General features: G+C 67.6%; 29 protein-coding genes and 2 pseudogenes (2 of these 31 only partly in view). 22 read left to right on the forward strand and 9 right to left on the reverse strand.

Annotated elements, in window-relative coordinates; translation table 11 throughout:
- Positions 1–5,558: the 3' portion of a non-ribosomal peptide synthetase/type I polyketide synthase gene (locus ULB03_RS01665; RefSeq protein ID WP_322481586.1), read on the forward strand. It extends 6,913 nt beyond the left edge of the window; 5,558 of the gene's 12,471 nt are visible here — the last part of the coding sequence; the start codon falls outside the window, past its left edge; the stop codon is at positions 5,556–5,558.
- Between the two features lie 349 nt (positions 5,559–5,907).
- On the opposite strand, the gene ULB03_RS01670 is transcribed toward ULB03_RS01665, so the two are convergent.
- Both ULB03_RS01670 and ULB03_RS01675 read right to left on the reverse strand, forming a co-directional pair.
- Positions 5,908–7,395 (reverse strand): MFS transporter, encoded by a 1,488-nt coding sequence (locus ULB03_RS01670; RefSeq protein WP_322481587.1) that lies wholly within the window; start codon positions 7,393–7,395, stop codon positions 5,908–5,910.
- Between the two features lie 11 nt (positions 7,396–7,406).
- Positions 7,407–8,402: an alpha/beta fold hydrolase gene (locus ULB03_RS01675; protein ID WP_322481588.1), complete on the reverse strand. Its 996-nt coding sequence runs from the start codon at positions 8,400–8,402 to the stop codon at positions 7,407–7,409.
- Positions 8,403–8,732: 330 nt separating this feature from the next.
- Between ULB03_RS01675 and ULB03_RS01680 the strand changes: the two genes are divergently transcribed.
- Positions 8,733–9,626 carry a LysR family transcriptional regulator gene (locus tag ULB03_RS01680; RefSeq protein WP_322481589.1) on the forward strand — a complete coding sequence of 298 codons (894 nt, stop codon included), beginning with the start codon at positions 8,733–8,735 and terminating at the stop codon, positions 9,624–9,626.
- On the opposite strand, the gene ULB03_RS01685 is transcribed toward ULB03_RS01680, so the two are convergent.
- The 3 genes from ULB03_RS01685 to ULB03_RS01695 all read right to left on the reverse strand — a co-directional run bounded on the left by ULB03_RS01685 (position 9,621) and on the right by ULB03_RS01695 (position 12,910).
- Positions 9,621–10,616 (reverse strand): nitrilase-related carbon-nitrogen hydrolase, encoded by a 996-nt coding sequence (locus tag ULB03_RS01685; RefSeq protein WP_322481590.1) that lies wholly within the window; start codon positions 10,614–10,616, stop codon positions 9,621–9,623. The genes ULB03_RS01680 and ULB03_RS01685 overlap by 6 nt on opposite strands.
- Positions 10,617–10,639: 23 nt before the next feature.
- Positions 10,640–11,707 carry an LLM class flavin-dependent oxidoreductase gene (locus tag ULB03_RS01690; protein WP_322481591.1) on the reverse strand — a complete coding sequence of 356 codons (1,068 nt, stop codon included), beginning with the start codon at positions 11,705–11,707 and terminating at the stop codon, positions 10,640–10,642.
- A gap of 201 nt (positions 11,708–11,908) precedes the next feature.
- Entirely contained in the window at positions 11,909–12,910 is a 1,002-nt protein-coding gene (locus tag ULB03_RS01695) for an LLM class flavin-dependent oxidoreductase (RefSeq protein ID WP_322481592.1), read from the reverse strand.
- 272 nt (positions 12,911–13,182) lie between these two features.
- Here ULB03_RS01695 and ULB03_RS01700 point away from each other — a divergent pair, with 272 nt between their 5' ends.
- The 7 genes from ULB03_RS01700 to ULB03_RS01730 all read left to right on the forward strand — a co-directional run bounded on the left by ULB03_RS01700 (position 13,183) and on the right by ULB03_RS01730 (position 24,051).
- Positions 13,183–14,067, forward strand: a complete 885-nt coding sequence (locus ULB03_RS01700; RefSeq protein ID WP_322481593.1) for a LysR family transcriptional regulator — start codon at positions 13,183–13,185, stop codon at positions 14,065–14,067.
- Positions 14,068–14,378: 311 nt separating this feature from the next.
- Positions 14,379–15,002, forward strand: coding sequence for a hypothetical protein (locus ULB03_RS01705; RefSeq protein ID WP_322481594.1), 624 nt, complete (start codon positions 14,379–14,381; stop codon positions 15,000–15,002).
- 260 nt (positions 15,003–15,262) lie between these two features.
- Positions 15,263–17,752 carry a TonB-dependent receptor gene (locus ULB03_RS01710; protein WP_322481595.1) on the forward strand — a complete coding sequence of 830 codons (2,490 nt, stop codon included), beginning with the start codon at positions 15,263–15,265 and terminating at the stop codon, positions 17,750–17,752.
- 879 nt (positions 17,753–18,631) lie between these two features.
- Positions 18,632–21,745, forward strand: coding sequence for a TonB-dependent receptor (locus ULB03_RS01715; protein ID WP_322481596.1), 3,114 nt, complete (start codon positions 18,632–18,634; stop codon positions 21,743–21,745).
- A gap of 282 nt (positions 21,746–22,027) precedes the next feature.
- Positions 22,028–23,101 carry a LacI family DNA-binding transcriptional regulator gene (locus ULB03_RS01720; protein WP_322481597.1) on the forward strand — a complete coding sequence of 358 codons (1,074 nt, stop codon included), beginning with the start codon at positions 22,028–22,030 and terminating at the stop codon, positions 23,099–23,101.
- A gap of 100 nt (positions 23,102–23,201) precedes the next feature.
- Positions 23,202–23,549: an ArsR/SmtB family transcription factor gene (locus ULB03_RS01725; protein WP_322481723.1), complete on the forward strand. Its 348-nt coding sequence runs from the start codon at positions 23,202–23,204 to the stop codon at positions 23,547–23,549.
- On the forward strand, positions 23,542–24,051 hold the full coding sequence (locus ULB03_RS01730) for an SRPBCC family protein (RefSeq protein WP_322481598.1): 510 nt from the start codon (positions 23,542–23,544) through the stop codon (positions 24,049–24,051). The genes ULB03_RS01725 and ULB03_RS01730 overlap by 8 nt, the downstream gene beginning before the upstream one ends.
- On the opposite strand, the gene ULB03_RS01735 is transcribed toward ULB03_RS01730, so the two are convergent.
- The 3 genes and pseudogenes from ULB03_RS01735 to ULB03_RS27360 all read right to left on the reverse strand — a co-directional run.
- Positions 24,048–24,731, reverse strand: coding sequence for an ATP-binding cassette domain-containing protein (locus ULB03_RS01735; protein WP_322481599.1), 684 nt, complete (start codon positions 24,729–24,731; stop codon positions 24,048–24,050). The genes ULB03_RS01730 and ULB03_RS01735 overlap by 4 nt on opposite strands.
- Complete coding sequence (locus tag ULB03_RS01740) at positions 24,728–25,483, reverse strand: ABC transporter permease (RefSeq protein WP_322481600.1); 756 nt, start codon at positions 25,481–25,483, stop codon at positions 24,728–24,730. The genes ULB03_RS01735 and ULB03_RS01740 overlap by 4 nt, the downstream gene beginning before the upstream one ends.
- 298 nt (positions 25,484–25,781) lie before the next feature.
- Positions 25,782–26,129, reverse strand: a pseudogene (locus tag ULB03_RS27360) (substrate-binding domain-containing protein); the annotation flags it as partial.
- Between ULB03_RS27360 and ULB03_RS01745 the strand changes: the two are divergent.
- The 10 genes from ULB03_RS01745 (at position 26,047) to ULB03_RS01790 (ending at position 35,086) form a co-directional block, all read left to right on the forward strand.
- On the forward strand, positions 26,047–26,262 hold the full coding sequence (locus ULB03_RS01745) for a hypothetical protein (RefSeq protein WP_322481601.1): 216 nt from the start codon (positions 26,047–26,049) through the stop codon (positions 26,260–26,262). The pseudogene ULB03_RS27360 and the gene ULB03_RS01745 sit on opposite strands and share 83 nt — an antisense overlap.
- 481 nt (positions 26,263–26,743) lie before the next feature.
- Complete coding sequence (locus tag ULB03_RS01750; protein WP_322481602.1) at positions 26,744–27,982, forward strand: ABC transporter substrate-binding protein; 1,239 nt, start codon at positions 26,744–26,746, stop codon at positions 27,980–27,982.
- Positions 27,983–28,173: 191 nt separating this feature from the next.
- Positions 28,174–29,064, forward strand: coding sequence for a PQQ-dependent catabolism-associated beta-propeller protein (locus ULB03_RS01755; protein WP_322481603.1), 891 nt, complete (start codon positions 28,174–28,176; stop codon positions 29,062–29,064).
- On the forward strand, positions 29,061–29,819 hold the full coding sequence (locus ULB03_RS01760) for an ABC transporter ATP-binding protein (protein WP_322481604.1): 759 nt from the start codon (positions 29,061–29,063) through the stop codon (positions 29,817–29,819). The genes ULB03_RS01755 and ULB03_RS01760 overlap by 4 nt, the downstream gene beginning before the upstream one ends.
- Positions 29,816–30,622, forward strand: coding sequence for an ABC transporter permease (locus ULB03_RS01765; RefSeq protein ID WP_145735183.1), 807 nt, complete (start codon positions 29,816–29,818; stop codon positions 30,620–30,622). Before ULB03_RS01760 ends, ULB03_RS01765 begins: the two co-directional genes overlap by 4 nt.
- Positions 30,623–30,641: 19 nt before the next feature.
- Positions 30,642–31,274 (forward strand): hypothetical protein, encoded by a 633-nt coding sequence (locus ULB03_RS01770; protein ID WP_322481605.1) that lies wholly within the window; start codon positions 30,642–30,644, stop codon positions 31,272–31,274.
- A gap of 539 nt (positions 31,275–31,813) precedes the next feature.
- Complete coding sequence (locus ULB03_RS01775; protein ID WP_322481606.1) at positions 31,814–32,359, forward strand: GNAT family N-acetyltransferase; 546 nt, start codon at positions 31,814–31,816, stop codon at positions 32,357–32,359.
- Positions 32,360–32,461: 102 nt separating this feature from the next.
- Positions 32,462–33,220 (forward strand): phage tail protein, encoded by a 759-nt coding sequence (locus ULB03_RS01780; RefSeq protein WP_322481607.1) that lies wholly within the window; start codon positions 32,462–32,464, stop codon positions 33,218–33,220.
- Between the two features lie 175 nt (positions 33,221–33,395).
- Positions 33,396–34,145, forward strand: coding sequence for a phage tail protein (locus tag ULB03_RS01785; RefSeq protein WP_322481608.1), 750 nt, complete (start codon positions 33,396–33,398; stop codon positions 34,143–34,145).
- Between the two features lie 182 nt (positions 34,146–34,327).
- Positions 34,328–35,086, forward strand: a complete 759-nt coding sequence (locus ULB03_RS01790) for a phage tail protein (protein WP_322481609.1) — start codon at positions 34,328–34,330, stop codon at positions 35,084–35,086.
- A gap of 237 nt (positions 35,087–35,323) precedes the next feature.
- On the opposite strand, the pseudogene ULB03_RS01795 reads toward ULB03_RS01790, so the two are convergent.
- Positions 35,324–36,412: pseudogene (locus ULB03_RS01795) on the reverse strand (TIGR03032 family protein); the annotation flags it as partial.
- Between the two features lie 502 nt (positions 36,413–36,914).
- On the opposite strand from ULB03_RS01795, the gene ULB03_RS01800 reads away from it, so the two are divergent.
- The 3 genes from ULB03_RS01800 to ULB03_RS01810 form a co-directional block, all read left to right on the forward strand.
- A complete protein-coding gene (locus ULB03_RS01800; RefSeq protein WP_322481610.1) occupies positions 36,915–55,379 on the forward strand; it encodes an autotransporter-associated beta strand repeat-containing protein in 18,465 nt (6,154 codons plus the stop codon).
- A gap of 87 nt (positions 55,380–55,466) precedes the next feature.
- A complete protein-coding gene (locus tag ULB03_RS01805; RefSeq protein ID WP_322481611.1) occupies positions 55,467–56,981 on the forward strand; it encodes a TolC family protein in 1,515 nt (504 codons plus the stop codon).
- A gap of 113 nt (positions 56,982–57,094) precedes the next feature.
- A protein-coding gene (locus ULB03_RS01810; protein ID WP_322481612.1) for an efflux RND transporter periplasmic adaptor subunit crosses the window boundary here: on the forward strand, positions 57,095–57,671 show its 5' portion. The gene runs 167 nt beyond the window's last position; the window shows 577 of its 744 coding nt (coding positions 1–577); the start codon lies at positions 57,095–57,097; its stop codon lies off the right edge, out of view.

The raw sequence follows: 57,671 nt of genomic DNA on the forward strand, positions 1-57,671 counted from the left end.
CCCTGACGGTGGAAACCGCCTGCTCCTCCTCCCTCGTCGCCGTGCACATGGCCTGCGAAAGCCTGCGGCGGGGGGAATGCGCCATGGCCTTGGCCGGCGGCGTTTCCATCGACGCTGAACGGGTTGGCTATGTCAGCGCCGACGGCGGGATCCTGTCGGCCGGCGGACGATGCCGTCCGTTCGACGCCGCCGCCGACGGCACCACCAGCGGCAGCGGCCTGGCCGTCGTGCTGTTGAAGCCCTTGGCGGCGGCGCTGGCGGACGGGGACACGATCCATGCCGTCATCCGGGGATCCGCCGTGAACAACGACGGCACGGACAAGGTGAGCTACACCGCCCCCAGCGTGACCGGGCAAGCACGGGTGATCCGCCAGGCGCTGGCGGCGGCGGGCGTGGACGCCAGCGCCATCGGTTATGTCGAGGCGCACGGTACCGGCACGCGGCTGGGCGATCCGGTGGAGGTGCGGGCCTTGGCCCAGGCCCTTGGCGACGCGACGGGAACGCGCGTCCATCCCTGCGTTCTCGGCGCGGTCAAGGGCAACATCGGCCACCTGGACACGGCGGCAGGTGTCGCGGGTCTGGTGAAGACGGTGCTGGCGCTGGAACAGGGGATCATCCCCCCGACGCTGGGCTATGACCGGCCCAATCCGGAGATCGATTTCGCCGCCGGTCCCTTCACCGTCGCCGCCTCGGCCCTATCCTGGCCGGCGGGCGTCCAGCGCCGGGCGGGCGTCAGCTCCTTCGGCGTGGGTGGCACGAACGCCCATGTGGTGCTGGAGGCCGCGCCCGACACGTCCGCCCCAACCCCTGACGCGCAAGCGGCGGGGCCGGCCATCATCCTGCCCCTGTCGGCCCGCACCCCCCAGGCCCTGGCCACCCTGGCCCGGCGGCTGGCGGAGCACCTGCGCCGGCACCCGGAACAGTTGGCCGACGCCGCCTACACCTTGCAGGTGGGCCGAGCCCGCCTGAGCCACCGCGCCACGGTCGTGGCCCACAGCGCCGCCGAGGCCGCCGCCGGGTTGGCGGACGCCGTGACCTCGGCGACGGTGGAAAAGCGGGTGGGCCGTCCGGTGGTGTTCCTTTTCCCGGGCCAGGGCAGCCAGCATGTGGACATGGCGCGGGAACTCCACGCCGCCGACCCTGTCTTCCGCGCCACCTTCGACCGCTGCGCCGACATTCTGGCCGGCCCGCTGGCCATGGACCTGCGCGAGCTGGTCCATCCGCCGGCGGAGGGCGACCGGGCCGCGACGGTTGAGCGCCTGACGCAAACCCGTTACGCCCAGCCGGCGCTGTTCGCCATAGAATACGCCTTGGCCCAGTCGCTGATGGCCGCCGGCGTCCGCCCCAGTGCCCTGATGGGCCATAGTCTCGGGGAATATGTCGCCGCCTGCCTGTCCGGCCTGTTCTCGCTGGAGGACGCGCTGGCGCTGGTGGCGCGGCGCGGCGCGCTGATGCAGGCGCAGCCCCCGGGCGCCATGCTGGCGGTGGAGGGCCCGGCCCAGGCCATCATTCCCTACCTGGCCCTGGGGGTGGAGATCGCGGCGGAAAACAGCCCCAACCATCGGGTGCTGGCCGGATCGCACGACGCCATCTCGGCCGTGGAAGCGGCGTGCGTGGCGGATGGGCGGCCCCATCGGCGGCTGCAGACCTCCCACGCCTTCCATAGCGTCCTGATGGCGAGCGCGGCCGACGGGTTGCTGCTCGCGGGCCATCCGCCGGCCGGCCGCCTGACCATTCCTTTCGTTTCCAACCTGACGGGAACCTGGTTCAACGCCACCGACGCGGCCGATTCCACCTATTGGGCCCGGCATCTGCGCCAGCCGGTGCGGTTCGCCGACGGCCTGGCCACCCTGACGGCCGAAGGTGACCCGATCCTGGTGGAGGTGGGACCGGGCCGGGCGCTGACCACCTTGCTGGCGGATCGGGACGTGATCCCCTGCCTGCCCCATGCCCGGGAAACGGCGAGCGACGCCGACACCTACGCCCAGGCCCTGGCCCAGCTTTGGCGCCGGGGGGCCGACCTGGACTGGCGCGCCCGGCACCGGGACGCCACGGGGCGGACCACCCGCCGCCGCGTCCCGCTACCAACCTATCCCTTCCAGCGCGAGCGCCACTGGATCGACCGGCCAGGGGCGCCACAGCCGCCGCTGGTGCGGTATTGGCGCCGGGATGGGGCCGACCGCATCATCGTCACCCTGGGCCTGTCGGCGGATCATTGGATGGTGGACGGCCACCGGCTGTTCGATGGCCGCCCCACCCTGCCCGGCACCGGTTGCCTGGAATTGGCGCGGGCCGCCGTCGCGGCGGTGACCGGTGAGCCCTTGCCAACGCTGAGCGAGGTCTATTTCCCGGCGCCGCTGGTGCTGGACCCGGAGGAGGCGCCGCAGCTCCGCCTGGTGTTGACCGGGACGGGGCCGGTCCGGGACTTCGTCCTGGAAAGCCGGACGGCCGGGGACGAGGACTGGCGGCCCCACGCCCTGGGTCTGGCCGAACCAGCCGCCGGCCCGCCGCCATCCTCCCCCATTCCCGAGCCGCAGGGCCAAGATGTGCCCGTGGCGCCCCTGGTCCAGGCGCTGGCCGCCTATGGCCCGGCGTGGCGATGCTTCGAGCGGGTCTGGCGCGACGGGACGGACGCGGGCTGGGCCTGGCTGGGCCAACAGGACCAGGACACCGGCCTGGCGCTGCACCCGGCGCTCGCCGACATGGCGACGGCCTTCCTGTCCCTGGCCACCCGCCTGGACCGGGGCGATACCCGGGCGCTGGTTCCCTTCCACTATGGCCGGGTTCAGCTATACCAGCCCCTGCCCCGCCGGCTGCTCAGCCACGCCCGCCGCGTGGGCCCGGACGCCTATGACGTGGACCTGTACGCGCCCCGGACGGATGGTACGGAGGGGTTGCGCCACGTGGCGACCATCGAGCGGTTCACCCTGCGCGCCGCCATGCCGACCCCGGCCGGCGCCCGGACACCGGGGGATTGGTGCCAGGTCCCGGTCACGCGCCCGGCCCCCGCGATCGGTCCCGCGCTTGCGGCCCCGCGCTGGCTGGTGTTCGGCGACCTACCCATCGTGGCGCCCCCCGGCAGCGTCATGGTCGAGGCCGGCCCCCACTTCGAGCGCGTGGCGGACGACCGCTACCGCCTGCGCCCCGATGACGCCGCCGACCATGCCGCGCTGTTGGACGCCCTGCGGGCGGAGGGCGGCGTGCCGGGCCAGATGATCCACGCCTGGACGCTCACAGGCGGAACGGTGGCGGACGGGATGGTGGCGGACGGCTTCGCCTCCCTGCTGGCGTTGGGGCGGGCCTTCGGCCCCGCCATCCACACCCCCACCGTCCTGACCCTGCTGACCCGCCAGGCGGCGGGCCTTCCCGGCGAGGCCGCCGCCCCTGCCGCTGCGGGAGCCGTGGGCCTGTCCCGCGCCCTGGGATGGGAATTCCCGGCGCTCCGTTGTCGCCAGATCGATCTGGACGCCGAGACGGACCCGGCGGCGTTGGCCCGCGAGTTGGCGGCGCCCCCACCGGATCCGGCCCCGCCCGGCGGCACCACGGTGGCCCTGCGCCAAGGGCGACGCCTGACCCTGGATCTGGAGCCGCTGGGCCCCGGCGAGGACGCTGGCGGCCCGACTTGGCGCGCCGGCGGCGTCTACCTCATCACCGGCGGCCTGGGCGGCATGGGGCTCGCCCTTGCCCACCACATCGCCCGGTCCGCCCCGGGCGCCAAGCTGGCGCTGATCGCGCGAAGCCCACACGACGAACCGGCACTGGCCAGCATCCGCGCCTTGGGTGCGGAGGTGGCGGTGTTCGCCGCCGACATGGGGGACGCGGCGGCGGTACGCGCCGCGGTGGCGGCGGTTCGGCATCGGTTCGGCACCGTGGCGGGCGTGATCCACGCCGCCGGCCGCGAGGCCAGCGGCCTGGTCGAGACCACCACCGAGGCCGCATGGCGCACGGTGTTGGCGCCCAAGGTGGCGGGCACGGACGCCTTGATCGACGCCGTGTCGGGCGATGGCCCCGATTTCATCCTGCTGTGCGGCTCGCTGGCGGCCTGGGTCGGCGGCCTGGGCCAAGGCGACTACGCCGCGGCCAACACCTACCTGGAGGCCGCGGCCCGGCGGGCCCGCGCGGCGGGGCGCCCTGTCACCGCCGTCGCCTGGGACACCTGGGCCGAGGTCGGCATGGCGGTGAACCATGCCCGCCGCCAAGGACGGGGGACCCCCACCCTGGCCGGCCTGAGCACGGCGGAAGGGTGCCAGGTCTTCGACCGGGCCATCGTGTGCGGCCAGCCGGTGCTGGTCGTGGCCAAGGACCGGTCGCTGGCGACGCTGGCCGACCCGGCGGGGTCGAAGGCCGGCGCCCCAGCCACGGGCCGCACCGGGGCGGGCGGGCCGCCGCGCACAGCGACGGAACAGGCGCTGGCAGACTTGTGGGAAGACCTTCTGGGGATCAAGCGCCCGGGGGTGGAGGACAACTTCTTCGATCTGGGCGGCCATTCCCTGCTGGGCACACAACTGATCGCCCGCCTGCGGGAGCGATGGGGGCGGTGCCTGACCCTGGCGGAGTTCCTGGACGAGCCCACCATCGCCCGCATCGCCCGTTCCCTGCCGGTCGATGCCGCCAGCGGTGGTGCCGGGGCCACCCTCACGACCGGTGACGCGCTCGACCCTGACGTCCGGTACTGCCTGGTGCCGGTGCAGGCCCGGGGAACGGGGCTGCCCTTCTTCTGCCTGCCGGGCATGGGGGGCAACGTTTCGCAGCTGTTGCCCCTGGCGTCGGCCCTGGGGGACGACCGCCCGTTCTATGGCCTGCAATGTCTGGGTCTGGACGGCCAGCGGGAGCCGCACCACTCGGTCGAAGCGATGGCCGACCACTACATCCGCTGCGTCAAGGCCGTGCAGCCGGAGGGCCCCTACCTGCTGGGCGGCCACTCGCTGGGGGGCAAGGTGGCGTTCGAGATGGCGTGGCGCCTGACCCAGGCGGGCGAGCGGGTGGCCCACCTGGCCCTGTTCGACAGCGCCGCCCCGCCCTATGCCCGCCTGCCCCAACCGGATGACAGCCAGGTGCTCTACACCGTGCTCAGCATCTTCGGCCATTATGTTGGCCGGCGCGTGGCCCCCGATGCGGCGGAGCGGCGTCATGTAGCGGCGCTGGACCTCAAGGGCAAGCTCGCTTTCCTGCAACGGCGGATGGAGGAATTCGGCCTGGTGAAACCCGGATCCGACCCCGGCCCCATCCGCGGCCTGTTCGGTGTCTATCAGGCGGCCGGCCGCTTCGGTGGCCACTATGACCCCAACCATGCCCCCATCGCCGTGCCGATGACCCTGTACCAGGCCCGCGCCCCCCTGCCACCCGGTGTCAGCCTGCCGGAAATCCGCCTCACCCCGGCCTGGGGCTGGGAACGGTTCTCCACCTTGCCCGTCGCCCTGCATGCGGTGCCCGGCGACCACTTCACCTGCCTGACCGCCCTTCATGTCCAGGCGTTGGCCGACATCCTGCGCCGGGAGTTGGCGATGGCGGAAGGGATGGCGGAGGGCATGGCGACGGGGAAGACGGACGCGGGCTGAAAACACCGGCCGACCCGGTCTACCCCTAGAGTGCGATCGCTTCAGATGGACCCATCTGAAGCGTGCATCGCACGACGGCACAGAAGCTTATACGCGCGGCATTTGATCGTGACCTCTCAAATACCGCCTCAAGCGCCGGCGGGCGCGTCCGCGCCCTTGGCTTCCTCGCTGCGCCCCCTTTACACCAACTGGGCGGTGCTCGCTCCGGCGCCCGCAGTCGCGGGCTATAGAGGCACAAGTCACTATCTCGTACTTCTGGTATTAGAGTTCTCCTGACGCTTCAACGAAAGTCAGAAAAACTCTAGCGTGTCAGTGGACAATTATTCTTACATGTTGGAATGGCATCAGGTCACGACGTCCCCTCACGGGCCAGTGGTCGTGGGCCGATCTCCGCCGCAGGGCGTGAGGCGATGCGCCGCTGCAGGATGTCATGGCGGCGCTTGGTCAACGGGAAGTGCCAGATGACCATGCCGCCAGCGATCTGGAGTATCCCCGGCAGCAGCAGCACGGTGAACAGCAGGCCGAATGTGGCGAAGGCGCCGTTCCCGCCCCCTTCCGTCACGTCGTAGTGAAACCGGCCCAGCAGGGTGAAGCCCAGGCCGCTGCCGATGGCCATGGCGATCTTGGTGATCAGCGAATAGAAGGCGAAATAGGATCCGGCGCGGGCGGTGCCGGTGCGCCAAGTGCCATAATCCACCACGTCCGCCAGCATGGAGGCCGGCGCCACGAAGCTGCAGGCGCTGGAAAAGGCCACCAGGAACAGGATGACGGCGCCAATCAGTGCCACGGTGCCCTGGGTATGGGCACGGGGGTCGATGAACCAGAACGCCTGGATGGAGACGGAACCCATGATCATGGCCACGGTGTAGGCCCGATGCTTGCCGATGCGGTTGGCCATGCGCACCCAGGCCGGAATGGACAGGACGGTGACACCGCCGAAGCCCATCATCAGGTAGGGATACCAGGGCCCGATCTTCAGGTGGCTGTCATAGAAGGTGAACAGCAGGGCCAACATGCCCTGGCCGAAGGCGGCCACGAAGAATCCGATGACAAAGGTCCAGAACGGCTTGTTGGTCCGCATCGACCGCGCGAGCCCTGGGATGTCCAGCCCCTGCCGCGCCACGGCGGTGCCCGACGGCGTGAAGATCACCGAGACCGCCGTCAGGACGACGATGATGGGCAGAAAGATCCAGAACAGCGCCTTGAACATCTCCAGCGAGAAGGAGGAACTGCGCGTCAGCCCCAACCAGAACAGCACAATGGGGGCCAGGTTCTTGATGACCACGCCCATATTGGTGCTGATCCCGCTGTAACCGGTGATGCGCGACCGGTCGCGATAATCGACGCTGAGTTCCGCCCCCCAGGCATAGAAGGTGACCGTGGTCATGGTCCAGCCGATATCGTAGGCCAGCCGCCAGGCCGCGAAATAGGTGATGCCGCACCCGGCCGGCGGCATGAACAAATAATAGCAGGACACCAGCGTCAGGATCGTGCCCGCAATCATCCACGGCTTGCGCGCGCCGATGCGGGTGCGCGTCCGATCAGAAAGGTAGCCCACCACCTGGTCGGAGAAGGCATCGAAGACACGTATGGTCAGGAGGGTGACGCCGATGGCCTCCAGCGACAGGCCCAGTTCCTTGGCGTACAATTGGGGCAGCATGACGTTGATGGCCAGCGAGAAGATCGCCGGCCCCAGCGCCATGGCGGCATAGGCCAGCAGCGTGAAGGTGGATAGCTGGCGCGCGCTACCCGCCCCGCCGGTCGCCGGCGCCGCCACCGGTGCTGGATCGTCCAGGGCCGGGACTGCCGCCTGCCGGATGGTCGCGGATTTCATCATGGCCCATGTCCTCATCTTGCCGTTTCGGGACCGGCGGGTGGAGCATCGGCCGGCAGAGTGTCCAGGAAGGCTTTCAGATCCAGGCCCGTCGGCCCCGGTAGTTCCAGCATCGGGTAATGGCCGATGTCGGGGTAATGGATGATCTGCATCGGGGCGTTGGCGAACATGCGCCGGGCCTCATCCGCCCGGTCTATAGGCAGGACGATGTCGCGGTCGCCCCATTGCAGCAGGATGGGCACCCTGATCGCCGCCGCCTCATCCCCCGCGCCCGTCTTCCAGAAGGTGCGCTGGTTGGCCTCCAGGTACCGCATGACGCGGGCGAAACCGCCGGGGACGTTGTTGGTCTCGTAATACCAGCGCACCGTCTCGGGCTTCAGCCGTTCCGGCCGGCCGTACAGCTGGGCCAGGGATTCGCGGTAAAAGATTTCAGGATTATAGTTGGGCACCACGTTCAGGTGCAGCCATTGCACCGCCGACACGAACCAGGAAACTGGCGTGGGCGGCGGCGCCTTCAACGGCAGTGTCGACAGGGCCAGGGCCCGCACCTTTTCAGGATGGCGGGCGGTGTAGAGGGTGGCCACCGTCGCCCCGCTGGAACTGGCGACAATCACGAAGCGATCCAGCTTGAACTGGTCCACGAACCGTTCGACCAGCGCCACCGCTGAGGGCATGCCCTGCGAGGGGGTGGGGTCGATGGTCAGGCCATAGGGTGGCCAGTCGAAGCGGATTACCCGATAGCTGCCCTTCAACTGGTCCGCCCAGTCGTCCCACAGCCGCAGATTGGTCATGGAACTGTGCAACATCAGGATAACAGGCCCCTGCCCTTCATCCCGCAGGTGCACCCGCACGTCGCCCACCTGTTCGAAACGGGATGGTGGCGTGGCTTGGTGAGCACGCACGGTGTCATAGCTGGGGTTCCACCAGCCCAGCCGCATGCTGCCCGGCAGGGCCGCCACCAGAATGATCAGCGTGGCCAATACCCAGGCGGCACCGCGTGAAAAGCCCAAACGTCCCCTACGGTGCCCCGTATTGCCGCCCATCTGCCCGCCGCCCTGTTTTGCATTCCGGTTTTTCATGCCGTCTGGCGGTCGGCCTTGCGCCGCGGGACGGTTCATGAGGCGAATGATGATGGTGGCCCCTGCCCAGCACTAATTGATTAAGTGCTTCCACCCATACAATCTGTCTATGGCAACACCGTTCAGTTAGGGATTCATTGCCAACGACCGTCACGCGGACATCTGTTTGCCGACGAATTGATTTGCCGCCGCCGAAGACCTCCGATTGGGGGGCGGGCCAGGCTAATCACCATCGGCCAAGACAGGGGCGGGGTGTCGATCATGCAGTTGCGGCAAATCCGGCATTTCCTGGCGGCGGTGGAGCATGGCTCCATCACCCAGGCCTCGGTGGAACAGAACGTCACCCAACCGACGCTGACACGCAGCATCCAGAAACTTGAGGAATCGCTGAAGGTCACGCTGCTGGACCGGGGACGCGCCGGGGTGGCGCTGACCCGCTATGGCGAGGCCTTCGCGGAACACGCCCGCATCATCCTGAACGGCACGGCGCATGCCACCGCCGACCTGTCGGCTATGCGCGAGGGCCGGCTGGGCCATGTGCGGCTGGGCCTGGGACCCAGTGCGGCGCAGGAACCCATCGCCGCCGTGCTGGGCGGAGCCTGCACGGAACGCAACGATCTGTTCATGTCGCTGGACTACGGCGAACTGGCCGTCCTGTTGGGCAAGCTGCGACGCGGCGAGATCGATGCCGTACTCGACATCTGGCGTGAGGGACTGGACGAGGCTGGCCTGGTGGTCACCGACATTGCCACGGTGCCCATGGTGCTTGCGGCCCGCCCCGCCCATCCGCTCGCCGCGCGGCCGAAACTGGCGCGCCGGGAGCTGGCCGCCACCGCCTGGGCGGTCTACGACACACCGGGCGCCGACGTCTTCTACTGCAAGATGCTGGGGGTGGAGCGGTCCTCCAATCCCATCCGCATCCGCTGCGCCCTGCCCGGCATGCTGCGGCTGATCGCGCTGAAGGGCGATTACCTGACGCTGGTGGCGCGGTCCGACGTGGCGCAGGACCTGCAGCGCGGCGAGCTGGTGGAAATCGACAGCGAGCTTGAGCCACTCAGCTCCCGCCTATGCATCATCACCCGGTCGCGCGCCTATGTGACGACGGCCTTGCGCTTCACCATCAACCGGCTGGCCGAGGCCATGCGGGCGTCATGATCGCGCGCGGCCCAGGTTTTCTTCCATCCGCCGCCACACCGCCGCCTCGACGCCGATGATCTGGTCGGCTGATGCGGCGGGGGCGGAGGGCAGCGTGTTCCGGGGCCAGGGCGCCACGTCGTAGGGGCTGTCGTGAATGGGTTGGATCTGGGCAAGCAAGTTGGCCGCCGGCGTGGCGCGCCAGGTACGCAAGGCCGCCAAATCCACCGTCGCCAGGGTGAAGACGTCATCCGTCACCGCCGGCGCGCCGATGGCCGCGCCCTTGAAATCATAGACCTGCGGCAGGGGCGCGTCCCCATCGCCGGCGATGTTGGTCATGCCGAGATAGAGCACGTTCTCAAACGCCCGCGCCTGCCGCACGGCGGCGGCCCCCGGCCGGTCCAGGTAGTCGATCAGCGGGGCGGCGGCGATGGGGTTGAGGACCACCTCCGCCCCCTTCATAGCCAGGGATCGGATGGCCTCCGGCCAATGCACCTCCGCCCCGATGCTGACGGCAAGGCCGCCAATGGGCGTGTCCAGCACTGGCAGGAAGGCGTCGGGACCGAAGGCGTCGATAAAGGTGTCGTAAACGTCGATGGGACTGGTGCGCAAGGAGAACGCGTAATTCTTGCGATGGACCAGCCCGATCCCGCCGCCCGGCGTCAGGATGGCGGCCGACAGGAAATAGCGGCCAGGGAAGGCCGCGTGCCGTTCGGCCGCCTGGATGACAACATAGACACCCGCCCGCCGCGCCGCGTCGGCGATTCGGTCGACCTCCGGCCCTGGAAAGGTCAGGCTGCTCGCCACCCATTGGTCGTTGGACAGCATGGCGTGGCCGGTGAGGGCGAATTCCGGAAAGGCGACCAGCTTGGCCCCGTGGTCGCCCGCCGCGCGTTCGATCAAGGCGCAATGCCGGTCGACATTGTCGGCCAGGGCCTCGCGCACCAGGCAGCCGTCGGCGGCGAAGGCCCGCCGTGGCGCGAACCGGCACATGGCCATCACGTAAGGCATGGCAACCCCTCCCCTGCCGAATGTCAGGCGCGCGGTTCCGCCACCGCCAGCCGGCGCAGGGCGGGCGCGATCTCCGCGCCGATGCGCGCGGTGTCCCCCAAATTGTCGAAGCCGGTGATCAGGAAATTGTCGATGCCGGCGCGGTAATAGCGGCTGAGCGCCGCCACCAGGGTGTCCGGCGCGCCCACCAGGCACATGACCTGGGTCCGGCCCTGTGTCGCCCGAGTCAGGCCCGTCCAGAGACAGGGATCATCGGCGGCGGTGTCGGCCTCCGCCGCGCGGCGGGCCGTGTCCTCCGCCGCCTTGCCCAGGTCGCGGCCCAGCAGGCCACGGGCAGCCTGATTTTCCTCCACAGTGGCCAGCAGGCGTTCCGCCCGCTGCCACGCGGCGGTGTCCGTGTCGGCGATCACCAGCCGCATGGACATGGAATACCGTGGGCTGCGCCCGCCGACCCGCGCCACGGCCTTCACCTTGGTCACCTGTTCCGCCACCTGGGCGACGCTGCCGGGCCCCAGAGCATAGACGTCGGCCAGCTCCGCCCCGAAGCGAACGCCCAGATCAGACGCCCCGCCCCAGAAGATGGGAATGGACGGCTGGACGGGACGCACCTCGGAAAACGCGCCCTCAAAACGGAAATAGTCGCCGGTGTGGTCGATAGGGGCGGTGGCGGCCCACATGGCCCGCAGGATGCCGACATATTCGCGGGAGCGGTGGTAGCGCTGTTCCTTGGTCAGGTAGTCGCCGTCGTTGCGGGTCTCAGCGTCGCTGAAGGCGGTGATGATATGCACCCCCACCCGGCCGCCACTCAACTGGTCCAGCGTAGCAAAGGCGCGCGCCGCCATGGTGGGGGCCATGAAACCCGGACGGTGGGCGATCATCAGCTTCAGGCGGTCGGTGGCCGCCGCCGCCCAGCTGGCGACCGTCAGGCTATCGACCGAGCGCGCGTTCTGCCCGATCAGCACCCGGTCGAAACCCGCCTCCTGATAGGCGCGGGCGTAATCGGCGATGAAGGCGGCGTCGAACGGCGTCGGCGGCCCCTTGCTTTCCTCGGAGCGGCGCGTCCCCGCGAGCAGCCCCACGATCTCGATCATCTGGATTCCTTCTGCACGGGCACACCGGCGGCGGCCGCTTCCCAACCCCGAGGCCCCGGATCCCCGGGGATGCCCCAGTGGATGAACCGGCGGGACATCCAGCGGGCGCGGCGCCTTTTCTTGGATAAGTGTCATGATGACGCGGACCAAATTCGCGGAAAAATGAGATTTGGCGCGCCAAGCATACACAAAGTCTATGGATCAGCCGGCCGTCGCGCCGCGCGCATCATGGGCGGCGGCGGCGGCGCGCAGGGCCGGGATGATCTCCCGCCCCACACGCTCCACATCGCGCAGGCCATGATATCCGCGAACGATGAAGCCGCTGACGCCAGCCGCGTAATAATCCATGAGGGCGTCCACCAACTGGTCGGGCGTGCCCACCAACGTACCGCTGTTGCTCTGGCCGCCGCGCAGCTTGTTGATGCCGTTCCAGAAGCATTTCTCCAGCCGATCGCCAGCCTGCGCCAGGGTGGCCGTGCGCTGGAAACCCACCGCGACCGGCTTGGCGGCACCGGCCACGGGCGGTGGGGTGAGGTCGCGGATGCGCCGCTCTATCCCTTCCGCGCTGGCCCAAGCGTCGTCCTCCGTCTCCCCCAGCACCACGCGAATGGACATGAGGAAGCGCGGATTGCGGCCCGCGGGGGCCGCCGCCCGCACCTTGCCCACCACCTCCGCCATGCCGGCCACCGTGTCGCTGAGGGTGGCGAAGGTGTCGGCGCATTCCGCCCCCACGGCGATGGCCTCCGGCGACAGGCCCCCGAAATAAACGGGGATTCCGGGCTTCGTGGCCTTCACCGCCGCGAAGCCGCCGGTGAAGCGATACCAGTCGCCCTGGTGGTCGACCGGCGCGGTGGCGGCCCAGATTTGGCGCAAGATGGCGATGTATTCCCGCGACCGGTCATAACGCTGCGCCTTGGTCAGGTAGTCACCGTCCGCCTGGGTTTCGATGTCGCTGGCGGCGGTGATGATGTGAACCGCCAGACGCCCCTTGAGCAGCAGGTCCAGTGTGGCCAGCAGGCGGGCGGCCATGGTGGGCGCGATGAAGCCCGGGCGGTGGGCCAGCATGACACCCAGGCGCTCCGTCACCGCCGCGACATAGCCGGCGGTGGAAATGTTGTCGGGCATGACGGCGGCGTTGGCGATGAGCACACGGTCATAGCCATAAGCGTCGTGCAGCCGCGCCTGCGTCGCGATCGCCTGCACATCGTAATGACTTAATGGAACCGGCTCTATTTCCGTTCCAAGATTGTGATTGAGCAGACCGTTTATTTCGATTGGCATTTATTTTTCCCTGTATTTGGAAAAAGATCGGCGCCGATCAGGCCGATTTTCGTCAGCCTGCCGCACACTATTTTGATTTTATCGGGTGATTTCTGTGCCGACGGTATCCACCCATCGAATAGGCGGCAATTGCTTTTTTGTTTTCCCCCTATACGTTTGATTTATTGGCAGGGAACGGTGAAGGATGATGCCCCATGGATCTGCGCCAATTGCGGCACTTCATCGCCGTCGTCGAACAGGGCTCTTTTTCGCGGGCAGCGCAGCAGGTCCACCTGACCCAGCCGGCGCTAACCCGCAGCATCCAAGCGCTGGAGGATGCGGTGGGGGTGCTACTGCTGGACCGGACCAGCAGCGGTGTGCACAGCACCCGCGCGGGCCAGGCCATGTACCAGCACGCCAAACTAATGATCAACGAGGCGGAGCGCGCCCGCCATGAGGTGCGGCTGGCGGCGGAGGGGCTGGGTGGAGAGCTGACCCTGGCGGTGGGGGAAATGTTCATGGATCACCACATCCACCGCGCCGTCGCTCGCCTGCTGGCGGAGCACGACCGCGTGTCCGTGACCGTACGCCAGCTTTTCATCGAGGAGGCCGTGCCCCTGCTGCTGGACGGCCAGGTCGACCTGGCGCTGTCGGTCGTGCCGGCCATGCGCATGCAGACCGGCCTGATGTTCCAGGCGCTGGCGCCCGTTCCTTTCGCCGTGTTTGCGGGCGCAGGCCATCCCTTGGCGGCAGCGCCGGCAGTAACTATGGCGGACTTGACGCGGCAGCGCTGGGCGATGCTGGACCGCCCGCATGCCGATGATTTCATGGCCCGCTATTTCGCGTCGGGCCGGCAGGCCCTGCCGGCGGCGACGGTGCGGGTGGACAGCCTGGCGCTGATGCGGGCACTGGTCCTGCACGAGGGGTTCCTGGCCCTGCTGCCGGTGGACATGATGGTGGGGCGGGCCGCGGCTCCGGTGGCGGCGCCGGACATGCCCATCGTGCGGCAGGCGGGCCTGCTATACCGCTCGGACGCCCCCCTGCGTCCCCTGGCGGACCGGTGGGTCGCCCATTTGCGGGAAGGCTTCGGCCCCACCTGAAGACGTTCGGCCCATAAACAATTTGTATGCCTGCGTAATCAATTTGCATTTCCTGCCCGGCGTTTCCCTTCCCCATACTGATGCTCGACAGGAAGGCGGGAAATCCCGCCAAGACCTCCCGCGTGTCAAAGACACGAGGTACAGGCCGCATATCCTCGATGAGCGTACAGCCGCGGCGTCGCGGCTAACTGTCCAAGCGCGTCAGCAAGGATACGCTGGTACTGCTGTCGCCTTTTGAAATTATTGATATCGAATTTTAAAATAAAGACAGGGGGATTTTCTTGGAATTCCACATTGACCCGTCTCGCGCGGTGGCATTCTTTCACGTTGTCCTGTTCGCGTACTGGCTGGGCACAGACCTGGGCGTGCTGATCACCAGCACCGCCGCCAACGGCGCGGACCTGACCGGCAACGCGCGCGAACATTTGCGCAAGGCCAACGGCCGCATCGACATGGGTCCGCGCACCGCCATGGTGCTGATGGTCCCCGTCGGGCTGACGCTGGCGTCGAACTGGGGCTTGCCCCTGGGCCCGGCGGCGCTGACGGCCGTGTGGGCGGGCGGATTCACCTGGCTGTGGCTGGTGTGGATGATCTACCTGCGCCAGGGCACGCCCTTCGGCAAGCGTGTGTGGAGGATAGACCTGGGCATCCGCATGCTGGCGACCCTCGCCTTCGTCGGCACCGGCCTGGTGTCGTTGGCCAGCGGCGGGCCGGTGGCGGCGGGCTGGCTGGCCACCAAGATCCTGCTGTTTGGCATCCTGCTGCTGCTGGGCGTGGTCATCCGCCTGCTGCTGCTGTGGAAGCCGCCGGCCCCGCCCAAGGCCGGGGAGCCCTTCGTGCCCACGCCCTTCTGGAATCCCTTGCGCCTGACGGTGTTCGCCATCTGGGGCCTGGTCCTGGTGATGGCCTTCCTGGGCATCACCAAGCCGTTTTAACCACCCGCTGAGGGGCCCCATGGGCCAAGAGGACATCTTCCCTCATCAGCATCGCGCGACGGCTCTTCGTTCCTGCCGCTTGAATCCCGGCGGGAGCGGCGGGAGCCGTCATGATCAAAGTCCAGCGGCGGCTTCCTTTCTCCTGAATGAATAAAAGGCAGTTCATCAACTGCCTTCACCAAAGTCTTCAAAACAATAACTGGGGAATCCCACAACAGGCACCAGCATCAACAAATACACAAAGGACAGGGGGTATCATAATGGTTGCCTTTAACGCACGAATCCGAACCGCCTCATCCATCCTGGCCGTAGCCATCGCCACCTCATCCGCTCAGGCGCAGACCGCATCGACCAAGCCGGCATCGGACCTGGACGAACTGACGGAAGTCGTCGTCACCGCCCGTAAGACGGGTGAGGACATCCTGAAAACGCCGGTGACCGTCTCCGCCCTGACCAGCGAGGACATCGAAGCCCGCGGCATCGTGACGGTGCAGGACATCTCCGCCTACACGCCGGGCATGAAGGTGGTGGACAACGGTGGCGGCCGTAACGACCGTTCCTTCCAGCAGATGATCGTGCGCGGCTTCACCCCACCGAACTCAATCGCGCAGACCACCTCGGTCTTTCTGGACGGCGTGCCGGTGTCGTCGGCCACCGCCATCAGCAACGTCACCGACCCCGAACGGGTCGAGGTGCTGAAGGGTCCGCAGAGCGCCTATTTCGGCCGCCAGACCTTCGCCGGCGCCGTCAATGTCATCACCAAGGATCCGTCCGTCACCGAATGGGGCGGCACCGTCAGCGGCATGTTGGGCACCCGCAACAACCGCGACTTCCAGGCCGAGGTCAACGGACCCATCGTGGCCGACAAGCTGGGCATTCGGATGGAGGCGCGCGAGTTCGCCAAGGACGGGTCCTATGAGAACGCCGGTGTGCCGGGCCAGACCCTGGGCGACCAGGAGACCAAGTCGGGCAGCGTCTCGCTGAAATTCACCCCAAGCGAACACTTCACCGCCAAGTTCTACGGCATGATCACGGCCAACGACGATGGCCCGGCGGCCCAGGGCCTGATCGGCGCCTATAGTGTGACGGGCCTCACCGGCAACGTCGTGGTGACCGACCAGTCGAACTGCACTCTGCAGGGGCGCAGCCTGACCGGCGCGGCGGTTAGCAATCGGTATTTCTGCGGCACGGCGCCGGGCCTGATCCGCTCCCCGTCCGCCAACACCACCGACGACGCCTTCATCAAGACCTTCCTGGCCAATCCCAAGGGCCGCCTGGTCGATCCGGGCGATGGCACCCAGGGCTACGGCCTGGTCAGCCAGTATTATCACCTGCACCTCGCCATGGATTACGAGGTGCCGGACACCGATCTGATCATCAGCTCGCTGACCGGCTACAACCACGAATACTACAGCGAACTGGCCGACCTGGATAACTTCTACGACACCTCGCAAGCCAACCCCTTCGGCGGCGCCGGGTCGCGCAGCTACTTCGATTTCCCCTATCTGGTGGAACAGAAGACGGAGGACGTGTCCCAGGAACTGCGCGCCTCCTACAACCACGGCCCCTTCAAGGGCACGCTGGGAGCCAGCTACCTGGATTCCCGCTTTCAGAACGGCCTGGGCGGCGGCAACGGCGCGCTGGGCGTCACCACCTTCTCCACCGTCAACGGCATGACGCGCAGCAAGACCGCAGGCGTCTTCTACGGCCTGGGTTATCAACTGACGGATCAGCTATCGGTCAGCGTCGATGGCCGGTATCAGGTCGACCATCTGTACGCCTACGCGGCCCCGGCCGGCCTGAAGGTCACGTCCAACGCCTTCCTGCCCGCAGGCTATTACCCGGGCGGCAGCGTGATCGCCAGCCACGAGTACCAGAACTTCCTGCCCCGCGCGATCGTACAGTACGACATAACGCCGGACACCATGGTCTACGCCTCATACTCCGAAGGCGCCAATCCCGGCTCCTTCAACACCGCCTTCCTGTCCGGCACACCTCTGGTGCAGGCGACGGCGGCGGCCGACGGCTATAAGATCGAGGTCCAGCCCGAGCAGATCGACAACTATGAGATCGGCTTGAAGGGCAAGCTGTTCGACAACAAACTGCGCTACTCCATAGCCGCCTACCGGGCCGTCTGGAAGAACCAGATCAACACCGCCTATCTGTTGATCTTCGACCCCAGCACCGGTTCCACCCAGACCGTCAACGCCAACCTGAACGCCGGCCGCGTGAAGATGACGGGCGTGGAGGGCGACATCACCGCGGTGCTGGCCCACGGCCTGGACCTGAACCTGGGCGGCGCCATCAACGACAGCTACATCGAAAACCTGGTGGCGCCCTCGGTGACGCAGCTCACCGGCGTCAGTAACTTCACCGGCAAGGAAAATCCGCTGACGTCGAAGTATTCCGCCGTGGTCGGCCTTCAGTACACCCATGACCTGGATCTGATTGAAGGTTCCAGCGCCTACATCCGCGGCGATTTCATCTACAAGTCCGGCGTCTGGTCGGATGCCGCGAACGTGGTGAAGACGCCCGACACCACCAACGTCAACCTGCGCATCGGCCTGAATACTGGCAAGATCAGTGTCGAGGCCTTCGTCACCAATCTGTTCGACAACCACGCTTATACCAGCGTCACCGATGGCACGCTGTTCAACAGCACCTTCAGCCACACCGCCTACAACGCCGCCCTGATCGCCGGTCTGCCCGACCTCCGGACCTTCGGCGCGAAGGTGAAATACTCGTTCTGATACGGAATGACTGGATGCCGTCCCGCTCGCGGATGGCATCCGTCTCTTCCATGGGTTCGGTCAGACCAGGGTCCCGCGCTTGTTGGGGCCAAACGCATTTAACCGAACTGGGCTGCTGCCCCTCCATCAATGATCCGCCACCGGACCCGATCCTTAAGCGCCAACCAGGAAGGCCCCCTCGCGTTGGGCCCCCGGTTCCAACCGACGCTTCGGCAGGCGGTCACCGGCAGCCCCCCGCGCCTGCACGACGCGGCAAGACGCGTGCATAAATTATCCCCGTACCCTCTCTGGCCACACCGAAATTCCCCAGCGATTTCAACGCTTGGCCACTTTATGTGATGGAGGTTTGGCCATCTTATGCGTTGGATGGCCACTTTATGTGTTGGGGGACAGTTGCAATAAAAAAAGCAAAAAATAGAATCGAGTTGACAACGCTGTCAGCGCAACTATTAATAACAACGCTGGCGTTCGATGCGGGCGCAACGGTCGTCGACGGTCTAGGTTGACGGCAATAAATCCCTGCATCCGTGAGGGGTTTCCGTGCCCGGCGCCGGCAAAGGTGAGCCTATTATCAAAGTAAGAATAAATATATCTTCGGGAGGAGAGAGACATGAACGCGCATGCATTCTGCCGATCCTGTCATGGACACACTCACGATAGTTAGCGCTGGTTGACCCCTTCCGGGTGACGGGAGGGAAAGGGCCCAGCCGACCGTGAGATCGGCATGCCCTTATTCGAGAAGAAGGTAGATCCATCGCGACCGGACAGCAGCGCTGTGCCGTTCCCTGATCTGCGCCCACAAACCGGGGGTTGCAGGGGGAACCGTGGCCAGCGGCCGGGTTCGCGCGCCCACGAATATCCCGCAGGGAGGGACCCCATATGTACGGAGAGTTGAAGACGTTGCGGCGGCTGTTGATGGGAGCCGCCTCGGTCGCCATCCTGGCGGCGCCGGCCGCCTTCGCGCAAAGCGCCCCGCAGACCCCGGCCCCCGATCCCCAGGGTGCCGCCCCTCAGGCCGGCACCCCGGCCGACCAGGGCGGCGTCGACGAGATCGTCGTCACCGGCTTCCGCAAGTCGCTGGCCGACGCGCTGGAGAACAAGCGCCAGTCGAACCTGATCATCGAGTCCATCACCGCCGAAGACATGGGCAAGATGCCCGACCAGGACATCGCGGAATCGCTGCAGCGCCTGTCCGGCGTGCAGATCGACCGCGACAATGGCCAGGGCACCCGCGTGCGCATCCGCGGCCTGAGTCAGAACGTGACGGTGCTGAACGACGAGCCCTTCCTGTCCGGCCTTGAGGCCTACGCCTCGGGCGAAGGGTCCGGCGGCGGCGGCGGCACCGCCACCAATTCGCTGGAAGCCATCCCGTCCGACCTGATCGCCGGCGTGGACGTCTACAAGTCGCCCCAGGCCAGCCTGGTCGAGGGCGGCATGGGCGGCATCATCAACCTGAAGACCCGGTCCGCGCTGGACGCCCCGCAGGGTTGGACCCTGGGCGGCAACTTCCGCATGACCACGGGCGAGCACGCCCGCATGGAGAATTGGACCCCCATCGGGGCCATCGTCGGCAGCTACAACTTCAACAACAAGATCGGCATCACGGCGGCCTTCTCCTATGCCGAGACCGACACCCATACCGACGTGATGCAGGGCCAGAACCGCGCCGGCTGGGCCATCGAGCCCGCCGCCGGCACGTCGACCAACCCGATGGCCACCATCCCGCGGACCTATATCTCGCCCGAACTGTTGTACTTCACGGATCGCGACACCGACCGCACCCGCATCAGCGGCCAGCTGGGCGTCGACTACGCCGTCACCGACAGCCTGACCCTGAACGCCGACTGGCTGCACTCCACCTACGACATCCTGACCCAGGAAGCGTCGAACAAGGTGTGGTTCAATTCCAACGGCCTGGGCCTGGGCATCGACCCCAGCCAGCCCTATGACATCGACAGCAACGGCGTCATCAAGTCCGCCACCATCCGCGCCCTGGGCGCCGAGGGCGACAGCGACGTGCAGAATGTCCATGTGACGGCGGACAACTTCCACCTGGGCGGCAAGTGGGACAATGGCGGGCCATTCCGCGCCAAGTTCAAGGTCACTTACGCCACCTCGGAATACAATTCCGACAGCGCGCAGCAGGACGTGGAGTATTCCCAGTACAACGCCGCCCAGCCCTGCGCCACCAGCCCCAATGGCTATTGCAACGCCCCGCTGAACCCCTTGGCCCCCGGCGGCAGCAGCCCGATCAGCCACGGCCCGGCCTATTCCTTCAACTACGTCAACAACGGCACGCTGCCGTCGGTGTCGTACAACGCGCCCTACGCCGACCTGATCAGCAACCCCAACAACGCCGTCTTCAAATCGGCCTGGGCGTGGAACATCCACTCCAAGGATGATTTGTGGTCCGGCCACGCCGATGGCGAGTACGACGCCGACTTCATCAAGGCGGTCAAGACCACCTTCACCGTCGGCGTGCGCTACACCGATGACAAGATCAACTACGCCCTGTCGCACTACGAGTTGGACAAGTCCTCGGCTGGCCAGACCGGGTACTGCAGCAACGGCACCTGCTATGGCACCTATGGCTATTACATGGATCCGGCCATCCTGAACGAGGGCCTGACCAACCCCGCCACCGGCGCCACCGCCGGCGGCAATTTCGTGGGCGCCACCGGGGCGCCGTCGCAGACCCCGCCGGTCATCCCGGCCCAGACGGCGCTGACGGCGCCCAACCGGGCGCAGCTGATCCACAACTTCTTCCCCACCGGCAACGCGGGCAGCAGCATCCTGGTGCAGAACCTGTCCCAGATGCAGAACCCGGTGCAGTGGCTGCAGGGCAACTTCCCGCAGTTCCCGGGCAAGATGGTGCGCGACCCCATCAACTCCTTCGTCATCGAAAGCCAGCGCGCCTCCGGCTATGCCATGGCCGACATGGGCAGCAAGGAGGACCGCTTCCACCTGAACATCGGCGCCCGCATCGTCGACACGGTGCAGAAGGTGACGGCCGGCGCCCTGCCGGCCAACCCCATCTACATCTCCGACGAATCCTGGGACGGTTCCAACGCCATCACCAACCCGGACGTCATCACGGCGGAACGGCACTACACCGACATCCTGCCCAGCATGAACCTGGTGCTGGACGTGGCGCCCGACCAGAAGGTGCGGTTCTCCGCCGCCCGCGTCATGTCCCCGCCCAGCCCGTACCAGCTGGGCACCGGCGCGCAGTACAACTTCACCCGTGAAACCAACAGCGCCGGCAAGCAAGGCTTCGCCTTCGTGGGCGGCAGCGGCGGCAACCCGAACCTGGACCCGTTCCGCGCCACCCAGATCGACATCGGCTACGAATGGTATTTCGGCACCCAGGGCGCCCTGACCTTCGGCGGCTTCTACAAGTCCATCGACACCTTCATCCAGACGCAGACCACCTCCATCACCGTGATGGACGACTTCGGCGGCAGCACCGCGGGCTTCACCGCCCCCAGCAACGGCGCCGGCGGCAGCATCAAGGGCTTCGAGGTCGGGGCGCAGTACGCCTTCGACTTCGGCGTGGGCTTCAACGCCAACTACACCTACTCGCTGTCCACCTCGTCGACGTCCACGTCCTTCGCCCAGGACCTGCCCATCCCCGGCGTGTCGCTGCACGCCCTGACGGCGCAGGCCTACTACCAGAAGAACGGCCTGGAGGCCCGGCTGTCCTACAGCTGGCGGTCCAGCGCGGTGAACGGTGACGCCATCGGCTCCACCTTCGCCATCCTGGACGCCACCACCAACAAGGCCGTGACCTACGGCGTGTTCAGCCGGCCCTACGGCCAGCTGGACGCCCAGCTCGCCTATCAGTTCACGCCTGAGTTCGGCATCACCTTCGAGGCCGTCAACCTGACCGGCGAGTCTCAGGAGACCTACCTGCAGTACAAGAACCAGCCCTTCACCTACATGAACTCGGGTCGCCGGTTCATGCTGGGCGGCCGGTTCAAGTTCGGCGGCTGATGCCCCCGACCTGCGGGGCCGGACCGGCATCCGGACTGGCCCCGTGGACCCTGGGAACCCTTGGCACCCGTTTTACCAAAGGTTTCCGATGACGGGGCGGCGGCCCCAGCGGCCGCTTCCCGTTTCTTCTTCTTGATCTCCCTTCTGCGCATACCCTCTCCCCGGGGACTATGCGCCCACTCCGGGCGGCATGATTGCGATCGTGCCGCCCTTTCTTTTTATGCCATTACAGGGGTAGTGACCCTAACCTTCGGGGGTCCCGACGATGGGAGTTGAGCGCGCATGGAAAATGAGGCCCGGAAGCCGACGATCATCGACGTCGCCCGTAAATCCGGGGTTTCCATCAAGACCGTGTCCCGCGTGCTGAATGGGGAGCCCTATGTCAACCGGGCGACCCTGGATCGGGTGCTGAAAGTCATCCACGACCTGGGTTACCACCCCAACATGTCAGCGCGCACCCTGGCCGGCAAACGCTCCTACCTGCTGGGCCACCTCTACGGCGATCCGGCCGGCCCCTACACCATGGAAATCCAGGTCGGCCTGCTGAACCGCTGCCGCGCCCGCGGCTATCACCTGTTGATCGAGGAGATCGACTATCGCGGCCAGGACGTGGAACGCCGGGTGCGCGCCGTGCTGGACTGGCTGCGCCCCGACGGCGTCGTGCTCACCGCCCCCATCACCGATGAGCCGCGCGTCCTGTCGGTCCTGACGGAAAGCGGCATTCCCCTGGTGCGCGTGACGGCGCAGAGCGGCGGCGACACCTATTCCTCCGTCTGGATCGATGAGCGGCAGGCCGCCGCCGCCCTCACCCGCCACCTGCTGTGCCTGGGGCACCGGCGCATCGGCCTGATCAAGGGGGCGGCCCACCACGGCGCCACCGACCGCCGCTATCTGGGCTACCGCGACGCGCTGGCGGAGCTGGGCATCCCCGAGGACCCGGACCTGATCGAGCAGGGCGCCTTCACCTTCCCCTCCGCCCTGCCCTGCGCCGAACGGCTGCTGTCCCTGGCCGAGCCCCCCACCGCCATCTTCGCCTGCAATGACGAGATGGCCGCCGCCGTCATCGTCGTCGCCCAGGCGCGGGGCCTCAGCCTGCCGGGTGACCTGTCCGTGGCGGGGTATGACGACTGCCCCGTCGCCAGCATGACCTGGCCGCCGCTGACCACCGTGCGGCAACCCATGCGCAGCCTGGGGGAAGAGGCGGCGGACCTGCTGATCTCCCGCCTGATGGAGCGCCCGCGCGGCAACGCCGGCGTGCCCCACCGGCTGGTGCCGCACGAGCTGGTGGTGCGGGCCTCCACCGCCCCGCCGAAAGCGCAGAGCCCGGCGCGCCGCCGCGCGAAGAAGGCAGGCTAGCCTCGGCCGAGCGCAAAACGCATCCAGTGAACAACCGCGAACGGCTGGTCCTGCAAGTGAACGCTTGCTCTGGCTGCGATTTGACCATACAGTGAACCACATGGTTCAGTGTTTAGATTCTCCCCTCGATCTTTCGTTCGCGGCGCTGTCCGATGCGACCCGCCGCGGGATCATCGATCAGCTGGGCCGCGGGGACGCGTCGATCACCAGTCTCGCCGATCAGTTCCGGATGACACTGACCGGCATGAAAAAGCACATCCAGGTTCTGGAGCGGGCGGGGCTGGTCATCACGCGGAAGGTCGGGCGGGTGAGAACCTGCACGCTTGGGAAACGCGGCCTCAAGGCGGAGGCCGAATGGATCGAGGCGCATCGCAAACTCTTCGAGGCCCGCTTCGACGCATTGGACGAGATCATCAGCGAATTGAAAGGGGAGGAAAGCGATGACTGAGCATGATGAGGGTGCAGGTGACGCGCGGAACCCCACGTCCGTCGAGCGTAGGGGCGAGCGCGAACTGGTCATCATGCGGACCTTCGACGCGCCCCCGAGCACGGTTTACCGGGCCTGGAGCCAGGCGGCGCTGTTCCAGCGCTGGTGGGTGCCAAAGTCGGTATCCGGCATTTCGCTGGTGTCGTGCGATCTGGACGTCCGTACCGGCGGGAAGTATCGGCTGGAATTCGCCGCCGGCGGTTCGGACACCATGGCCTTCCACGGCAAGTATCTCGAGGTGGTGCCGAACGAACGCATCGTCTGGACCAACGATGAGGGTGAAGAGGGCGCGATCACCACGGTGACCTTCACGGACCTGGGCGGGAAGACGCTGCTGACCTTCCACGAAGCCTATCCGTCCAAGGAGGCGCTTGAGGAAGCGCTGCAGGGTTCGGCGGCAGCATTGCCGGAGCAACTGGAACAACTCGGCGACGTGCTTTCCAGCCTGGGCGACCTGTCCTAACGGGCCAGGTCGCGCAAGGCCGCCACGGTGGCCGCCGCCAGGGCGGGGTCGGTACGGACCCCGGGCGGCACCGCCTGGTCGAACAGCAGGCGGGCGGGGCCGGGAGACAAGACCAGCACGCGGTGGGCCAGGGCCACCGCCTCCGCTAGGTCATGGGTCACCAGCAGGGTGGGCACCGGCCGCCGCACCAGATGTTCCGCCAGCACGGCGCGGGCCAGGCGCTGGTTGCCTTCATCCAGCGACGCGAATGGTTCGTCCAGCAGCAGGGCCTGCGCGTCCACCGCCAGGGCGCGGGCCAGGGCCAGGCGGCGGGCCATGCCCAGCGACAGTTGCGACGCCCAGATGTCCGCCTTGTCCGCCAGGCCCAGCCGCTCCAACAGGCGCGTCGCCTCCCCGCCCTCGGCCCCGGCCAGGTCCAGGTTCTGCCGCACCGTGCGCCAGGGCAGCAGGCGGGGCTGCTGGAACACCACACCCAGGCGGGAGGCGCCGCCACTCCACCGCACGGTGCCCGCCACCTCCCGGTCCAGGCCGGCGACCAGGCGCAACAGGGTGCTCTTCCCACAGCCGGAGGGGCCGACCAGGGCCACCACCTCGCCAGCGTCCAGGCCGAAGGAAACGGGGCCCAGCACCGCGCGCCCGGCCAGACGCTTCTCGCGGATGTCGACGGTCAGCCGGGTCATGACGCCTTCCATCGGGTGGCCCAGCGTTCCAGGGGCTGGAAGACCGCCCATTCGATGATTTGGATGATCAGGATGAAGGCCAGGGAATAAGCCAGGATGTGGGCCACGTCGAACAGCTGGAAATAGACCTGGATCTGAAAGCCGACACCGTCGCTGCGGCCCAGCAGTTCCACCACCAGCACGATCTTCCAGATGAGCGCCAGGCCCGACCGGGTGGCGGCGAACAGATAGGGTTGTAGCTGCGGCAGCACGACATGGCGCAGGGTGGCGGCGCGGCCAAAGCGGAAGGCGTGCCCCATTTCCAGCAGGTCGCGGTCCAGCGCGCGCACGCCCTCGCGCACGGTGACGGCGGTGGTGGGCAGCTTGTTCAGGGCCACCGCCGCGATGGCCGCGGCCTCCGTCAGGCCGAACCAGACATAGAGCAGGACGATCAGCACCAGGGCCGGCAGGTTCAGCAGCAGCAGCAGCGCGCTGTCCAGCCATAAATCCACCGTGCGCCACCAGCCCATGGCCAGGCCCAGGGCCGTGCCCGCCACCATGGCCAGCAGGAAGGACGCGGCCACCCGCGCCAGGGTGATGCCGACATGGTGAGGCAAGGCGCCCGACGCCACCTCGCGCGCCAGGGTGGCCAGCACGGCCGAGGCCGGCGGCGCCAGGGGGCTGGCGGCCAAGCGGCCCGCCCCTTCCCACAAGAGCAGCAGGACCAGGATGGACAGCGCGCGGACCAGCCAGGCCCGCCCCCGACTTACCAAGATGACGCCCGCCAAAAGGTGCCGGCCGGCAGCGTCTCGCCGCCCTCCCCCACCAGCGCTGGCCCGCCCACGGCCGCCAGCACCTGGTACAGGCGGGTGGCCGCCTCCCACTCGGCGGAGCCCCAGTGGGGGGAATGCCGCGCCGATACCAGTCGCGCAGGGCGTGGAACTCCGCGTCACTGCCGGCGTCGGCCAAGGGACGCAGCGATGGCCATTCCGCCTCAGTGTCCGTCAGCAGCGCGCGGGCCTGGCGGCTGGCGGCGATGAAGCCGTCCAGCATCGCGCCGTTGGCCTTGGCCCAGCGTTCGGAGAAGACATAGCCCACGATGGGCGGCGTGCCCTGGATGCCCAGGCCGGCCACCGCATCCTCCACCGTCAGCAAAGTGCGCTGGCCCGCCGCCTGGCCCCTGGCGGCGAACGGCCAATAGGTCAGCGACGCGTCCAGCCGCCCCGCCGCCAGCGCGTTGGCCAGGAGGGGCGGTGCGCCGAAGGTCTTCTCGGTCGTCCGATCCAGGTCGATGCCCGCCTGGCGCTGGGCATAGGCGCGCAGGATCAGCCAGCTTTTGTCCAGCGGCCCGCCGGCGATGCCCAGGCGGCGACCGGCCAGGTCGGCCACCGAGGCCACCGTCGAACCGGCCGGCACCATCACGGCCCCGGCGACGTTGGAGAAGGGGATGAAGGTCCAGTCGGCGCCTGAAGCGCGCTGCCGCGCCACCCACAGCCAATCGACCGCGATGGTGTCGACCTGGCCCGCCTGCAAGGCGACCTGCGTCGCCTGACCCGTGGCGAACTCCTGGGAGACGATGGCGAGACCGTGGGCGGTGTCCAGCCCATGGCGGCGGATCACGTCCAGCTCCCACGACACGGTGCCGTAGCGCAGCACGCCGACGCGCAAGGGCACCGCCGCCGCCCGCGCCGGGCGGGAGGCCAACCCCGCCGCCACGCCCGTGGCCGCCCCCATGGCCAGCAGGCGGCCCAACAGGCGACGGCGCGTCATGCTCATGATCTGGTCCGGAATCGGGGGCATCCTCCACGCCCGGTCCAGGGGGCCGGGCCCAGGTTGTTCCTGGTTTCGCAATCATTATCGGACCGCCGGCTCGACCCCTGTCAACCCGCCCCCTCTACGACTATAGAATGAGACAGCACCCTGATTCGCGGCCCTGATTTCCTATGGCGGCCCAGGATGGCAGGGGCCATTATCGGGTCATGGTCCCTGGTCTGACACCAGTCTCTGGTCTGACACTCAAGGAGACGGCGGACATGTCCAACCGCCGCCATGGTTTGATAGGCGTGCTTCTCGCCGGCCTGCTGGCGGCCGGGCCCGTTGCCCATGCCGCACCGCCGGCGAAGGCGCCGGACGCCAAACCCGACCCCGCAAAACCCGACCCCGTGGCCAACATCGCCTATCTGGCGCTGACGCAGAAGCGGGTATTGCCGCAAAGTTTCCTGGACCAGCCGCCGGATGACGATGGGGTGCAGGGCGCGCGGTTGGCGCTGGCCGACAACACCACCACCGGCCGCTTCATTCACCAGGCCTATCACCTGGAAGAGGCGCTGGAGCCCGATGCCGACGCGGTGGTCGCCGCCTTCAAGCGGCTGGTGGCCCAGGGCTACCGCGCCTTCGTCACCGACGTGCCGGCGGACCTGCTGCTGCGCCTGGCCGACCTTCCGGAGGCGAAGGACGCCACCCTGCTGGACGCCACCACCACCGACGACGCCCTGCGCGGCGACAAATGCCGGCGCAACGTCCTGCACCTGCTGCCCAGCCGCGCCATGCTGGCCGATGCCCTGATGCAGTACCTGGCGGTGAAGAACTGGCGCGACATCCTGCTGGTGGCGGGCCCCAACCCCGAGGACAAGCTGTACGCCGACGCGCTGCGCAAGTCGGCGCGCAAGTTCCGCCTGAAGATCGTGGCGGACAAGCCCTGGACCTACGACCCCGGCGCCCGCCGCACCGATACCGGCCATTACGCCATCGGGGCGGAGGTGGCGCGCTTCACGCAAGGCATCAAGTACGACGTGCTGGTGGTGGCGGACGAGGGCGACAATTTCGGCGATGAGCTGGGCTATCGCGCCACCGACCCACGGCCGGTGGCCGGCACCCAGGGCCTGGTGCCCGCCGCCTGGGCCCGTCCCTTCGAGCAATGGGGCGCCACGCAACTGCAGGCCCGCTTCCTGAAGCAGACGGGCCGCTGGATGACGGAGCGGGACTACGGCGCCTGGATGGCGGTGCGCGCCCTGGGCGAGGCCGCGACCCGGGGCGGCAGCGTGGAGGGGGCGGCCATGACCGCCTATCTGCGCAAGCCGGAGTTCGAGCTGGCGGCCTTCAAGGGCGCGCGGCTCAGCTTCCGCGCCTGGGACGGGCAGTTGCGCCAGCCGGTGCTGCTGGCCGACGCGCGGTCGCTGGTGTCCGTCTCGCCACAGCCGGGCTTCCTGCACGAGACATCGGAACTGGACACGCTGGGCACCGACCAGCCGGAGACGACATGCCATCCTTGATACCTGCGGCCTTTGCCCGTATCCGGGCAAAGGCCCCCTCAGACGCCGGGCACCCCCATCCGGGGGCTTGGCTTCCTCGCGTTTCAGTCCGCTCCGCTCCCCAAAATGCCGCGGGGCCGGCGGTCGCCGGCCTGTTGCTCGCGATAGGCCTACTGCTATCTGCCCCGCCCGCGCTGGCGGAGCGGTTGCTGGTGTCCAATGAGAAGGACAACACCATCACCGTGGTGGACGCCGACACCCTGGCCATCATCAAGACGGTGAAGGTGGGCGCGCGTCCCCGGGGCATCACCCTGTCCAAGGACGGCAAGGCGCTTTACATCTGCACCAGCGACGCCGACCACATCGAGGTGCTGGACTTGGCCAGCCTGACCGTCACCCGCACCCTGCCCAGCGGGCCGGACCCGGAACTGTTCACCCTGAGCCCGGACGGCAAGACGCTGTATGTGTCCAACGAGAACGACAACATGGTGTCGGTGCTGGACATCGCGTCCGGCCGCATCGCCACCGAGATCCCGGTGGGGGTGGAGCCGGAGGGCATGGGCATCAGCCCGGACGGCAAGATCCTGGTGAACACCTCCGAAACCACCAGCATGGCCCATTTCATCGACACCCAAACCCACGCGGTGCTGGCCAACGTGCTGGTGGGCAGCAGGCCGCGCGTGGCGCAATGGACCAAGGACGGGTCGCTGGTGTGGGTCTCGGCGGAGGTGGGCGGCACCGTCAGCATCATCGACGCCGCCCAGCGCAAGGTCATCCAGACCATCCGCTTTGAGATCCCCGGGGTGCCGAAGGAATCCATCCAGCCGGTGGGCATCCAGTTGACCGCCGATGGCAACACCGCCTTCGTGGCCCTGGGCCCCGCCAACCGCGTGGCCGTCATCGACACCCACAGCTATCAGGTCAAGAAGTACCTGCTGGTGGGCCAGCGGGTGTGGAACCTGGCTTTCTCCGGTGACGGCAAGCGGCTGTACACCACCAACGGCGTCAGCAACGACCTGTCTGTCATCGACGTGGACGCGCTGAAGGTGGTGAAGTCGGTGCCGGTGGGCCGCCTGCCCTGGGGCGTGGTGGTGGCGCCTTGACCGGCTCCCCGGCCGCCGCCCTGGAGGTCTCCGGCCTCAGCCATTCCTTCGGCGCGCGCCAGGCGCTGCGCGATGTCGGCTTCCGCATCGCGCCCGGCGATTTCACGGCGCTGCTGGGCCTGAACGGCGCCGGCAAGACCACCCTGTTCGCCCTGGTCACCCGCCTCTACCACAGCCGGCAGGGGCGCGTCGCCGTCTTCGGCCATGACATCCGGCGCCAGCCCTCCGCCGCCCTGGCAGCCATGGGCGTGGTGTTCCAGCAGTCCACCCTGGACCTGGATCTGACGGTGCGGCAGAACCTGGCCTATCACGCCAGCCTGCACGGCATGGCCGGATCGCGCGCCCGCCACCGCATCGAGGAGGAGCTGGAGCGGGTGGACCTTGCGGACCGGCGCGACGCCCGGGTGCGCCAGTTGTCCGGCGGCCAGCGGCGGCGGGTGGAGCTGGCCCGCGCCCTGGTGCATGACCCCGCCCTGCTGCTGCTGGATGAACCCACCGTGGGCCTGGATATCGAAAGCCGCCGCTTCCTGATCGAGCATGTCCGCCACCTGTGCCGGGAGCGCGGCCTGGCCGTGCTGTGGGCCACCCACCTGATCGATGAGGCCGACGACACGGCCAAGGTCATCGTCCTGCACCAGGGCCAGGTGCTGGACCAGGGCCCCGTGCCCGAGGTGAACGCGCGGGCCGGCGTGACCACGCTGCGCGCCACCTTCGACGCCCTGACGGGCCAGCGGCAGGAAGGGGGCGGGCGATGACCCCGGTCCAGTATCTGCGCTGCCTGGGCGGCATCGTGAAACGCGAGGCGCTGCGCTGGACGCAACAGCGCGGCCGCTTCCTGTCCGCCCTGGTGCGGCCGCTGGTGTGGCTGGCCATCTTCGCGGCGGGCTTTCACTTCGTCCTGGGCGTGTCCATCATCCCGCCCTACGACACCTATATCCCGTACGAGGTCTACATCGCCCCGGGATTGCTGGCCATGATCCAGCTGTTCAATGGCATGCAAAGCTCGCTTTCCATGGTGTATGACCGGGAAATGGGCAGCATGAAGACCCTGCTGGTCAGCCCCTTCCCCCGCTGGTTCCTGCTGACGGCCAAGCTGCTGGCCAGCGTGGTGGTGTCGGTGGTGCAGGCCTACATCTTCCTCGGCATCGCCTGGTTCTGGGAGATCGAGCCGCCGCCGCTGGGTTATCTGACGGTGCTGCCGGCCCTGATCCTGTCGGGCCTCATGCTGGGCGCGCTGGGCCTGGTGCTGTCGTCCTTCATCCGACAGTTGGAGAACTTCGCCGGGGTGATGAACTTCGTCATCTTCCCCATGTTCTTCGCGTCGTCCGCCCTCTATCCGCTGTGGCGGGTGAAGGAAAGCAGCCTGACGCTCTATTGGATCTGCCAGGCCAATCCCTTCAGCCACGCGGTGGAGCTGATCCGCTTCGCCCTGTACGGCCAGGCGGACCCGCTGGCGGCCGGCGTGGTCGCCGGCTGTACCCTGCTGTTCATGATCATGGCGGTCTGGGGTTACGACCCCGGCCGCGGCCTGTTGGCCCGCCGGGGTGGCGGGGACTAACTGGCCAGGGAGGACAAGGATGCGCGTCACGGTTCCGGTCGCCCTTCTGCTCGCCGTCCTCGCCGGCGGCGTTCCCCTGGCGGCGCGCGCGGCGCCCCCCCAGGCGGACCCGGACTGGCCCTGCCACCAGCGCCTGGTGCCGGAACTGACCGGCGCCACTTATTGGAACGGCCCCGCCCTGCCCGATGCCGCGGACTGGCGCCACGACAAGGCCGTGGCCACCGTGGTGCTGGCCGTGTCCCCGCGCGATGTGCCCGCCGATGAGGGGGAGAAAACCCTGACCGCCTTCGCCGACAAGGTGCCCAAAGCCCGGCGGGCCACCGTGTACCCCAAGACCTTCGCCGGCATCGTGGAGGAGGTGAACCGCCAGCGCGGCGTCGTCATCGCCCGGCTGAAGGAGCTGGCCCACCGCCAGCGGGAGGTGGGTGACCTGGTGTCCCATGCCACCAATGAGCTGCAGGCCATCCCGGCCGACGTCACCGATCCCGACAAGCGCCAGCAACGGACGGAGATCGTGCAGCGCCGCGACTACCTGATCCGCAGCTTCGAGGAGGTGGAACGCACCCTGCGCTATACCTGCGAGGTGCCCGTGGACCTGGAAGCCCGGCTGGGCACCTATGCCCGCGTTCTGGGGGAACGCCTCGGCAATTAGACCAGCGGCACGAGACAGTGACTCGTGCCGCTGTAGGCCCCGACTGGGGCCGCCGGAGCGAGCACCGCCCAGTTAGTGTATGGGGGGCGCAGCGAGGACAAGCCTAGGCGGACGGACGTCCGCCGCCCGGCGCCTGAGGGAGCATTTGAACGGTCACGTTCAAATGCCGCGCGTATTAGCTGGATGCGATCTTGGCATAACACCTTTTGCGCCAAGGTCATTCTCAATCAGGGCGCGTATCGTGGCGGTGTGAGGGCACCCGCGATTACAGAGCAGATCACCCAAAGGTGAACCACCTTTGGGTTGAGCCATGGCACCGGCCCAGCGTTTTAAGCCGCCGTCGGCATCGGCACCCTGCCTCCTGCGCCGACCGCCTATCATAAATGGTGCATTAACGGTCTCTACGCACGCATATTATGGTTAACGTCCTGATTTAGTCCAAAAAGATTGAAAAACACTACTATCTTATAGACTGAAGATATACATTGCTGCGAACCCAGCCTCCGGCGGCCGCCGCCGAGCATGAGAATGACCCGCCCATGCCTACCCCGTTAGAAACGGTCTTCCTCGCCCGTCTCGCTCAAAACGCCCCGGACTTGATCACGCGGGAGGCCACATCGGATCAGCAATCGTGGGTGGAGGGCCTGATCGCCGCGGATGTCCAGGCGGCCTTGCATCCCTTGCCGCCGGAATTGATCGCTCCCCTGCTGCCCCTCGAGGTCAAGGCGCGCCTGGCCGGCCATGCAACCGCTTTCCCGGACAGCCGGGTGCAGGTGATCTCGCAGGCGGGCGAGGCCATCGGCTATTGGCGCATGGACTGGAGCGGCACGCCGCCGCGTCTTGTTGACATCATCATCATGGCGGAGGCGCGGGGCCAGGGGCATGGCGGGCGCCTGCTGGGTTGCCTGGCCGCCGCCGCCGACACCTTGGCCCTGCCCCTGGCGCTGAGCGTGCGCCCCGGCAACCCCGCCGAACACCTGTACCACCGCCTGGGCTTCACGCCCATCAGCCCCCCCAATCCCAGCGTGGAAATGCGGCGGGCATCGGCCAGCCTGGAAGCGGCCAGCCGAACAAGGGCCTGGTAAATGCAGGCGGCGGCACCGCCCCTTCTGGATGAGGGGCCAATGAAAATAACATCTATTTTGAATAGACTCAAAGATTACGACAACACTTAGAAAGGCATGATTATGGATGATGCATACATCGGTGCGGTCGTTCCCTGGCCCAGTACAATGATAATCCCGCGTGGGTGGGTTATCTGCGACGGCAGAACCATGTACATCGCTCAGCACGCCGCCCTGTTCGCGGTAATCGGCGTCGCTTATGGCGGCGATGGAAAGTCGACGTATAAGATCCCGGATTTACGCGGCCGCGTCCCCTATATCCACACCATGTACGGCTACAACCCCTACGTCGGCTCCGCCCCCAGCACCATCAATGGGCAGTGGGGACAGCCAGTCATACTGAACCAATACAATCTGCCGGTGCACACGCACACCGCCACCTTTACCCCGACCGGCGGTTCACCGCACGGCGTCCTGACCGCCAGCGGCATGATCTCGCTGCCGGTGAACCAGATTGCGGGAACGTTCAGTGGCACCGGTTCCTTCAACGGCGCCACCCCCACCGCCACGCCACGGTCTGCGACCATAGCGGCCAACGACCTTGTGACCAGCCCCGGCACAACCCCGCAGCTCTTCACCTCTATCGGCACGCCGGTGACCTTGGGCGCCAGCAACGCGGTGTCGGTGACGGGATCGGTCACGATGACGGGGACGGCGGCGGGCAATGTCACCATCGGCGTCTCCGGAACCCAGCACGGCTTCACCGGTGGCACCATCACCGTGCTGCCCACGGGAAATACGAAGCCGGTCACCATCAGTCCCGCAACCCAACCGCTGAATTTCATCATCTGCGTGGACGGCGTTTTTCCACCGCGGAATTAACGGGCGAGGGCGATGCGATGAGCTGCGGCGGTCACGTCATAGCTCGGGCGGACGGCTGTTCCTGAAAGGCCCGCTCCCGGCGAACCGCCATCCCGGTGACGTTGGCCCGCCACACCGTCTTTCCGTCGCCTTCTGATTTGGCGCAGCTCCCCCAATTCATCCAAGAGGTTTGATCATGGAAACTGCTTATGTCGGAGCCGTTATGTTGTGGGCAGGGAGTTACGTTCCTGTCAATTGGCGTATTTGCAATGGCCAAACCTTAGCGATTTCTGACTTCGAGGTGCTGTATTCGCTGATTGGAAACACCTACGGCGGGAATCCCGCCCTAGGCAACTTCAATTTACCAAACTTCCAGTATCAGGTACCCACCGGCACAGGCGTCGTGACGGGCCCGTTCACCCCAGTTGGTCAAATGAGCCCCCAAGGAACCATCATCGGGCAAGGTGCCACCATCCAGACAAGCTCAATGCCCCCCCATACCCATAACGCCACATTCACACCCTCTGGCGTCGTACAGGGCACATTGGCCGCCAGCGGTACCATCACCCTGCCCTACAACGGCACCGCCAACATCACGGCCAAGGGCCCGGCTAAAATCGGGACGACCAACACTGGCAGCAGGGGAACTGCACTCGCGGCCGGCGCACTGCTGACCACAACCCCAGGCGCCCAGATTTACGCGACGAGCGGCTCAACAATCATCGCCATGGGTCCGAGCAACGCCGTCACGGCGGCCGGTAATTTCGCCGTGGCCGGCGACGCCGGCGGCAATTCCACGCTGATTTTGGACGGGGATTTGGGCGCCACATCCGGCACCGCCACCATCAACGGTACGGGCGGGTACGCGGCGGTAGCCCTGGATCTGCCCGGCACCATGGTTCAGGCCATCATCTGCGTCAACGGGCTCTACCCCGATTTTCCATAACGGACGCGCCGGTGGATAGCCCGGGGCGTCGGCGTCCGAGCCTAACGTTCGCGGTGACGGGCCGGCAAGTCACTAAACTTAGCAAATTCCCGAGCGTTCCCGCTTTCATGCCCTGCGCGGCGGATCCGGCAAAACGCTCGGCCCGACATGCTCCCTAGGCAATCATTATAGAGAGGCGCACCATGGAACCCTATATTGGCGCGATCATGATGTGGTCGGTTCCCAAGCTTCCCAGAGGGTGGCTGCTTTGCAACGGGGCCTCGTTGCCCATCAGCCAGTATCAGGCCCTTTACGCCGTGATCGGCACCAACTTCGGGGGTGACGCTAAAACAACATTCGCCCTGCCGAATTTTCAAAACCGCGTGCCCATCGGCGCGCTGACTTCCCAGCAGGGCGCCTTCACCGCCCACGGTACCTACCATGCAAACCTGGCGGATTATGGATCCTTTACCCTGACCGCAGACAATCTTCCCGCGCACATCCATACCAGCCACTTCAATGCCACCGGCAACGGAGCAGGACCCGCTGTCGCAAAAGGGGCTGTGAGCCTGAACCTAGCGACCAGCACGTCCACCGCCAGTGGATCAGGGTCGGTGGCGATAGGGGTTCCGACAACCACACCAGCGGATCGGCACTTGGCTCCAGCGCCGGGTGACATGATTTCCGGCGGCGTGGCTGCCATCTTCGTCCCACCAGCCGCTACGGCGTCCGTGACAACCATTGAGGTCGGGCCACATGACGCGGCGACGATCACGGGCAGCGCCCCCATCTCGGGCACCGTGACGGGCAGTGTCAGCTTGGGCGTCTCAGGAAGCCGCCCCACCGGCGGTACAGTGACCCTCGGTACTACCGGCGGCGTCCTTCCGGTGAATCCCCAGGTCCCTCTGATCCCGACAAATTTCATCATCTGCTGGCAGGGGCTGTTCCCGCCCCGCAACTGAGCAAAGGCGCCGCCCGCCTTGGCGGCGCCGCTCAACCGAGTTGCGGGTTACCCGTGACTCAGGCATCGGGAGGGGGACCGCCGGCACCATCGGCACCACCATCCGTCCCCCCTCGACCTCTTCCGCACGCGCCAGTCGGGGCCGCGTGACCAAGACCTGCCCCTCTTGGTCATAGGGACTGAGGAAACGGGGGTCGGGGGCCAAATGCACCCGCTGGCGGTGAAGTGCCGGTTCCCGGAAGCCGGGACAGTATGGGTGCTGGACGCCGGGGTTGTAGCTCACGTCATACAGTTCCGTGACAGGGCCGGAAATGGTCACCCAATGAACGTTCGTCCCCGTCCGCAGATCCACGATTTGCAGGCCGCACCGTTGTTTGACTTGGCTGGTCTCCAGCTTGGCATGTAACGGCATGCTGTTACCGAAGCTGTTGTGCCGCAATTGCGACAGGCCGATGACGGCATAGTCGCCCACGAAAGTGAGACCGCGGGCGAAGCCGGGGCAGTCGGCCACGGCCACGAAGCCACCCCGGTCACGATCAACGTAGCCGAACAAGCCTTCCGCCGAATTCAGAACCCAGAGGCGATCACGATACCAGCGGGGGGAATGGGGCATGGACATGCCGTGGGCCACCACCTCGTTCGCGATAATGTCCACGACCATGCCACCCTTGTCACGAATGGACCGCCAGCCCGCGAATTCGGTGGATTGCCCGCATAGGGTGACATAGGCGATGGCGCCATCACGGGCGGCCATGCCGTTCAGATGGCAAAAGTCCACCGGCATCAGGGCGGGGATAAAGTCCGGCTTCCACAGGGGGCGGAAGTTGTACCGCTCATCCAGGGCGGCGATACAACTGAACGACGTGCTGATGAAGGCCAGTTCCTGCATCTCGCCCGCGAAACGGACATCGGCCAGAACGTCATGGGTATCGCAGGGGCCAATGAAATAGCCCTTGCGCGGCATGTATACCGCATCGCTGGGCTGGCCATCCACCACCGCCGGGCCAGTATTGGCGAACTTCCATATCTGTTCCCGGGTGCCGACCCAAACATGGCGGGGGTCCACCGCCAGGCCCATGGCCGTCCCGACCACCCGGTCCAACACCCGCAGCTCACCGTCAACGACATAGAGGAAGATCAGACGGCCCGATTGATAGGTGGACAGCAGCAGGCTGCCGCCCGTTTGGGCCAACCAGTCGGCGAACCCCGGGGACGGCAGGAAACGGGGCAGGTGGTCCCCATCTTGGCGGGGGATGACGGTGGGATCGTCGGTGGACACCTCGCCCGCGCCCTGCCCGCCTTGACCCGCCTGTTCATGCTCAGACATCCGACCCACCCCTCTTTAAACCATCCATGCTTGTAAGGCCTCGGCTGGGCCGTACCACCAAAAATCGATGGCCTATGCCCCACGGCCTAGGCTCTCTAACAAATCCAGCCCAGCGATGCCAGGGATCTCGGTTTGGCCACGGCCAGGATCGTTAATATTGTATTAATCCGTAAAGAAGGTAACTGGGGCCCACGAGTGTGATCGAGAGAAAGCGGCCGTTATTAGGTGGCAATTTCTTAAGACCTATCCCGTAGGATAGGCAGACTCGGAAGAGTCAACTGTCCAGCCAACTCCACACAAGGGCCATCACAATTTATCACAATCCATCCTTTGCTACATAAGGGCGCCAATTCACCGTTTTTAACTGGCGGGAGCGGAAAAGTTGTGGTTTAAGCGATATGGGGGCATATTTGCAGTTCTTGATGGCATTTCTTGCAAAAGGGGAGCCATCGGGGTCGCAGGTCCCCGGTGAAACCTATTCCTTTTTGGTGAGTTGAACGCCATGCCTGACGGTACGCCCCCCAAGGTCCGCAAGAACGCCCCCCGTGCCCTGCGGCTGGCCCTTGAACCGCGCATGATGTTCGACGCCGCCGCCGCCGCCACAGCGGCGACGGTGACCAAGACCGCCGTCGCGGACGCGGCGGACACGCATCACGACGCCGCCGCCACCCAGGCCCTGCTGGACGCCGCCGCCAAGGCCGCTGCGGCAACGGCGACCGACACGGCGAAGACCGGCACCACAACGGCCGATGGCACGAACGCCGCCAGCGCGGCGACCACCAGTACAGCGGATAGCGCCAAGACGACGGCGGAAACGGTACAGGCCACGGCGACCACCTCCACCGCGACCACAGTCACCACCACGACCACCAACACCGCGGTTCATGAGGTGGTCATCGTCGATACCAGCGTCGCCGACTACCAGACCCTGATCGCCGGCATGGACCCGTCCGTGCCGGTCATCCTGCTGGGTCCGGGGCAGCGCACCATCCATGGCATTGCGGAAGCGCTGTCCCAGTACAGCAACCTGGACCAGGTCGTCCTGGTGTCGGAGGGTGGTGACGGCGGCATCATCCTGGGTGGCAACCATGTGGTGACGGACGGTGATCTGGCCAGCCGCGCCACCGACCTGGCGGCCATCGGCGCCTCACTGAAAACCGGCGGCGATTTCGTGCTGCTGGGCTGCTCCATCGCCGAGGACGCCACCGGCCAGAAGTTCGTCGATGATTTCGCCCGGTATCTGGGGAACGGCGTGGATGTCGCCGCCTCCACCGACCGCACGGGCCCGGCGGCCCTGGGTGGCGACTGGGTGATGGAATACAGCACCGGCAAACCGCTGGACGTGGTGCTGCCCTTCACCGTCGCCGGGATGCAGGGCATCGATCATTGCCTGGGCTGCACGACAGTTGACAATTCCACCCACACAGAGGTTGCAATCCACCAGCAGAACGCAAAGGGTAATATTTATTATTTCAAGGACTTCTATACTCGATATACCGCAGCCACAACCCCAAGCGGAATACAAACTCTCTATAATATTTTCGCAAGTAAGTACATTACCATATATAATGGGACAAAGGTCGTCGGTCGTTACCTGAAAGATACTGGCGGAACAACAGGCCTTACGACGGGAGACTATTTCCAGGACTTCACACAGCCGGGATATTATCACGGCATTAACCCTAGCCACTCAGTGAACGTCACCAGCCTTAGCGACTTCTTGCAGAAGTTGCAAGATGCTGGCCTGTGCGGACCCACCACCCCCTCGGCGCCGTCGATCGGCGGCACGCATACCAGCACGGCCAATGACAGCGCCACGGCCACGCCCTTCAGCAGCGTGACCTTCACCGACAACAACAGCGGCGCCACCAGCTATCATGTAGACATCACCCTGGATGCCGCCAACGGCGTGCTGTCGCAGGCCTCAGGCACCGGCCTGAGCAGCACCGACAGCACCCACTACACCCTGACGGCCAGCAGCGCGTCCGCGCTGCAGAGCGCCCTTCAGGCCCTGGTCTTCACCCCCACCAAGGACCAGGTGGCGGTGGGCCAGACCAAGACCACCACCTTCACCCTGACGCCCGGCGACGATGCCTTCAGCGGCTCGGTCACCGCCGACACCAGCAGCGTCCTCACCGTCACCTCGGTCAACGACGCCCCCAGCTTTGTGCAGTCCGGCGCCGGCAGCCTGACCGTGGCGCACAACAGCACGGCGATCGACCTTTCCTCCTACCTGCATGTCAACGATCCCGACATCAGCCAGACGGAAACCTGGACCGTTTCCAGCGCCGCCAGCCATGGAACCGTGACGCTGACCAGCGCCACCGCCAGTTCCGGCAGCAGCGACATCACCCCCGGCGGCACGCTGACCTACACGCCCACCAGCGGCTTTATCGGCAGCGACAGCTTCACCATCCAGGTGAGCGACGGCACCTCCACCGTCACGCGCACCTTCAACGTGACGGTGACCGGCCCGGTGATCGGCGCCACCCACACCAGCACGGCTAACGACACCGGCACCGCCACGCCCTTCAGCAGCGTGACCTTCACCGACAACAACAGCGGCGTCACCAGCTTTCATGTCGACATCACGCTCAGCGGCAACAACGGTACGCTGAGCCAGACCAGCGGCACGGGCCTGAGCAGCACGGACAGCACCCATTACACCCTGACCGCCAGCACTGTATCCGACCTGCAGACCGCGCTGCAGGCCCTGGTCTTCACCCCCACCGCCAACCAGGTGGCCGCCGGGTCGACGCAGCAGACCACCTTCACCCTGACGCCCAACGACAGCCTGGGCGTCGCCGGCGTCGCCGACAGCACCAGCGTCATCACCGTCACCTCGATCAACGATGCGCCGGTCCTGGACGCGAGCAAGTCGCCCACCCTGACCGCCGAGTCCAACACCACCACGGCGGCGCCCAGCGGCGCCGTCGGCACCCTGGTCTCCTCCCTGGTCGCCACCGGCACGGGCATCGCCAACGTCACCGACGCCGACGCCAGCGCCCAGTTGGGCATCGCCATCACCGCCACGGACACGAGCCACGGCATCTGGTGGTACTCCACAAACGGCGGGTCCACCTGGACCAATGTCAACGGCGGCACGGCGGTCAGCGGCACCGCGTCGCTGCTGCTGAAGGCGGACGCCAACACCCGCCTGTATTTCCAGGTCTTCGACACCAGCTACACCGGCACGGCGACCATCACCTTCCGCGCCTGGGATCAAACCACCGGCACGGCGGGCACCAAGACCTCCACCGCCAGCAACGGCGGCACCACCGCCTACTCATCCGCCTCGGACACGGCCAGCATCACCATCACCGGGCCCAACGCCGCCCCCGTAATCTCGGACCTGAACAACGACACCGTCGCCTGGGTGGATGCCAGCACCGCCATCAAGCTGGATTCGGGCACAGCCGTATCGGTCAGCGATACGGAGAACGACACCGCCGGCTGGGCCAACGGCAGCCTAGTGGTGCAGCGGGTGACCGCCGGGTCCGCCGACGCCACCGCCAACGACGTATTCAGCTTCGACAACAGCGTCAGCGTCAGCGGCAGCACGGTGACGGTCAACGGCCATGCGCTGAGCTTCACCAACACCGGCGGCGTGCTGACCATCAACCTGACGGCCAGCGCCACCAGCGCCGACGTGGCGACGCTGATGCACGCCATCCAGTACAGCGATGCCACGCCCTACGGCAACGCCACCATGCGCTTCGCGCTCAACGATGGCAGCGGCAATACCACCAACGCCGACGTGACGGTGACCAGTTCCACCATCTACGTCACCACCGCCAGCGACCAGAGCACCGGGCTCGCCGCCGACGGTTTCAGCCTGCGCGAGGCGCTGGCCCAATCCGTCACCCAGACGGGCGCCGACACCATTGTTATCGGAGACAATGTCACCGGTACCGTCACCCTGGCCACCGGTGCCACCCTGGGGGCCGGCGACACCTTGAAATACGCCCCCACCACGGCCGGCAGCCTGACCATCGCCGTGACCAGCGGCAACCTGGCGCTGGGCGGCGCCGGCACCCTCTCGGTGGGCAGCGGCGACACGCTGACCATTTCCGCCCCCGTTTCAGGCACCGGCAGCAGCCTGACCAAGACGGGTGCCGGCACCCTGACCCTGTCGGGCACCAACACCTACACCGGCAGCACCACGGTGTCGGGCGGCAGCCTGGCGGTGGGCAGCCTGGGCAGCACGTCCGGGCTGACCTTGGACGGTGGCAAGCTGGTAGCGACGACCGGCTTCTCCAGCTCCACCGGCGTCAGCATCAACGCCGGCGGCGGCACCTTTGACGTCACCAGCGGCGCCGTGACCCTCACGGGCGTCGTCAGTGGCACCGGCGCGCTGGACCTGAAGAGCACCACCTCGGGCAACGCCCTCAAGCTGTCGGGCAACAACACCTTCAGCGGCGGCGTCACGCTGGATGGCGGCATCCTCGACATCTCCAGCAACACCGCCCTGGGTACCGGCACCCTGACCGTCAACGGCGGCAAGATCCGCAGCACCACGAACCTCACCTACAACCTGGCCAACAACCTGGTGCTCAACGCCGATCTGGTGATGGCCGGCAGCTATGCCCTGGCCTTCGCCGGCAGCGTCGACCTGACCGGCGGAACCCGCACCATCAATGACCAGCTGGGTGCCGGTAAGAACCTGACCTTCAGCGGCGTGATCAGCAACGGCAGCCTGAACATCGCCTCGCAGGCCAACATCGGCACCTACGCCTCGGTGGTGCTGACCAACACCAGCAACACCTATACCGACGTCACCGTCACCTCGGGCACCCTCAGCATCGCCGACGCCGGCAGCCTGGGCAGCGGCAGCCTCACCATGGCCGGCGGCACCCTGCTGATCAACGGCGCCGCCACCATCGCCAAGAACATCGCCGTCACCGCCAGCTCCGCCATCCAGGTGGCCAGCGGCAACGCCGCCACCCTGTCGGGCGTGATCTCCGGCAGCACCGGCACCTTGACGCTGAGCAGCGGCACCGGCGCCACCGATGGCCTGACCCTGTCGGGCGCCAACACCTACACCGGCGGCCTCAGCATCAGCGCCGGCAGCGTGACCGCCAGCGGCGGCAGCGCCATCGCCGACACCAGCGCCGTGACCGTCGCCAGCGGCGCCACGCTGACCCTGGCCGCCAGCGAGACCATCGGCTCCCTGGCCGGCGCCGGCACCGTCGCGCTGGGCAGCAACAGCCTGACGGCGGGGGGCGACAACACCGACACAACCTTCTCCGGCGTCATCACCGGCACCGGCGGCCTGACCAAGGCCGGCACCGGCGCCCTGACCCTGTCGGGCACCAGCACCTACACCGGCGCCACCACCATCAGCGCCGGCCAGATCACCGTGTCGGGTGGCAGCGCCATCAGCGACAGCAGCGCCGTCACCGTCGCCTCCGGCGCCACGCTGCTGCTGCAAGCCTACGATGAGACCATCGGCTCGCTCAGCGGCGCCGGCACCGTGACGCTGAACGGCGGCACCCTGACGACCGGCGGCGACAACACCAGCACCACCTTCTCCGGCGTCCTGCAGGATGGTGGCATCCAAGGCGGCTTGACCAAGGCCGGCACCGGCACCTTCACCCTGTCGGGCACCAACACCTACACCGGCGCCACCCTCATCAGCCGCGGCTCGCTGGAGGCCGCGAGCAGCGGCGCCCTGGGCAGCAGCACCGGCGGCACGACGATCACGTCCACCGGCACCCTGCTGATCGATGATGGCGTGACCATCGCGGACGCGGTGAGCACCGCCGGCAACGGCTCGCTGACCCTGAACACCTCCACCGGCAGCGCCACGGTGTCGGGTAACGTGACCCTGAGCGCGGACGCCCGCGTCAACGTCAACGGCACCGGCACCCTGACCCTCAGCGGCGCCTTGGGTGGCGCCTTCACGCTGTACAAGAATATCGGCACCGGCACCCTGGTCCTGAGCGGCACAAACAGCGCCGGCAGCACCAACCTGAACATCGCCTCCGGCACCCTGTCGATCGCCGGCCAGTCCAATCTGACCACCGGCACCCTGACCTTGAACGGCGGCGCGCTGGCGGTGACCGGGTCGGCCGTGACCGTCAGCAAGGCCATCACCCTGGCCAGTGGCGGCGGCACCATCAGCAACGCCAACGCCGTGACCCTGTCGGGCGTCATCAGCAGCACGGGCAGCCTGACCAAGACGGGCGCCGGCACGCTGACCCTATCGGCCACCAACACCTACACCGGCTCGACGACGATCGCGGCCGGCACCCTGGCCGTGGGCAGCCTGGGCAGCACCTCGTCCCTGATCTTCAATGGCGGCACGCTGGCGGCCACGACCGGCTTCTCCAGCTCCACCGCCGTCACCGTGAACGCCAGCGGCGGCACCATCAACATCACCAACGGCGCCGTGACCCTCACAGGGGTCGTCAGTGGCGGCGGCGCGCTGGATCTGAAGAGCACCACCTCGGGCAACGCCCTCAAGCTGTCGGGCAACAACACCTTCCAAGGCGGCGTCACGCTGGACGGCGGCATCCTCGACATCTCCAGTAACACCGCCCTGGGTACCGGCACCCTGACCGTCAACGGCGGCAAGATCCGCAGCACCACGAACCTCACCTACAACCTGGCCAACAACCTGGTGCTCAACGCCGATCTGGTGATGGCCGGCAGCTATGCCCTGGCCTTCGCCGGCAGCGTCGACCTGACCGGCGGAACCCGCACCATCAATGACCAGCTGGGTGCCGGTAAGAACCTGACCTTCAGCGGCGTGATCAGCAACGGCAGCCTGAACATCGCCTCGCAGGCCAACATCGGCACCTACGCCTCGGTGGTGCTGACCAACACCAGCAACACCTATACCGACGTCACCGTCACCTCGGGCACCCTCAGCATCGCCGACGCCGGCAGCCTGGGCAGCGGCAGCCTCACCATGGCCGGCGGCACCCTGCTGATCAACGGCGCCGCCACCATCGCCAAGAACATCGCCGTCACCGCCAGCTCCGCCATCCAGGTGGCCAGCGGCAACGCCGCCACCCTGTCGGGCGTGATCTCCGGCAGCACCGGCACCTTGACGCTGAGCAGCGGCACCGGCGCCACCGATGGCCTGACCCTGTCGGGCGCCAACACCTACACCGGCGGCCTCAGCATCAGCGCCGGCAGCGTGACCGCCAGCGGCGGCAGCGCCATCGCCGACACCAGCGCCGTGACCGTCGCCAGCGGCGCCACGCTGACCCTGGCCGCCAGCGAGACCATCGGCTCCCTGGCCGGCGCCGGCACCGTCGCGCTGGGCAGCAACAGCCTGACGGCGGGGGGCGACAACACCGACACAACCTTCTCCGGCGTCATCACCGGCACCGGCGGCCTGACCAAGGCCGGCACCGGCGCCCTGACCCTGTCGGGCACCAGCACCTACACCGGCGCCACCACCATCAGCGCCGGCCAGATCACCGTGTCGGGTGGCAGCGCCATCAGCGACAGCAGCGCCGTCACCGTCGCCTCCGGCGCCACGCTGCTGCTGCAAGCCTACGATGAGACCATCGGCTCGCTCAGCGGCGCCGGCACCGTGACGCTGAACGGCGGCACCCTGACGACCGGCGGCGACAACACCAGCACCACCTTCTCCGGCGTCCTGCAGGATGGTGGCATCCAAGGCGGCTTGACCAAGGCCGGCACCGGCACCTTCACCCTGTCGGGCACCAACACCTACACCGGCGCCACCCTCATCAGCCGCGGCTCGCTGGAGGCCGCGAGCAGCGGCGCCCTGGGCAGCAGCACCGGCGGCACGACGATCACGTCCACCGGCACCCTGCTGATCGATGATGGCGTGACCATCGCGGACGCGGTGAGCACCGCCGGCAACGGCTCGCTGACCCTGAACACCTCCACCGGCAGCGCCACGGTGTCGGGTAACGTGACCCTGAGCGCGGACGCCCGCGTCAACGTCAACGGCACCGGCACCCTGACCCTCAGCGGCGCCTTGGGTGGCGCCTTCACGCTGTACAAGAATATCGGCACCGGCACCCTGGTCCTGAGCGGCACAAACAGCGCCGGCAGCACCAACCTGAACATCGCCTCCGGCACCCTGTCGATCGCTGGCCAGTCCAATCTGACCACCGGCACCCTGACCTTGAACGGCGGCGCGCTGGCGGTGACCGGGTCGGCCGTGACCGTCAGCAAGGCCATCACCCTGGCCAGTGGCGGCGGCACCATCAGCAACGCCAACGCCGTGACCCTGTCGGGCGTCATCAGCAGCACGGGCAGCCTGACCAAGACGGGCGCCGGCACGCTGACCCTATCGGCCACCAACACCTACACCGGCTCGACGACGATCGCGGCCGGCACCCTGGCCGTGGGCAGCCTGGGCAGCACCTCGTCCCTGATCTTCAATGGCGGCACGCTGGCGGCCACGACCGGCTTCTCCAGCTCCACCGCCGTCACCGTGAACGCCAGCGGCGGCACCATCAACATCACCAACGGCGCCGTGACCCTCACAGGGGTCGTCAGTGGCGGCGGCGCGCTGGATCTGAAGAGCACCACCTCGGGCAACGCCCTCAAGCTGTCGGGCAACAACACCTTCAGCGGCGGCGTCACGCTGGATGGCGGCATCCTCGACATCTCCAGCAACACCGCCCTGGGTACCGGCACCCTGACCGTCAACGGCGGCAAGATCCGCAGCACCACGAACCTCACCTACAACCTGGCCAACAACCTGGTGCTGAACGCCGATCTGGTGATGGCCGGCAGCTATGCCCTGGCCTTCGCCGGCAGCGTCGACCTGACCGGCGGAACCCGCACCATCAATGACCAGCTGGGTGCCGGTAAGAACCTGACCTTCAGCGGCGTGATCAGCAACGGCAGCCTGAACATCGCCTCGCAGGCCAACATCGGCACCTACGCCTCGGTGGTGCTGACCAACACCAGCAACACCTATACCGACGTCACCGTCACCTCGGGCACCCTCAGCATCGCCGGTGCCGGCAGCCTGGGCAGCGGCAGCCTCACCATGGCCGGCGGCACCCTGCTGATCAACGGCGCCGCCACCATCGCCAAGAACATCGCCGTCACCGCCAGCTCCGCCATCCAGGTGGCCAGCGGCAACGCCGCCACCCTGTCGGGCGTGATCTCCGGCAGCACCGGCACCCTGACGCTGAGCAGCGGCACCGGCGCCACCGATGGCCTGACCCTGTCGGGCGCCAACACCTACACCGGCGGCCTCAGCATTAGCGCCGGCAGCGTGACCGCCAGCGGCGGCAGCGCCATCGCCGACACCAGCGCCGTGACCGTCGCCAGCGGCGCCACGCTGACCCTGGCCGCCAGCGAGACCATCGGCTCCCTGGCCGGCGCCGGCACCGTCGCGATGGGCAGCAACAGCCTGACGGCGGGGGGCGACAACACCGACACCATCTTCTCCGGCGTCATCACCGGCACCGGCGGCCTGACCAAAACCGGCACCGGCGCCCTGACCCTGTCGGGCACCAGCACCTACACCGGCGCCACCACCATCAGCGCCGGCCAGATCACCGTGTCGGGTGGCAGCGCCATCAGCGACAGCAGCGCCGTCACCGTCGCCTCGGGCGCCACGCTGCTGCTGGAAGCCTACGATGAGACCATCGGCTCGCTCAGCGGCGCCGGCACCGTGACGCTGAACGGCGGCACCCTGACGACCGGCGGCGACAACACCAGCACCACCTTCTCCGGCGTCCTGCAGGATGGTGGCATCCAAGGCGGCTTGACCAAGGCTGGCACCGGCACCTTCACCCTGTCGGGCACCAACACCTACACCGGCGCCACCCTCATCAGCCGTGGCTCGCTGGAGGCCGCGAGCAGCGGCGCCCTGGGCAGCAGCACCGGCGGCACGACGATCACGTCCACCGGCACCCTGCTGATCGATGACGGCGTGACCATCGCGGACGCGGTGAGCACCGCCGGCAACGGCTCGCTGACCCTGAACACCTCCACCGGCAGCGCCACGGTGTCGGGTAACGTGACCCTGACGGCGGACGCCCGCCTCAACGTCAGCGGCACCGGCACCCTGACCCTCAGCGGCGCCTTGGGTGGCGCCTTCACGCTGTACAAGAATATCGGCACCGGCACCCTGGTCCTGAGCGGCACAAACAGCGCCGGCAGCACCAACCTGAACATCGCCTCCGGCACCCTGTCGATCGCCGGCCAGTCCAATCTGACCACCGGTACCCTGACCTTGAACGGCGGCGCGCTGGCGGTGACCGGGTCCGCCGTGACCGTCAGCAAGGCCATCACCCTGGCCAGTGGCGGCGGCACCATTAGCAACGCCAACGCCGTGACCCTGTCCGGCGTCATCAGCAGCACGGGCAGCCTGACCAAGACGGGCGCCGGCACGCTGACCCTATCGGCCACCAACACCTACACCGGCACGACAACGATCGCGGCCGGCACCCTGGCCGTGACCGGTGACAGCAACCTGGGGACCGGCGCGGTCACTTTGAGCGGCGGCACGCTGCAGGTAACCGGCAGCGGCGTCACCATCGATAACGCCATCAGCCTCAGCAGCGACAGCGCCATCACCGTAGACAACAGCGCCACCTTGTCCGGTGTGATCTCCGGTTCCCGCAACCTGACCTTGAATGGCGTGGGCACGCTGACGCTCAGCAACACCAACACCTACACCGGCACCACCACCGTCATCGACGGCACCCTCGGCATCGCCGCCGCCGCCAACCTGGGCAGCGGCGCCCTGACCCTGAACGGCGGCACCCTCAGCGTCACCGGCTCCAGCGTCAGCCTGAGCCAGGCCGTCGCCTTGGGCAGCAACGGCGGCACGGTCAGCACCGCCAACGCCCTGACCCTGTCGGGCGCCATCAGCGGGTCGGGCGATTTGACCCTGAACGGCACAGGGACGGTCACGCTGTCCGGCACCAACGGCTACACCGGCGATACGACGGTGCGCGACGGCACCCTGCGCATCGCCGCCGCGACCAATCTGGGCGGCAGCGCCCTGACGCTGAACGGCGGCACCCTCACGGTCACCGGCTCCAACGTCAGTCTGAGCCAGAATCTCAACATCTCTGTCAACAATGGCACCTTCAACACGGACAACAGCCTGACCCTGTCGGGTGTCGTCAGTGGTTTCGGCAGCCTGCTCAAAAGCGGCACCGGCACCGTAACCCTGTCGGGCGACAGCAGCGGCTATACCGAAACCACCTATGTGCAGACGGGCACGCTGGCGCTGACGGGCACGCTGGGCGGCGACGTCAACGTTCAGGATGGCGGCACCCTGGCCGGCACCGGCACCGTCGGCGGCAACCTGCTGGTCTATGGCGGCGGCACCCTGGCCCCCGGCATCAGCGGTGTGAACAACGGCATCGGCACCCTGACCGTCACTGGCAACGTGAACCTGGGCGGCGCCCTGCAAATCCAGATCGCCGGCGCCTCCAGCAACAATGACGTGTTGAGCGTGGGCGGCAACGTCGTGCTGAACGACGGCGCCGGCAACGCCGGCACCCTGACGCTCAGCACCGTCGGCGGCTATACCGTCAGCCTGGGCGACAGCTTCACCATCGTCAACAACACCGGCAGCGGCACGACGGATACCGCCCCGTTCGACAATCTGGACAGCGGCGGGCGGGCCGACCTGAGCAGTGGCAAGGCCCTGATCACCAACAGCGGCGGCACCGGCAACGATATCGTGGCCAGCGTCCTGAACGCCGCCCCGACCCTGACCACCACCCCGGCCACGACCCCCAACTTCACCGAGGGCGGCAGTGCCGTCTCGCTGTTCAGCGGCACCACGGTCAGCACCGTGGAAACCGGGCAGAGCATCCAGACCCTGACGCTGACCGTCGGCGGCCTGGCCAATGGCACGTCGGAGGTGCTGACCGTCGATGGCAGCGCCGTGACCCTGACCAACGGCACGGCCGTGACCACCAGCGCCAACGGCTATGCCGTCAGCGTCTCGGTCACCGGCAGCACCGCCACCGTCACTATCACCAAGTCTGGCAATTTCTCCGCCACCGACGCCCAGACCCTGGTCAACGGCCTCACCTACCAGAACAACAGCCAGGACCCCACCGCCGGCAGCGGCCGCACGGTGACCCTGACCAGCATCCAGGACAATGGCGGCACCGCCAACGGCGGCACCGACACCACCACCCTGACCGCCAACACCACCGTCACCATCACCCCGGTCAACAACAGCCCGACCCTGCCCAGCAGCGGCGCCACCTCCACCATCCCGGCCACGCCGCTCAACGCCACCAGCGACGCCGTCAGCGTGTCCAGTGTCCTGACCGACGCGGGCTATGTCGACCCCGACGCCCACGGCCATTCCGGCGTCGCCGTCACCGGCCTGACCGGGGCCGGCACCTGGCAATATTCCACCGACGGCGGCACCAACTGGATCGACGTCGGCACCGTGTCCACCACCGGCGCCCTGCTGCTGGATAGCACAGCCAAGCTGCGCTACATCCCCGACAGCGCCACCGTGGAAACCGCGACAGTCACCTTCAAGGCCTGGGACGAGACCACCGGCACCGCCACCAGCGGCACCACCCGCCAGACCGCCGACACCACCACCAGCGGCACCGCCACCGCCTTCTCCGGCAACAACGGCACGCTCAGCGTCACCACCCAGGGCGCCACGGCAACGGCCGGCGGCACCAGCGGCTACACCGACGGCGGCGGCGCCGGCGTCATCGACAGCGGCATCACCCTGGCCGACAGCGTCAGCACCACCCTGACCAGCGCCACCGTCACCATCGGCAGCGTCGTGGCTGGCGACGTCCTGGCCTTCGTCAACCAGAACGGCATCACCGGCAGCTATGACGCCACCACCGGCGTTCTGACCCTGACGGGCACCGCCAGCATCGCCGACTACCAGGCGGCCCTGCGCTCCGTCACCTTCAACTCCACCAGCCAGGACCCCACCCTGGGCGACACCCGCACCAGCCGCACCATCAGCTGGTCCGTCAACGACGGCATCGCCCCCTCGGCCCCCGTCACCAGCACCATCACCGTCACCGGCATCAACGACGCCCCCACCCTGACCACCACCCCGGCCACCAGCCCGGTCTATACCGAGGGCGGCAGTGCGGTGGCCTTGTTCAGCGGCACCACCATCAGCACGGTGGAAGCGGGCCAGAAGATCGACAGCCTGACCCTGACCATCGGCGGTCTGGCCAACGGTGCCTCCGAAATCCTGACCGTGGACGGTCAGGACGTCACCCTGACCAACGGCACCACGGTCACCACCACGGCCAACGGCTATTCCGTCGGCGTCAGCGTCACCAGCGGCACCGCCACCGTCAGCATCACCAAGTCCAGCGGCGTCACCGCCGCCGCCGCCCAGACCCTGGTCGACGGCCTGACCTACAAGAACACCAGCGGCGACCCGACCGCCGGCACCGGGCGCACCGTCACCCTGACCAGCATCCAGGACAATGGCGGCACGGCGGGTGGCGGGCACGACACCACCACCCTGACCGCCAGCACCACCGTCACCCTGCATCCGGTCAATCAGGCGCCGACCCTGACCACCACCCCGGCCACCACGCCCGGCTTTACCGAGGGCGGCAGTGCCGTGTCGCTGTTCAGCGGCACCACCGTCAGCACCAGCGAGGCCAGCCAGAGCGTGCACGCCCTGACGCTGACCGTCGGCGGCGTGGCCAATGGTAACTCCGAGGTGCTGACCGTCGATGGCAGCGCCGTGACCCTGACCAACGGCACGGCCGTGACCACCAGCGCCAACGGCTATGCCGTCAGCGTCTCGGTCACCGGCAGCACCGCCACCGTCACTATCACCAAGTCTGGCAATTTCTCCGCCACCGACGCCCAGACCCTGGTCAACGGCCTCACCTACCAGAACAACAGCCAGGACCCCACCGCCGGCAGCGGCCGCACCGTCACCCTGACCAGCATCCAGGACAATGGCGGCACCGCCAACGGCGGCACCGACACCACCACCCTGACCGCCAGCACCACCGTCACCATCACCCCGGTCAACAACAGCCCGACCCTGCCGGCCACCGGCGCCACCTCCACCATCCCGGCCACGCCGCTCAACGCCGCCAGCGACGCCGTCAGCGTGTCCAGCGTCCTGACCGACGCGGGCTATGTCGACCCCGACGCCCACGGCCATTCCGGCGTCGCCGTCACCGGCCTGACCGGGGCCGGCACCTGGCAATATTCCACCGACGGCGGCACCAACTGGATCGACGTCGGCACCGTGTCCACCACCGGCGCCCTGCTGCTGGATAGCACAGCCAAGCTGCGCTACATCCCCGACAGCGCCACCGCGGAAACCGCGACAGTCACCTTCAAGGCCTGGGACGAGACCACCGGCACAGCCACCAGCGGCACCACCCGCCAGACCGCCGACACCACCACCAGCGGCACCGCCACCGCCTTCTCCGGCAACAACGGCACGCTCAGCGTCACCACCCAGGGCGCTACGGCAACGGCCGGCGGCACCACCGGCTATACCGACGGCGGTGGGGCCGGCGTCATCGACAGCGGCATCACCCTGGCCGACAGCGCCAGCACCACCCTGACCAGCGCCACCGTCACCATCGGCAGCGTGGTGGCCGGCGACGTCCTGGCCTTCGTCAACCAGAACGGCATCACCGGCAGCTACGACGCCGCCACCGGCGTCCTGACCCTGACGGGCACCGCCAGCATCGCCGACTATCAGGCGGCCCTGCGCTCCGTCACCTTCAACTCCACCAGCCAGGACCCCACCCTGGGCGACACCCGCACCAGCCGCACCATCAGCTGGTCCGTCAACGACGGCATCGCCCCCTCGGCCCCCGTCACCAGCACCATCACCGTCACCGGCATCAACGACGCCCCCACCCTGACCGTGCCCGGCGCTCAGACCATTACCGACACTTTGGCGCATGGCCTGGGCGTCAGCGTGGCCGACCCCGATGCCGGGACGGGCACGGAGACAGTGACGGTGAGCGCGGGCAAGGGCAATCTGGCCGTCACCGCCTCGGGCGGCGCCAGCGTCAGCGGCACCGGCACGGGCAGCCTGACCATCGCCGGCACCCTGGCCGACGTGAACGCCACCCTGGCCAGCCTGACCTACACCACCACGGCAACGGGCAGCGACAGCGATACCGTGACCGTCACGGTCAACGACGGCGGCAACACCGGCACCGGCGGCGCGCTGTCGGACAGCAAGACCATCGCCGTCACCCTGACCGGCAACGCCGCCCCCACCGTCAGCGTGGCTGGCACGCAGAGCATCACCGACACCGACAGCCACGCCATCACCGGCGTGGGCGTCAGCGACAGCCTGGCCGGCGGCACCGTGACCGCCACCGTCTCTGATTTGCATGGCAACCTGGGCTTCACCGCCGCCGGGTCGGCCAGCGTCAGCGGCACCGGCACGGGCAGCGTGACCATCACCGGCAGCTTGGCCGATGTGAACGCCACCCTCGCCACCCTGACCTATGCCACCACGGCGACGGCCACGGGGACGGACACCATCACCGTCACCGTCAATGACGGCGGCAGCAGCCTCATCGGCGGGGCGAAGTCCGCCACACAGACCATCGCCGTCACCCTGACCGGCAACGATGTGCCTTCCCTGGCGGTCCCGGGCGCGCAGAGCTATGTCGACCAGGCAGGCCATGCCATCAGCGGCGTCGCCATCACCGACACGCTGCCGGGCGGCACTGTCACGGCCACCGTGTCCGACCTGCACGGCAACCTCGGCTTCACCGCCGCGGGATCGGCCACCGTCACCGGGGGCGGCACGGGCAGTGTCACCATCACCGGCACCCTGGCCGATGTGAACGCCACCCTGGCCACCCTGACCTACGCCACCACCCTGTCGACCGCGGGCAGCGACACCATCACCGTCGCCGTCAACGATGGCGGGACGACGCGCATCGGCGGGGCGCAGTCCACCAGCGGCACCATCGCGGTGGCCATCGCCACCAACGACACGCCGGTCCTGACCGTGGCCGGGGCGCAGAGCTACACCGACACCAACAGCCACGCCATCACCGGCGTCCGCATCAGCGACACCTATAACGGCACCGTGACCGCCACCGTTTCCGACCTGCGCGGCAACCTGGGCTTCACCGCCGCCGGGGCCGCCACCGTCGCCGGCACCGGCACGGGCAGCGTCACCATCACCGGCAGCCTGGCCGACGTGAACGCCACCCTGGCCACCCTGACCTACGCCACCACGACCACCACCACGGGCACCGACACCATCACCGTCACCGTCAACGATGGCGGTGGCAGCCTGATCGGCGGGGCGAAGGCCGCCGCCCAGACCATCGCCATCACCCTGACCGGCAACGACACCCCGGTCCTGAGCGTGGCGGGGGCGCAGAGCTACAACGACACCACCGTCCATGCCATCAGCGGCGTCAGCATCAGCGACACCCTGACGGGCAACACGGTGACTGCGGCGCTGATCGCCACCCAAGGCACCATCACCGTCAGCGCGAGCGGATCGGCGACCGTATCGGGCAGCGGCAGCGGCGTGGTGTCCATCACCGGCAGCCTGGCCGACGTCAACGCCACCCTGGCCACCCTGGGCTATGCCACCACCGCTACCACCACGGGCACCGACACCCTGACCATCGCGGTCAGCGATGGCGGCAGCGCGCGCATCGGCGGGGCCAAGTCCACCAGCCAGACCATCGCCATCGCCTTGACCGGCAACGACACCCCGGTCCTGACCGTGGCGGGGGCGCAGAGCTATACCGACACCAACGCCCACGCCATCACCGGCGTCAGCATCAGTGACAGCCTGACGGGCACCGCGGTCACCGCCACGGTGTCCACCACCCAGGGCAACGTCGCCGTCACCGCGTCGGGCGCCGCCACCCTGGCCGGCAACGGCACCGGCAGCCTGACCATCACCGGCACCCTGGCCGATGTGAACGCCACCCTGGCCACCCTGACCTACGCCACCACGGCGACGGCCACGGGCAGTGACACCATCACCGTCATCGCCAACGACGGCGGCACCAACCGCATCGGCGGGGCCAAGTCCACGACACAGACCATCGCCGTCAGCCTGACCGGCAACGACACCCCCGTGGTGACCGTGCCGTCGGCGCAGAGCTACAACGACACCAACGCCCACGCCATCACCGGCATCAGCGTCAGCGACAGCCTATCAGGCAACGCCATCACGGTGGCTCTGCTGGCCGGCAAGGGCAACGTCACGGTCACCGCGGCCGGCGGGGCGACGGTGTCCGGCAACGGCAGCGGCGTGCTCTCCATCAGCGGCAGCGTGGCCGACGTCAACGCCACCCTGGCCACCCTGACCTACGCCACCACCGCCACCGGAACCGACAGCGACACCATCACCGTGGCGGTCAGCGATGGCGGCACCAGCCGGATCGGCGGCGTGAAATCGGCCGTGCGCACCGTCGCCATCAACCTGACGGGCAATGACACGCCGGTGCTGACCCTGCCGGGTGCCCAGAACCTGTCTGCCACGGGCAACCAAGCCATCACCGGCATCAGCGTCAGCGACACCCTGAACGGCGGCACCGTCAGCGTGACGGTGAAGGACGGCTTCGGCGGCCAGTTGGTCATGGCGGCGTCGGGTTCCGCGACCCTGTCGGGCAACGGCACGGGCACGGTGACCGTGTCCGGCAGCGTGGCCGACGTGAACGCCACGCTGGCCAGCCTGAACCTGACGCCGGCCACCACCGGCAACGACATCATCACCGTGACCGTCAATGACGGGGGCACGACGCGGATTGGCGGCGCCAAGACGGCCACCGGCACCGTGGGTGTCACCATCAACCCGGTGGTGGTGCCGCTGCCCACGACCCCGACGACGACCACGACGACGACGACCACCACGACGCCGGTCACAACCACCACCACCAGCCTGATCGTCACCCCCACGGTGGCCGCCACCAGCACGGCGACGACGACGGTGTCCCTGACCCAGACGGTGGGCACAGGCAATGCCGGTGTCAGCGGCACGTCCAGCGCCGGCCTCAGCGGCAACAGTGTCATCAGCACCAGCGCGACAACGGCCACGACAAGCACGACGACCACCAGCACCGTCACGGCCCTGACGACCGACACGACCACCAGCAGCCGGACGACAACCACCGCCACCACCGGCACCGCCACCTCAAGCACGTCGACGGGCACGACCACGGCGGGCACGACCGCCACGGGAACCACGACCGGGACCGCGGCGACGGGCACCACGCCGACGACGACCAGCTCAAGCGCCACCACCGTCATCAGCGCCAGCACCGGCGTGGTGTCCATCACCAGCGCCACCAGCGGCACCACGACGCTGACCCTGGCCACCCCGGTCAGCAACCAAGTGCTGGCCGCCGGTCAGCAGACGACGTTCCAGCTGCCGCAGGGCACGTTCCAGAGCAGCGACCCGCAGGTTTCGCTGGAGGCGCGCCAGTCGAATGGCGAGCCGTTGCCCGCCTGGCTGACCTTCAACCCGGCCACCGGCACCTTCACGGGCCAGCCCCCCGCCGGGGAGAGCGGCACCATCGCCGTCACCGTCACGGCGCGCGACAGCAACGGCAATGTCGCCGAGGCGAAGTTCAACATGGCGGTGGGCCAGGACCAGCAGACCGGCACGGGCGCCAGCGGCGGCGGCCAGGCGCCAGGCAACCGCACCCAGCAGCAGCACGCCGCCAACGACCCGGCGACGGCCATGCCCGACGACCTGCAGCCCATCCAGTTGGCCGCCTACACCGGCCAGGGCGGCACGGCCGATGACCTGGCCGCCAAGACCGCCAACGGCCCGGGCCGGGTGCCCGCCGGCAAGCTGTCGCTGACGGCCCAACTGCAGGCCGCCGCCCAGGCGCAGAAGGTGTCCAACCTTCACGCCGGCGGTTTTGGTACAGGCACCTTCGGTGCCGCCACCCACCACGGCATCGTCGATGACGCCGTGTCCCTACTCGCCAGCCTGCTGGACGTGTTCGGGGGTGATGCCCCGCGGCACGCGCCGGCCCACCCCTCCGTTCATGCTTCGACCACCACTACGACCGCCTGAGGCTCCATGACGTCCCTGCCTTACTCCGCGCCTGTGCGGCGCCCCTCCCTGCGTACCGCGGCGACGCCTCTTGTTGCCGGCGCCTTGGTGGCTTTGCTCGCGGGCTGTTCCGTCACGCCCCGTCCGTTGACCGCGGACGAAAACCAGACGCGCGCCACCGATACGATGAAGCTGGTCCGTGACCGCATCGATCCGGTGACCACCACGGTGTCGCTGGACGAAGCCATCGCGCGCGCCATCAAGTACAACCTGGACCACCGGCTGGCGCTGATGGACCAGGCCATCGCCAACCGCCAGATCGATGTGTCGCGGTGGGACCTGTTGCCCAAGCTGGTGGTCGATGGTGGCCTGACGGCGCGCAGCAATGAGCTGGCCTCGTCCTCCTACTCCATCCTGACGGGCCGGCAGTCGCTGGAACCCTCGATCTCCACCGACCGTCGGGCGGGCACGGCTGATTTGCAGCTGAGCTGGAGCGTCCTGGATTTCGGCATCAGCTATTACCAGGCGCGGCAGAACGGCGACCGGGCCCTGGCCACGGCGGAAAAGCGCCGGTCGGCGGTCAACAGCATCGTGCAGCAGGTCCGCGCCGCCTATTGGCAGGCGGTGGCGGCGGAAAAGATCGGCGACCGCATCAACCCCATCCTGGCGGAGGCCCGCCAGGCGCTGGAGGATACCCGGCAGGTGGAAAAGCAGCGGCTGAAGCCCCTGCTCGACGTCCTGCGGGATGAGAAGACGACCATCGACATCATCCGCCAGCTGGAGAACCTGCAGGCCGACCTGGCGCTGGCCAAGACCCAGCTGGCCGCGCTGATGGGCCTGCCGCCGGGAACGCCGTACCAGTTGGTGTTGCCGGAGAACCCGACCGCCCTGCCGGAGATGAAGACGGCCATCACCGAGCTGGAACACACCGCCCTGCTCAACCGTCCGGAGCTGCGGGAGCAGGCGTACAACCGCCGCATCGCCACGGATGAGGTGCACAAGGCCTTCCTGAAGCTGTTCCCCAACCTGTCCATCCAGGGCGGACTGGATTACGACAGCAACTCCTTCCTGGTGAACCAGCGCTGGGCGGAAGGCGGCCTGCGCCTGTCGTGGGGGCTGTTGAACCTGCTGTCCGGCAATGATTTCATGGGCTTGGCGGAAACCCAGCGCGATCAGGCGGAAGTGCGCAACCTGGCCCTGTCCATGGCGGTGCTGACCCAGGTGAACGTCGCCTGGCAGCAACTGGGCCGCGCCCGCACCCAGTACCTGGAAGCGTCGGAGCTGGATGGCATCGAGGGTCGCATTTACGACCAGATCCTGGCCCAGCAGGAGAACAGCGCCGCCGGCAAGGTGGACCGCGTGCGCGCGTCCGCCTCGCGCATCGTGGCGGAGCTGACCCGGGCCCGGGCCTATGCCGACATGCAGAACGCCCTGGCCTCGCTCTATGTTTCCGTCGGCATCGATCCGCTGCCCCAGTCGGTGCCGGACTATTCGTTGAAGACCTTGACCACGGCGGTGTCCGCCGTGAACCGGCGTATCGAAAGCGGGCTGTTCGGGGCGGAGGCGTCGGTTTCCGCCCAGACGCCGGTGCTGGACGACCCGGGCAAGGCCTTGACGCAGTAACCCCACAGGGGCCATGGCCAAAACGGCGCCGGGCGGGAATCCTTCCGCCCGGCGCGTCTTGTTTTGGCGGATGGCGCCGGCCACCTTTAATTGCAATGATAGCGAGCGCTGCCTTGTCCCGTTCCTGGTCCCGCCTGATCCTGCCCGCGCTGTTCACCCTTGGCCTGGTCCTCCCGGCCCAGGGCGCCGACACGGCGCCCGAAATCCGGGCACAGCTGGTGCCCAAGCGCAGCACGGTCCTGTCATCGCAGATCGCCGCCCAGATTTCGGAACTCCCCTTGCGGGAGGGAGATAGCTTCAGCGAGGGGCAAAAGCTGGTCGCCTTCGATTGCGGCATTCAGCGGGCGCGTCTGGCCAAGGCCACCGCCCAGGAAACGGCCACCCGCAAGACCTATGAGGTCAAGAGCAAGCTGAACACGCTTAATTCCATCGGCGTGCTGGAAGTGGAGACGGCGGCGGCGGAGCATGCCATGGCGGAGGCCGAGCAGCAGATGGCGCGGGAGATCGCGGCCCACTGCGTCGTCACCGCCCCCTTCGCCGGCCGGGTCGGCCCGGTGGAGGTCAAGCGCTTCCAATCCGTGGCCGAAGGGCAGAAACTGCTGGAGATACTGGACCCGACGGAGTTGGAGGCTGAAATGCTGGTGCCGTCGTCCTGGCTGAAGTGGTTGAAGCCCGGCTTCCCGCTGCAAA

It is taken from the genome of Nitrospirillum goiasense (assembly GCF_034427435.1).
Taxonomy (GTDB): Bacteria; Pseudomonadota; Alphaproteobacteria; order Azospirillales; family Azospirillaceae; genus Nitrospirillum.

What these genes read in the sequence shown, in the direction of transcription:
- ULB03_RS01670 (WP_322481587.1), bottom strand. Translation starts at nt 7,395, where the DNA reads ATGATGAAATCCGCGACCATCCGGCAGGCGGCAGTCCCGGCCCTGGAC.
- ULB03_RS01680 (WP_322481589.1), top strand. Translation starts at nt 8,733, where the DNA reads ATGCAGTTGCGGCAAATCCGGCATTTCCTGGCGGCGGTGGAGCATGGC.
- ULB03_RS01685 (WP_322481590.1), bottom strand. Translation starts at nt 10,616, where the DNA reads ATGCCTTACGTGATGGCCATGTGCCGGTTCGCGCCACGGCGGGCCTTC.
- ULB03_RS01690 (WP_322481591.1), bottom strand. Translation starts at nt 11,707, where the DNA reads ATGATCGAGATCGTGGGGCTGCTCGCGGGGACGCGCCGCTCCGAGGAA.
- ULB03_RS01700 (WP_322481593.1), top strand. Translation starts at nt 13,183, where the DNA reads ATGGATCTGCGCCAATTGCGGCACTTCATCGCCGTCGTCGAACAGGGC.
- ULB03_RS01710 (WP_322481595.1), top strand. Translation starts at nt 15,263, where the DNA reads ATGGTTGCCTTTAACGCACGAATCCGAACCGCCTCATCCATCCTGGCC.
- ULB03_RS01715 (WP_322481596.1), top strand. Translation starts at nt 18,632, where the DNA reads ATGTACGGAGAGTTGAAGACGTTGCGGCGGCTGTTGATGGGAGCCGCC.
- ULB03_RS01720 (WP_322481597.1), top strand. Translation starts at nt 22,028, where the DNA reads ATGGAAAATGAGGCCCGGAAGCCGACGATCATCGACGTCGCCCGTAAA.
- ULB03_RS01725 (WP_322481723.1), top strand. Translation starts at nt 23,202, where the DNA reads ATGGTTCAGTGTTTAGATTCTCCCCTCGATCTTTCGTTCGCGGCGCTG.
- ULB03_RS01730 (WP_322481598.1), top strand. Translation starts at nt 23,542, where the DNA reads ATGACTGAGCATGATGAGGGTGCAGGTGACGCGCGGAACCCCACGTCC.
- ULB03_RS01735 (WP_322481599.1), bottom strand. Translation starts at nt 24,731, where the DNA reads ATGACCCGGCTGACCGTCGACATCCGCGAGAAGCGTCTGGCCGGGCGC.
- ULB03_RS01750 (WP_322481602.1), top strand. Translation starts at nt 26,744, where the DNA reads ATGTCCAACCGCCGCCATGGTTTGATAGGCGTGCTTCTCGCCGGCCTG.
- ULB03_RS01765 (WP_145735183.1), top strand. Translation starts at nt 29,816, where the DNA reads ATGACCCCGGTCCAGTATCTGCGCTGCCTGGGCGGCATCGTGAAACGC.
- ULB03_RS01770 (WP_322481605.1), top strand. Translation starts at nt 30,642, where the DNA reads ATGCGCGTCACGGTTCCGGTCGCCCTTCTGCTCGCCGTCCTCGCCGGC.
- ULB03_RS01775 (WP_322481606.1), top strand. Translation starts at nt 31,814, where the DNA reads ATGCCTACCCCGTTAGAAACGGTCTTCCTCGCCCGTCTCGCTCAAAAC.
- ULB03_RS01780 (WP_322481607.1), top strand. Translation starts at nt 32,462, where the DNA reads ATGGATGATGCATACATCGGTGCGGTCGTTCCCTGGCCCAGTACAATG.
- ULB03_RS01785 (WP_322481608.1), top strand. Translation starts at nt 33,396, where the DNA reads ATGGAAACTGCTTATGTCGGAGCCGTTATGTTGTGGGCAGGGAGTTAC.
- ULB03_RS01790 (WP_322481609.1), top strand. Translation starts at nt 34,328, where the DNA reads ATGGAACCCTATATTGGCGCGATCATGATGTGGTCGGTTCCCAAGCTT.
- ULB03_RS01800 (WP_322481610.1), top strand. Translation starts at nt 36,915, where the DNA reads ATGCCTGACGGTACGCCCCCCAAGGTCCGCAAGAACGCCCCCCGTGCC.